This window comes from Streptomyces sp. PA03-5A (assembly GCF_033792725.1).
Taxonomy (GTDB): domain Bacteria; phylum Actinomycetota; class Actinomycetes; order Streptomycetales; family Streptomycetaceae; genus Actinacidiphila.
Genome location: NZ_JARAVL010000021.1, coordinates 57,128 through 112,330, shown reverse-complemented (window position 1 = coordinate 112,330; position 55,203 = coordinate 57,128). Strand labels below are relative to the sequence as shown.

General features: G+C 73.1%; 58 protein-coding genes and 1 pseudogene (2 of these 59 only partly in view). 33 read left to right on the top strand and 26 right to left on the bottom strand.

The features are described 5' to 3' along the window. Positions 1-281, bottom strand: partial view of a GNAT family N-acetyltransferase gene (locus PV410_RS25845; protein WP_500328047.1) — the beginning only. It extends 745 nt beyond the left edge of the window; the window shows 281 of its 1,026 coding nt (coding positions 1-281); it begins with the start codon at positions 279-281; the stop codon falls past the left edge of the window. A gap of 113 nt (positions 282-394) precedes the next feature. Between PV410_RS25845 and fdxA the strand changes: the two genes are divergently transcribed. Continuing rightward, positions 395-715, top strand: coding sequence for a ferredoxin (gene fdxA, locus PV410_RS25840; protein ID WP_018561461.1), 321 nt, complete (start codon positions 395-397; stop codon positions 713-715). 94 nt (positions 716-809) lie between these two features. Continuing rightward, positions 810-1,922, top strand: coding sequence for a succinyldiaminopimelate transaminase (gene dapC, locus PV410_RS25835; protein WP_500327996.1), 1,113 nt, complete (start codon positions 810-812; stop codon positions 1,920-1,922). A gap of 79 nt (positions 1,923-2,001) precedes the next feature. On the opposite strand, the gene PV410_RS25830 is transcribed toward dapC, so the two are convergent. After that, positions 2,002-2,418, bottom strand: coding sequence for an ATP-binding protein (locus PV410_RS25830; protein WP_500327994.1), 417 nt, complete (start codon positions 2,416-2,418; stop codon positions 2,002-2,004). A 285-nt stretch (positions 2,419-2,703) separates the two neighbouring features. Next, complete coding sequence (locus PV410_RS25825) at positions 2,704-3,705, bottom strand: VldE C-terminal domain-containing protein (protein ID WP_500327993.1); 1,002 nt, start codon at positions 3,703-3,705, stop codon at positions 2,704-2,706. A gap of 64 nt (positions 3,706-3,769) precedes the next feature. On the opposite strand from PV410_RS25825, the gene dapE reads away from it, so the two are divergent. Beyond that, a complete protein-coding gene (gene dapE, locus PV410_RS25820) occupies positions 3,770-4,837 on the top strand; it encodes a succinyl-diaminopimelate desuccinylase (protein ID WP_500327992.1) in 1,068 nt (355 codons plus the stop codon). 81 nt (positions 4,838-4,918) lie between these two features. After that, a complete protein-coding gene (locus tag PV410_RS25815) occupies positions 4,919-5,716 on the top strand; it encodes an LOG family protein (RefSeq protein WP_500327991.1) in 798 nt (265 codons plus the stop codon). A 10-nt stretch (positions 5,717-5,726) separates the two neighbouring features. Here PV410_RS25815 and folP read toward each other — a convergent pair whose 3' ends face one another. Continuing rightward, positions 5,727-6,587 (bottom strand): dihydropteroate synthase, encoded by an 861-nt coding sequence (folP, locus tag PV410_RS25810; protein ID WP_500327990.1) that lies wholly within the window; start codon positions 6,585-6,587, stop codon positions 5,727-5,729. A 123-nt stretch (positions 6,588-6,710) separates the two neighbouring features. Between folP and PV410_RS25805 the strand changes: the two genes are divergently transcribed. Both PV410_RS25805 and PV410_RS25800 read left to right on the top strand, forming a co-directional pair. Beyond that, positions 6,711-7,091, top strand: coding sequence for a cell division protein DivIVA (locus tag PV410_RS25805; RefSeq protein ID WP_499513785.1), 381 nt, complete (start codon positions 6,711-6,713; stop codon positions 7,089-7,091). After that, positions 7,088-7,678 (top strand): DNA-3-methyladenine glycosylase I, encoded by a 591-nt coding sequence (locus tag PV410_RS25800; protein WP_499513786.1) that lies wholly within the window; start codon positions 7,088-7,090, stop codon positions 7,676-7,678. Before PV410_RS25805 ends, PV410_RS25800 begins: the two co-directional genes overlap by 4 nt. A 37-nt stretch (positions 7,679-7,715) precedes the next feature. Here the strand turns inward: PV410_RS25800 and chcB are convergent, their stop codons facing one another. Next, positions 7,716-8,507: a 2-cyclohexenylcarbonyl CoA isomerase gene (gene chcB / locus PV410_RS25795; protein ID WP_500328046.1), complete on the bottom strand. Its 792-nt coding sequence runs from the start codon at positions 8,505-8,507 to the stop codon at positions 7,716-7,718. Between the two features lie 262 nt (positions 8,508-8,769). Between chcB and PV410_RS25790 the strand changes: the two genes are divergently transcribed. Continuing rightward, entirely contained in the window at positions 8,770-8,937 is a 168-nt protein-coding gene (locus PV410_RS25790) for a DUF3117 domain-containing protein (protein WP_018561471.1), read from the top strand. A 109-nt stretch (positions 8,938-9,046) separates the two neighbouring features. Here PV410_RS25790 and PV410_RS25785 read toward each other — a convergent pair whose 3' ends face one another. Then, positions 9,047-9,712, bottom strand: a complete 666-nt coding sequence (locus PV410_RS25785) for an O-methyltransferase (protein WP_499516934.1) — start codon at positions 9,710-9,712, stop codon at positions 9,047-9,049. 135 nt (positions 9,713-9,847) lie between these two features. Between PV410_RS25785 and sigE the strand changes: the two genes are divergently transcribed. From sigE to PV410_RS25760, 5 genes are all read left to right on the top strand, one after another. Then, complete coding sequence (sigE, locus tag PV410_RS25780; protein ID WP_500327989.1) at positions 9,848-10,624, top strand: RNA polymerase sigma factor SigE; 777 nt, start codon at positions 9,848-9,850, stop codon at positions 10,622-10,624. Continuing rightward, positions 10,621-11,586, top strand: coding sequence for an anti-sigma factor family protein (locus PV410_RS25775; RefSeq protein ID WP_500327988.1), 966 nt, complete (start codon positions 10,621-10,623; stop codon positions 11,584-11,586). Before sigE ends, PV410_RS25775 begins: the two co-directional genes overlap by 4 nt. 69 nt (positions 11,587-11,655) lie before the next feature. Next, positions 11,656-13,152, top strand: a complete 1,497-nt coding sequence (locus tag PV410_RS25770) for a S1C family serine protease (protein WP_500327987.1) — start codon at positions 11,656-11,658, stop codon at positions 13,150-13,152. 133 nt (positions 13,153-13,285) lie between these two features. Then, complete coding sequence (locus PV410_RS25765) at positions 13,286-13,723, top strand: sec-independent translocase (RefSeq protein WP_500327985.1); 438 nt, start codon at positions 13,286-13,288, stop codon at positions 13,721-13,723. 78 nt (positions 13,724-13,801) lie between these two features. Beyond that, entirely contained in the window at positions 13,802-14,413 is a 612-nt protein-coding gene (locus PV410_RS25760) for a hypothetical protein (protein WP_499513791.1), read from the top strand. 88 nt (positions 14,414-14,501) lie between these two features. On the opposite strand, the gene PV410_RS25755 is transcribed toward PV410_RS25760, so the two are convergent. From PV410_RS25755 to PV410_RS25745, 3 genes are all read right to left on the bottom strand, one after another. Beyond that, on the bottom strand, positions 14,502-15,659 hold the full coding sequence (locus PV410_RS25755; protein ID WP_500327984.1) for an Mrp/NBP35 family ATP-binding protein: 1,158 nt from the start codon (positions 15,657-15,659) through the stop codon (positions 14,502-14,504). Positions 15,660-15,738: 79 nt separating this feature from the next. Next, complete coding sequence (locus tag PV410_RS25750) at positions 15,739-16,266, bottom strand: DUF1003 domain-containing protein (protein ID WP_499516935.1); 528 nt, start codon at positions 16,264-16,266, stop codon at positions 15,739-15,741. Beyond that, the gene (locus tag PV410_RS25745; protein WP_500327982.1) at positions 16,230-17,489 is read right to left on the bottom strand and encodes a magnesium transporter MgtE N-terminal domain-containing protein; all 1,260 of its coding nucleotides are present in this window, start codon (positions 17,487-17,489) and stop codon (positions 16,230-16,232) included. Before PV410_RS25745 ends, PV410_RS25750 begins: the two co-directional genes overlap by 37 nt. A gap of 173 nt (positions 17,490-17,662) precedes the next feature. On the opposite strand from PV410_RS25745, the gene PV410_RS25740 reads away from it, so the two are divergent. After that, entirely contained in the window at positions 17,663-18,364 is a 702-nt protein-coding gene (locus PV410_RS25740; protein ID WP_500327981.1) for a hypothetical protein, read from the top strand. 9 nt (positions 18,365-18,373) lie between these two features. Here the strand turns inward: PV410_RS25740 and PV410_RS25735 are convergent, their stop codons facing one another. Then, positions 18,374-18,901 (bottom strand): hypothetical protein, encoded by a 528-nt coding sequence (locus PV410_RS25735; protein WP_500327980.1) that lies wholly within the window; start codon positions 18,899-18,901, stop codon positions 18,374-18,376. Between the two features lie 136 nt (positions 18,902-19,037). Here PV410_RS25735 and PV410_RS25730 point away from each other — a divergent pair, with 136 nt between their 5' ends. Next, positions 19,038-19,982, top strand: a complete 945-nt coding sequence (locus tag PV410_RS25730) for a DMT family transporter (protein WP_500327979.1) — start codon at positions 19,038-19,040, stop codon at positions 19,980-19,982. A gap of 11 nt (positions 19,983-19,993) precedes the next feature. Here the strand turns inward: PV410_RS25730 and PV410_RS25725 are convergent, their stop codons facing one another. Further along, positions 19,994-21,109: a magnesium and cobalt transport protein CorA gene (locus PV410_RS25725; RefSeq protein ID WP_499513797.1), complete on the bottom strand. Its 1,116-nt coding sequence runs from the start codon at positions 21,107-21,109 to the stop codon at positions 19,994-19,996. A 441-nt stretch (positions 21,110-21,550) separates the two neighbouring features. Here PV410_RS25725 and PV410_RS25720 point away from each other — a divergent pair, with 441 nt between their 5' ends. The 4 genes from PV410_RS25720 to PV410_RS25705 all read left to right on the top strand — a co-directional run bounded on the left by PV410_RS25720 (position 21,551) and on the right by PV410_RS25705 (position 24,545). Beyond that, entirely contained in the window at positions 21,551-22,141 is a 591-nt protein-coding gene (locus PV410_RS25720) for a suppressor of fused domain protein (protein ID WP_500327977.1), read from the top strand. Between the two features lie 163 nt (positions 22,142-22,304). Next, positions 22,305-22,943, top strand: coding sequence for a DUF6758 family protein (locus tag PV410_RS25715; protein WP_500327976.1), 639 nt, complete (start codon positions 22,305-22,307; stop codon positions 22,941-22,943). A gap of 82 nt (positions 22,944-23,025) precedes the next feature. Then, positions 23,026-23,895, top strand: coding sequence for a PHP domain-containing protein (locus PV410_RS25710; RefSeq protein WP_500327974.1), 870 nt, complete (start codon positions 23,026-23,028; stop codon positions 23,893-23,895). Between the two features lie 35 nt (positions 23,896-23,930). Then, a complete protein-coding gene (locus PV410_RS25705) occupies positions 23,931-24,545 on the top strand; it encodes a MarC family protein (RefSeq protein WP_499513801.1) in 615 nt (204 codons plus the stop codon). A gap of 107 nt (positions 24,546-24,652) precedes the next feature. Here the strand turns inward: PV410_RS25705 and PV410_RS25700 are convergent, their stop codons facing one another. After that, a complete protein-coding gene (locus PV410_RS25700; protein WP_086020735.1) occupies positions 24,653-24,793 on the bottom strand; it encodes a DUF8834 family protein in 141 nt (46 codons plus the stop codon). Positions 24,794-25,024: 231 nt separating this feature from the next. Here PV410_RS25700 and PV410_RS25695 point away from each other — a divergent pair, with 231 nt between their 5' ends. Continuing rightward, entirely contained in the window at positions 25,025-25,933 is a 909-nt protein-coding gene (locus PV410_RS25695; protein WP_431960347.1) for an NYN domain-containing protein, read from the top strand. Here the strand turns inward: PV410_RS25695 and PV410_RS25690 are convergent. Both PV410_RS25690 and PV410_RS25685 read right to left on the bottom strand, forming a co-directional pair. After that, on the bottom strand, positions 25,930-26,811 hold the full coding sequence (locus tag PV410_RS25690) for an alpha/beta fold hydrolase (RefSeq protein WP_500327973.1): 882 nt from the start codon (positions 26,809-26,811) through the stop codon (positions 25,930-25,932). The two genes, PV410_RS25695 and PV410_RS25690, sit on opposite strands and share 4 nt — an antisense overlap. Before the next feature lie 128 nt (positions 26,812-26,939). Next, the gene (locus PV410_RS25685) at positions 26,940-28,616 is read right to left on the bottom strand and encodes a DEAD/DEAH box helicase (RefSeq protein ID WP_500327972.1); all 1,677 of its coding nucleotides are present in this window, start codon (positions 28,614-28,616) and stop codon (positions 26,940-26,942) included. Between the two features lie 485 nt (positions 28,617-29,101). On the opposite strand from PV410_RS25685, the gene PV410_RS25680 reads away from it, so the two are divergent. Then, a complete protein-coding gene (locus PV410_RS25680) occupies positions 29,102-29,836 on the top strand; it encodes a ferritin-like fold-containing protein (protein WP_499513804.1) in 735 nt (244 codons plus the stop codon). A 60-nt stretch (positions 29,837-29,896) separates the two neighbouring features. Here PV410_RS25680 and PV410_RS25675 read toward each other — a convergent pair whose 3' ends face one another. The 4 genes from PV410_RS25675 to PV410_RS25660 form a co-directional block, all read right to left on the bottom strand. Continuing rightward, the gene (locus PV410_RS25675; protein WP_500327971.1) at positions 29,897-30,172 is read right to left on the bottom strand and encodes a hypothetical protein; all 276 of its coding nucleotides are present in this window, start codon (positions 30,170-30,172) and stop codon (positions 29,897-29,899) included. A gap of 147 nt (positions 30,173-30,319) precedes the next feature. Continuing rightward, positions 30,320-30,550, bottom strand: coding sequence for a DUF3107 domain-containing protein (locus tag PV410_RS25670; protein ID WP_499513806.1), 231 nt, complete (start codon positions 30,548-30,550; stop codon positions 30,320-30,322). Between the two features lie 134 nt (positions 30,551-30,684). Further along, positions 30,685-31,320, bottom strand: a complete 636-nt coding sequence (locus PV410_RS25665) for a TetR/AcrR family transcriptional regulator (protein WP_500327970.1) — start codon at positions 31,318-31,320, stop codon at positions 30,685-30,687. Positions 31,321-31,420: 100 nt separating this feature from the next. After that, complete coding sequence (locus PV410_RS25660; RefSeq protein ID WP_499513808.1) at positions 31,421-31,639, bottom strand: hypothetical protein; 219 nt, start codon at positions 31,637-31,639, stop codon at positions 31,421-31,423. A gap of 185 nt (positions 31,640-31,824) precedes the next feature. Here PV410_RS25660 and PV410_RS25655 point away from each other — a divergent pair, with 185 nt between their 5' ends. The 7 genes and pseudogenes from PV410_RS25655 to PV410_RS25625 all read left to right on the top strand — a co-directional run bounded on the left by PV410_RS25655 (position 31,825) and on the right by PV410_RS25625 (position 39,779). Continuing rightward, on the top strand, positions 31,825-32,793 hold the full coding sequence (locus PV410_RS25655; RefSeq protein WP_500327969.1) for an alpha/beta fold hydrolase: 969 nt from the start codon (positions 31,825-31,827) through the stop codon (positions 32,791-32,793). 4 nt (positions 32,794-32,797) lie between these two features. Beyond that, positions 32,798-34,189 carry a DUF3152 domain-containing protein gene (locus PV410_RS25650; RefSeq protein WP_500327967.1) on the top strand — a complete coding sequence of 464 codons (1,392 nt, stop codon included), beginning with the start codon at positions 32,798-32,800 and terminating at the stop codon, positions 34,187-34,189. 40 nt (positions 34,190-34,229) lie between these two features. Beyond that, positions 34,230-34,346: an Ms4533A family Cys-rich leader peptide gene (locus PV410_RS25645; protein ID WP_500327966.1), complete on the top strand. Its 117-nt coding sequence runs from the start codon at positions 34,230-34,232 to the stop codon at positions 34,344-34,346. 160 nt (positions 34,347-34,506) lie between these two features. Continuing rightward, the gene (locus PV410_RS25640; protein ID WP_500327965.1) at positions 34,507-36,219 is read left to right on the top strand and encodes an ABC transporter substrate-binding protein; all 1,713 of its coding nucleotides are present in this window, start codon (positions 34,507-34,509) and stop codon (positions 36,217-36,219) included. 22 nt (positions 36,220-36,241) lie between these two features. Then, positions 36,242-37,168: pseudogene (locus PV410_RS25635) on the top strand (ABC transporter permease); the annotation flags it as partial. Then, a complete protein-coding gene (locus tag PV410_RS25630) occupies positions 37,165-38,163 on the top strand; it encodes an ABC transporter permease (protein WP_500327963.1) in 999 nt (332 codons plus the stop codon). The pseudogene PV410_RS25635 and the gene PV410_RS25630, both read left to right, overlap by 4 nt. Next, positions 38,160-39,779, top strand: a complete 1,620-nt coding sequence (locus PV410_RS25625; protein ID WP_500327962.1) for a dipeptide ABC transporter ATP-binding protein — start codon at positions 38,160-38,162, stop codon at positions 39,777-39,779. Before PV410_RS25630 ends, PV410_RS25625 begins: the two co-directional genes overlap by 4 nt. A 63-nt stretch (positions 39,780-39,842) precedes the next feature. On the opposite strand, the gene thrS is transcribed toward PV410_RS25625, so the two are convergent. After that, a complete protein-coding gene (gene thrS / locus PV410_RS25620) occupies positions 39,843-41,129 on the bottom strand; it encodes a threonine--tRNA ligase (RefSeq protein WP_500327961.1) in 1,287 nt (428 codons plus the stop codon). Positions 41,130-41,435: 306 nt separating this feature from the next. On the opposite strand from thrS, the gene pelF reads away from it, so the two are divergent. The 5 genes from pelF to moeZ all read left to right on the top strand — a co-directional run bounded on the left by pelF (position 41,436) and on the right by moeZ (position 47,212). Then, on the top strand, positions 41,436-43,100 hold the full coding sequence (gene pelF, locus PV410_RS25615) for a GT4 family glycosyltransferase PelF (RefSeq protein WP_500327960.1): 1,665 nt from the start codon (positions 41,436-41,438) through the stop codon (positions 43,098-43,100). Next, positions 43,097-44,140: a hypothetical protein gene (locus tag PV410_RS25610; RefSeq protein ID WP_500327958.1), complete on the top strand. Its 1,044-nt coding sequence runs from the start codon at positions 43,097-43,099 to the stop codon at positions 44,138-44,140. The genes pelF and PV410_RS25610 overlap by 4 nt, the downstream gene beginning before the upstream one ends. A 118-nt stretch (positions 44,141-44,258) precedes the next feature. After that, a complete protein-coding gene (locus PV410_RS25605) occupies positions 44,259-45,179 on the top strand; it encodes an NAD-dependent epimerase/dehydratase family protein (protein ID WP_500327957.1) in 921 nt (306 codons plus the stop codon). After that, the gene (locus tag PV410_RS25600) at positions 45,167-45,928 is read left to right on the top strand and encodes a spherulation-specific family 4 protein (RefSeq protein WP_500327956.1); all 762 of its coding nucleotides are present in this window, start codon (positions 45,167-45,169) and stop codon (positions 45,926-45,928) included. The genes PV410_RS25605 and PV410_RS25600 overlap by 13 nt, the downstream gene beginning before the upstream one ends. Positions 45,929-46,033: 105 nt before the next feature. Beyond that, positions 46,034-47,212 carry an adenylyltransferase/sulfurtransferase MoeZ gene (moeZ, locus tag PV410_RS25595; protein WP_499513820.1) on the top strand — a complete coding sequence of 393 codons (1,179 nt, stop codon included), beginning with the start codon at positions 46,034-46,036 and terminating at the stop codon, positions 47,210-47,212. A gap of 106 nt (positions 47,213-47,318) precedes the next feature. Here moeZ and PV410_RS25590 read toward each other — a convergent pair whose 3' ends face one another. From PV410_RS25590 to ligD, 5 genes are all read right to left on the bottom strand, one after another. Further along, positions 47,319-48,497 (bottom strand): acyltransferase family protein, encoded by a 1,179-nt coding sequence (locus PV410_RS25590; RefSeq protein ID WP_500327954.1) that lies wholly within the window; start codon positions 48,495-48,497, stop codon positions 47,319-47,321. Positions 48,498-48,608: 111 nt separating this feature from the next. Continuing rightward, positions 48,609-49,478 (bottom strand): glycerophosphodiester phosphodiesterase, encoded by an 870-nt coding sequence (locus PV410_RS25585; RefSeq protein WP_500327953.1) that lies wholly within the window; start codon positions 49,476-49,478, stop codon positions 48,609-48,611. Positions 49,479-49,760: 282 nt separating this feature from the next. Further along, entirely contained in the window at positions 49,761-50,828 is a 1,068-nt protein-coding gene (locus PV410_RS25580; RefSeq protein ID WP_500327952.1) for a phosphotransferase family protein, read from the bottom strand. Further along, a complete protein-coding gene (locus PV410_RS25575) occupies positions 50,825-51,916 on the bottom strand; it encodes an Rv3169 family protein (protein ID WP_500327951.1) in 1,092 nt (363 codons plus the stop codon). The genes PV410_RS25580 and PV410_RS25575 overlap by 4 nt, the downstream gene beginning before the upstream one ends. Positions 51,917-51,982: 66 nt before the next feature. Beyond that, a complete protein-coding gene (ligD, locus tag PV410_RS25570) occupies positions 51,983-53,014 on the bottom strand; it encodes a non-homologous end-joining DNA ligase (protein WP_500327950.1) in 1,032 nt (343 codons plus the stop codon). A gap of 76 nt (positions 53,015-53,090) precedes the next feature. Here ligD and PV410_RS25565 point away from each other — a divergent pair, with 76 nt between their 5' ends. Then, positions 53,091-54,170, top strand: coding sequence for an ATP-dependent DNA ligase (locus PV410_RS25565; RefSeq protein ID WP_500327949.1), 1,080 nt, complete (start codon positions 53,091-53,093; stop codon positions 54,168-54,170). Here PV410_RS25565 and PV410_RS25560 read toward each other — a convergent pair. Both PV410_RS25560 and PV410_RS25555 read right to left on the bottom strand, forming a co-directional pair. After that, a complete protein-coding gene (locus PV410_RS25560) occupies positions 54,143-54,769 on the bottom strand; it encodes an NIPSNAP family protein (protein ID WP_500327947.1) in 627 nt (208 codons plus the stop codon). The genes PV410_RS25565 and PV410_RS25560 overlap by 28 nt on opposite strands. Positions 54,770-54,821: 52 nt before the next feature. Beyond that, positions 54,822-55,203, bottom strand: partial view of a lysylphosphatidylglycerol synthase transmembrane domain-containing protein gene (locus tag PV410_RS25555; protein ID WP_500327946.1) — the 3' portion only. 2,492 nt of this gene lie beyond the right edge of the window; the window shows 382 of its 2,874 coding nt (coding positions 2,493-2,874); the start codon falls outside the window, past its right edge; its stop codon occupies positions 54,822-54,824.

Sequence of the window (55,203 nt, the reverse complement as noted above, 5' to 3'; positions counted from 1 at the left end):
AGCTCCCTGGCCGTCGCGCGGGGCGCACGGGCGCCGCGGCGCGCCGGTGCGTCGGGCACGATCTTGCCCGCGACCAGGGACGATTCCGCGATGCGGACGGTCTCCCCGTCCCGACGGGTGACAACAAGCACCCCTTCGTTCCACGATGTGAGAATCCCGACGGCGTCGGCGAACACCGGCCGCCCCTCGACGATCTCCGCGATCCTTCGGACCGAAACGCGTTTGCCCACGTCAGAAGGGGTTATGCGTACCTCGAGCCGGCCTCCGGCGGTGAAATCCATGCTCATGACCGCCCCTCCTGTTCGTCTGCTGCCCAAGAACGGAGATACTAGGGGCGGGCATCGACGACGCCGCGCTCCCGCGCGAGACAGCCCTACCGAGGAGGAACGACAGCGTGACCTACGTCATCGCGCAGCCTTGTGTCGACGTCAAGGACAAGGCGTGCATCGAGGAGTGCCCCGTCGACTGCATCTACGAGGGCCAGAGGTCCTTGTACATCCACCCGGACGAATGCGTCGACTGCGGAGCCTGTGAGCCGGTCTGCCCGGTGGAGGCCATCTTCTACGAGGACGACACCCCGGAGGAGTGGAAGGACTACTACAAGGCGAACGTCGAGTTCTTCGACGAGCTCGGCTCGCCCGGTGGTGCCTCCAAGCTCGGGCTGATCGAGCGCGACCACCCCTTCATCGCCGCCCTGCCGCCGCAGGGCGAGTGACCCGACCGTTGCGGGCGGTCCCGTACGGCACACCGCCGTACGGGACCGCCGTGTTTCAGGTAGTGGCAGGCCGCGTGCCTGCGAGGAACGGAAAGTGAGCACCACCGTGGCGCAGCCAGTCTCGTCCAGGCTCCCCGTCTTCCCCTGGGACCGGCTCGAACCGTACAAGGCCACGGCCGCCGCCCATCCCGGCGGCATCGTCGACCTGTCGGTCGGCACCCCGGTCGACCCGGTCCCGCACATCGTGCAGCGGGCCCTGGCCGGGGCCGCGGACAGCCCCGGGTACCCGACCGTGTGGGGGACGCCCGAGCTGCGCGCCGCCATCACCGGCTGGGCCGGCCGCCGGCTGGGAGCCACCGGCCTGACCGACGCGCACGTGCTGCCGGTCGTCGGCTCCAAGGAACTGGTCGCCTGGCTGCCGACCCAACTGGGTCTCGGCGCGGGCGACAAGGTGGCGTACCCGCGGCTGGCCTACCCGACCTACGAGGTCGGCGCGCGGCTGGCGGGCGCCGAGGCGGTCGTCTACGACGAACCGACCGAGCCCGACCCGGCCGGGCTGCGGCTGCTGTGGCTCAACAGCCCCTCCAACCCCACCGGTCGCGTGCTGTCCAAGGACGAGCTGACCCGTGCCGTCGCCTGGGCGCGCGAGCACGGCGTGCTGGTGTTCAGCGACGAGTGCTACCTGGAGCTGGGCTGGGACGCCGACCCGGTGTCGGTCCTGCACCCGGACGTCTGCGGCGGCTCCTACGAGGGCATCGTGGCCGTCCACTCGCTGTCCAAGCGCTCCAACCTGGCCGGCTACCGCTCAGCGTTCCTCCTGGGCGACCCGGCCGTGCTCGGCGAGCTGCTGCAGATCCGCAAGCACGGCGGCATGATGACGCCCGCCCCGGTGCAGGCCGCCACGGTCGCCGCGCTCGGGGACGACGCCCACGTGGCCCGGCAGCGCGAGCGCTACGCGCGGCGGCGGGCGTCCCTGCGCGAGGCCTTCGAGGCGGCCGGCTTCCGCATCGAGCACAGCGAGGCGAGCCTGTACCTGTGGGCGACGCGTGACGAGTCCTGCTGGGACACCGTCGCGGACCTGTCCAAGCACGGCATCCTCGTGGCGCCCGGCGACTTCTACGGCGCGGCGGGGGAGCGGTACGTGCGGATCGCCTTCACGGCCACCGACGAGCGGGTGGCGGCGGCGGTGCGCCGGCTGTCCTCCTGAGGCGCGGGCGGCCACGACGCGGGCGCAAAGGGCCCGGGGAGCACCGCTCCCCGGGCCCTTTCGGTGCGGCTGTGGGGGGTCAGCCGCCGATGGGGAGCCCCTGGAGGGGCAGCTGCCCGGTGGAGGGGAGCCCGCCCGGCAGCCCGGAGCCCTTGGCGGCGGTCTTCCCGAGCTCCTGGGCGGTGCCGCCGACGGTCCTGGCGGTCTGCGTCGCCGCGCCCTTGACGGCGGGCTGGGCGTCCTTGGCCAGGTCGCTGACGGTGTCGGTCGTCGCGGGCAGCGCCTCCTGCACGGTCTTCACGGCGCCGGACTGCTTGGCCACGCCGTTCACGGTGCCGGTGAGCTCGGGGGTCTTGTCCACGTTGGTCAGCCCACCCAGGTCGCCGACCTGCGGCAGCGCTGCGGCGGACGCGGCACCGGCACCGATGAGAGGAGCCGCGGCCGCGCCGACCAGCAGGGCAGCCCGGGCGATCCGACGCGCGAGGGGGAGAGACATGGTGCTCCTTTTACGGAGAGACGACGGTTTCGACGTGACATGTCCGCGGGGCGGACGTCGTGACTACCGCGTGAAGGGGGCCGAAGGTTGCGGCCCCCAAGAGTAAAGAATTGGTAATGCGAAAGGATTCCCGGGACGGTAAAGCGGAGCAATTCGGACGGGGCCGGAAGTGCCGCGGAAACGTCACAGCCCTTGATCAGGAGCTTTTTTCGCACCCCCGAACGAGCGGATTCGCATCTGATGGTTTTGGCGTATCAATCACCCGCCTGGGGGTGAATGCCCGCACTATTGCGCGACGGTGATCCTGACGTCGCCGCCGGCCCCGTGCGCGGCGTCGGAATTCGATGCCGTCCAGCCCCGGTCGGAGGCCTCCGCCGACCACTCGCGGTTCCCGAAGGACACCTTCTCCACCTTCAGTTCATGGGCGTGCGCCACCGCCCACTGGGCCAGCTCCCAGCCCCGCCGGCCCTCGTCGCCGCGCGCCTCGTTCCCCGCCGGGGCCGACGGCACGGCCACCGTGCGCCGCGCCGGACCCCGGCCCCGCGCACCGTTCTTGGCGTCCCGCGCGGCCTCGCCGTCCGGGTCCGCGGGCGTCTCGGTGGTGCGCGGCGCCACGTCGGCCCCGAACTCCCGCACCAGCCGCTCCCGCACCTTCGCCGGGTCGCCCCCGGAGACCGTCCCCGCGGCCAGGGGGGTGACGCAGGTGAGCGCCCCGGCGTGCCGGCCGGTCAGCGCGCCGGCGAGCAGCGCGGCGTCCGCCTCGTGCTTGGCGTACGCCTGCGGGAAGCCGCTCTTCTGCACTTTCTGCGCGGCCACCGTGAGGGGCAGCCGGGAATAGCCGTGGATCTTCACCAGGCCGTCGAAGAATTCGTTGGAGGCGTAGACCGGGTCCATGATCTGCGCGGCCGTGCCCCAGCCCTGCGAAGGGCGCTGCTGGAACAGGCCCACCGAGTCGCGGTCCCCGTGGTCGAGATTGCGCAGCGCCGACTCCTGCATGGACGTGGCCAGCGCTATCGTCACCGCCCGCTCCGGCAGCCCGCGCGAGGTCGCCACCGCGGCGATCGTGGAGGCGTTCGCCGCCTGCTGGGGCTCCAGGGTCAGGCTGCCGGCCTCCGTGGTGACCGTGCAGGCCGGATGGCGCGGACCGCCGCCGACGCCGGCCAGGTGGTACGCGGAGTAGCCCGCGACCCCCAGCAGGACCAGTCCTGCGGTGATCAGACGGGCTGCGCGCCCCCGCCTGCGGGGGGCGCTTGCGGCGGGTGTCGAGGTCGACGGTGGCTTCGGCACGCGCACACCGTACCGAAGCCCGCTGTGCCGGTGGCCTCGTCAGGCCCCCGGTAGGGTCGGCGGCATGGAACGGCCCGTGCTCGATCTCAGTCAGGACGCCGCCGCCGTGACGGCGCAGCTCGTCGACATCCCCTCCGTCAGCCTCGCCGAGAAGCCGCTGGCGGACGCCGTGGAGAGCGCCCTGCGCGCCCTGCCCCACCTCACGGTGGACCGGGACGGGGACGCCGTCGTCGCCCGCACACGGCTCGGCCGGCCCGAGCGCGTCGTACTCGCCGGTCACCTGGACACCGTGCCGATCGCCGCGAACGTGCCCTCCCGCCTCGACGAGGACGGCGTCCTGTGGGGCTGCGGCACCTCCGACATGAAGTCCGGGGTCGCCGTCCAGCTGCGGCTCGCCGCGACCCTCACCGAGCCCAACCGCGACCTGACCTTCGTCTTCTACGACGCCGAGGAGATCGCGGCGGAGCACAACGGCCTCAAGCGGCTCGCCGAGAACCACCCGCAGTGGCTCGCCGGCGACTTCGCCGTCCTGCTGGAGCCCACCGACGCAAAGGTCGAGGGCGGCTGCCAGGGCACCTTGAGGTTCCGGGTGGAGACCACCGGCCGTCGCGCCCACTCCGCGCGCAGCTGGCTGGGCGAGAACGCCATCCACAAGGCCGCGCCCGTGCTGGCCCGGCTCGCCGCCTACGAGCCGCGGCGGGCGGTCGTCGACGGCCTCACCTACCGCGAGGGCCTCAACGCCGTCATGATCGAGGGCGGTCACGCCGGGAACGTGATCCCCGACTCCTGCGCGGTGATCGTCAACTTCCGCTTCGCCCCCGACCGTTCCGAGGCCGAGGCGTTCGCCCACGTCCGCGAGGTCTTCGAGGGCTACGAGGTGCGGCTGACCGACAGCGCCCCCGGCGCCCTGCCGGGCCTGTCCCACCCGGCGGCGGCCGCCTTCGTCGAGGCCATCGGCACCGAGCCCGCGCCCAAGGAGGCCTGGACCGACGTGGCCCGCTTCTCCGCGCTGGGCGTCCCGGCCGTGAACTACGGCCCCGGCGACCCCCGGCTCGCCCACACCCGCGAGGAGCACGTCGCCGTCGCCGCCGTCCTGGAGGCGGAGGAGAAGCTGCGCGCCTGGCTGTCGTAACGAGCAATTCAGCGGCGCGTTCTTGATCCGCCCGGCGGACGCGGTCGTACCCTGACCGGACGGCAGCGAAAGGAGCGCGACATGGACAGTGACGCGGAGGAGGCGTCCGCCGCCGAGACAGCCGCGGCGGAGGGCAGCAGCCCCACGGGGCGCGGCTGGCCCGAGCGCCACACCGGTCCCGTCGTACGACGCCGGGGCCAGGTGCAGAAGTCGACGACCGACCAGCGGCTGCTGGACACCCGTGGACCCTCGGACTGGGTGCACGGCGACCCGTGGCGCGTGATGCGCATCCAGTCGGAGTTCGTCGAGGGCTTCGGTGCGCTCGCCGAACTCGGCAGGGCGGTCAGCGTCTTCGGGTCCGCCCGTATGGCGGAGGGCTCGGCCGACTACGAGATTGGCGTCCGCATCGGCCGCGCCCTGGCCGAGGCGGGCTTCGCCGTCATCACCGGCGGCGGCCCCGGGGCCATGGAGGCGGCCAACCGGGGTGCCTGCGAGGCCGGCGGGGTCTCGGTGGGCCTGGGCATCGAGCTCCCCTTCGAGCAGGGGCTCAACCCCTACGTCGACATCGGCGTGAACTTCCGCTACTTCTTCGTCCGCAAGACGATGTTCGTGAAGTACGCCTCCGGGTTCATCGTCCTGCCGGGCGGCTTCGGCACCCTCGACGAGCTCTTCGAGGCCCTCACGCTGGTCCAGACCCGCAAGGTCACGCAGTTCCCCATCGTCCTGTTCGGCTCCGCCTACTGGCGCGGCCTGGTCGACTGGGTCCGCGACACCGTCGTGGACGGCGGCAAGGCGTCCCCGGTCGACCTGGAACTCCTCCACGTCACGGACGACGTCGACGAGGCGGTCGCCCTGGTGACCAAGGAGACCGGCGACTGAACCGCGGGCCCTACGCCAGCCCCCGCCGGGCGACCGCCGGGGGCCGGTGTCCCGCGATCGAGGCCACCATGTCCAGCACCTGACGGGTCTCGGCGACCTCGTGCACCCGGTACACCCGGGCGCCGAGCCACGCCGAGACGGCGGTCGTCGCCAGGGTGCCGATCAGCCGCTCCCTGACGGGGCGGTCCAGGGTCTCGCCCACGAAGTCCTTGTTGGACAGCGAGACCAGCACCGGCCAGCCGGTGGCCGTCATCTCCGGCAGCCGCCGGGTCGCCTCCAGCGAGTGCCGGGTGTTCTTCCCGAAGTCGTGGCCGGGGTCGATGAGGATGGCGTCCCGCCGCACCCCGAGCGCGGCCGCCCGCTCCGCGAGGCCCACCGTCACCTTCAGGATGTCGGCCATCACGTCCTCGTAGCCGACCCGGTGCGGCCGGGTGCGCGGCAGCGCGCCGCCCGCGTGGGTGCAGACCAGGCCGACGCCGTGCTTCGCGGCGACCTCGGCGAGCCGGGGGTCGACGCCGCCCCAGGCGTCGTTGAGCAGGTCCGCCCCGGCCTCGCAGACCGCCTCGCCGACCTCGTGGCGCCAGGTGTCGACGCTGATCACCACGTCGGGGTGGCGCCGGCGCACCTCGGCGACGAAACCGGCGGTCCTGCGGATCTCCTCCTGCGCCGAGACCTCCTCGCCGGGGCCCGCCTTCACCCCGCCGACGTCGATGATCGCGGCGCCCTCCGCGACCGCGCGCCCGACGCGTTCGAGGGCCGGTGCGTCGGTGAACGTGGCGCCCTGGTCGTAGAACGAGTCCGGCGTCCGGTTCACGATCGCCATGATCACGGGCTCGTGCTCGCCGAATTCCCGTGTGCCCAGCCGCAGCATGTCGCGCCTGCCTCCCTCGAAATGTCGTACGCCGATCGAAGATAGTCGCCGACCGCACACCGCGCGCACGGCGCGACGTGGCACGATCGTGGCGTACACGTCGGGCCGACCCCGGGAGAGGTCTTGTTCTGGTTCATGCTCATCGCGTTGGTCGCGGTGGTCGCCGCGGTCGCCCTCGCGGTGCTCGGCGACGGCGGGGTGCTCCGTGACGTGGAGCCGGACCGGGTGGAGGACCGGCTGCCGCCGCAGCGGCCGGTGGGCCGCGCGGACGTCGAGCGGCTGCGCCTGCCGGTGACCGTGCGCGGTTACCGCATGGTGGACGTCGACGACGTGCTGGAGCGCCTCGGCGCGGAACTGGCCCAGCGCGACGCCCACATCGCCGACCTGGAGGCCGCGCTGGCCGGCGCCCACGCCACCCGGCTCGGCGGCCACTCGCTACTCAAGGACGCCGACGAGGCCCCGCGGGCCCCCGAGGACCCGCGCGCCCCCGGGAGCGGGCTGTGAGCGACGGCGGCGTGGTGACCGGGCCGGACGGCCTGGCCCGCTGTCCGTGGGGGCTGTCCACCGACGACTACGTCGAATACCACGACACCGAGTGGGGGCGCCCGGTGCACGGCGAGGCGGCCCTCTTCGAGCGGCTGTGCCTGGAGGCCTTCCAGTCGGGCCTGTCCTGGATCACGATCCTGCGCCGCCGCGAGGGCTTCCGGAAGGCCTTCGCCGGCTTCTCCCCGGAGGCGGTCGCCGCCTTCACCGACGACGACCGGGAGCGGCTCCTCGCCGACACCGGCATCATCCGCAACCGCGCCAAGATCGACGCCTCCATCGGCAACGCGCAGGCCACCCTGGCGCTGCGCGAGGCCCACGAGGGCGGTCTGGACGCCCTGGTCTGGTCGTACGCGCCGGACCCCGCCGGACGCCCGGCACCCCGCACGGTCGCGGACGTGCCGGCCGTCACGGCGGAGTCCACCGCGCTGGCCAAGGACCTCAAGAAGCGCGGCTTCCGCTTCGTCGGCCCCACCACGGCCTACGCGCTGATGCAGGCCTGCGGCCTGGTGGACGACCACCTGGCCGACTGCTGCGCCCGCCGCTGAGCGTCCCGCCCGTCCCGGCCGCCCCGCCCGCCGCGGCTCAGCGGCCGAGGAAGCGGGGCTTGTCCTTCTTCAGGAACGCGTCGACGGCGATCCGGTGGTCCTCGGAGGCGCCGGCGGCCGTCTGCAGCTCGTCCTCCTTGGCCAGCGTGTCGACCAGCGAGTGCCCCTCGCCGTACGCCAGGGAGGCCTTCACCGCCGCGTAGGCGACCGTCGGGCCCTCGGCGAGGGTGCGGGCGACCGAGGCGGCCTCGGCGGCCAGCTCGCCGGCCGGGACCAGGCGGTTGGCGACGCCCAGCTCGAAGGCCTCCTGCGCGCTGATCGTGCGCGGGAAGAGCAGCAGGTCGGCGGCGCGGCTGCGGCCCACCAGCCGGGGCAGCGTCCAGGAGGCCCCGGAGTCGGCGGTCAGGGCGACGCCGACGAAGGAGGTGTTGAAGGCGGCGGTGTCGGCGACCACGCGGTAGTCGCAGGCGAAGGCGAAGCCGGCGCCCGCGCCTGCGGCGACCCCGTTGACCCCGGCGACGACGGGCTTGGGCATGGTGGCGATCGCGGTGACGATCGGGTTGTAGTGCTCGCGCACCGTGGACATGGCAGGCCCGCCGCCCTCCTGCTGGAGGAACGCGACGTGCTCCTTGAGGTCCTGGCCGACGCAGAAGGCCTTGCCGTTCGCGGTCAGCAGCACGGCCCGCACCGCGGGGTCGGCGCCCGCCGCCTCCAGGGCGTCCCGCAGGGCGACCTTGGTCTCCACGTTCAGCGAGTTCATCGCCTCGGGGCGGTTCAGGGTGATGGTGGCGAGCCCGTCACTCACCTCGTACAGCACGGTGTCGGCCATGTGGTCCCCTTCGTCGCGGCTCACGTTCGGGGCCAGCATGCCGGAGATCGCCGGGCACGGACATGTGACCCCCATCAAACGCGGCCGAGAGTGCGATCACCGAAATGGACGGTTTTGCGGGACCGGGTTCTCGAACGGATGGGAACCGATGTTGGTCATCAGGTCACCCGATGCGGGATAATGGCCGAGAACCAATGTGTTCGAGTCCGGTGGCGCCTGGGCCACCGTGTGCGAAGAGCTGGTTTCAGGAAGGGGAACGAGCATGGCGGCCATGAAGCCGCGGACGGGTGATGGCCCGCTCGAGGTGACCAAGGAGGGGCGGAGCATCATCATGCGCGTTCCGCTCGAGGGCGGCGGACGGCTTGTCGTCGAGCTGACTCCGGACGAGGCGGATGCACTCGGCGAGGCTTTGAAGAAGGCCATCGCCTGACAACCGGCCAATCCAAGCCTTGGGCCCCTGGCGGCATGCGCCGGGGGCCCACTTGTTTGTCCGTTTGCGCGCCGCTCCGGAAACAGGTGCATTCCGGGCGGGGAAATTGTCAGCCGCGCCGTACCGCGCAGAGCAGGCCGTCGTCGGTCGGCAGCAGGACGGGGGCGAGGGCCGCGTTGTCCCGTACCGTCCGCATCAGTTCGCGCAGCCGGATGACCTCCGGTTCGGAGTGGGCGGCGTCCATGGACCGGCCCTGCGCGAAGGCCCCCTCGAAGCAGACCAGCCCCCCGGGGCGCAGCAGGCGCAACGATTCGCCCAGGTAGTCCGGGTACTCCAGCCGGTCCCCGTCGCAGAACACCAGGTCGTAGCCGCCGTCGGCGAGCCGGGGGAGGACGTCCAGCGCCCGGCCGGGGATGAAGCGGGCGCGGTTCCCCGCGAACCCCGCCTCCCGGTAGGCGGTGCGGGCGTGCTGCTGGCGGTCCGGTTCGGTGTCGACGGTGGTCAGCACGCCGTCGGGGCGCATGCCCTGCAGCAGGTGGATGCCGGAGACCCCGGTGCCGGTGCCGATCTCCACCACCGCCTTGGCGTCCGTGGCGGCGGCCAGCAGTCGCAGTGCCGCGCCGGTGCCGGGGGAGACGGGGCGCACGCCTGCCTCACGAGCTCGCCCGCGGGCTCGTATCAGCGCGTCGTCCTCGGCGACGAAAGCGTCCGCGAACGCCCAGCTCGCCTGCCGGTTGCCGGTAATTGCCCTCTCCTGTCCGCCTGACGGTTGCAGCCCGCCTGGCGACTGTATCCGTTGCGGTCGGGAACCCGCAGATGGGACCGCTCGTTGGTACCTGCGACGGACCTGAACGTCAGGGCCGGGAGCGATGCGCCCGGCACTTATCCGGAGCTAACGGGCGAGGTGGCTATGGTAGGGGCTCTACTGGACACCACCAGAGCCGACAGGGGAGGTGCGGCTGCGGCGGGTCACCGGGGAGTGCTGTCGCGCTTCCGCAGGTCGGCCGGCGAGCCGAAATCCGTGACCGATACAGCTGACGACCGTCCGCGCAACGACGAGTCCGTGACTGTGGCCGCCAACGCGACCTTCGCCACCGACGGGGACAACCAGGCGTGGACCCCCCCTTCGTGGGAGGAGATCGTCAGTACGCACAGTGCCCGGGTCTACCGCCTGGCGTACCGTCTCACCGGCAACCAGCACGACGCCGAGGACCTCACCCAGGAGGTCTTCGTCCGCGTCTTCCGCTCGCTGTCGACGTACACCCCCGGCACCTTCGAGGGCTGGCTGCACCGCATCACCACCAACCTCTTCCTCGACATGGTCCGCCGCCGTCAGCGCATCCGCTTCGACGCCCTGGGCGACGACGCCGCGGAGCGGCTGCCGAGCCGCGAGCCGTCCCCGGCGCAGCACTTCGCCGACACCCACTTCGACGCGGACATCCAGCAGGCGCTGGACACCCTCGCCCCGGAGTTCCGTGCGGCCGTCGTGCTCTGTGACATCGAGGGACTGTCCTACGAGGAGATCGCCGCGACGCTCGGCGTGAAGCTGGGCACCGTGCGCAGCCGTATCCACCGCGGTCGTTCGCACCTGCGCAAGGCGCTGGAGCACCGTGCGCCGGCCGCCCGTGCGGGCCGCGCGCCCGTCCTGGCCACCGGCCGGCCGGCCCTGGAGGGCGGGAGCACGTGAGCAGCGGTGTCAGCCGGCATCTCACGTGTGCCGACCAGCACTTGGGCGACCACCTCGCCGCCTTCGTCGACGGCGAGCTGCACGACGACGCCCGCGACCGGGTGCTCGCGCACCTGGCGACCTGCCCCGACTGCAAGGCCGCTGCCGACGAGCAGCGCCGGATGAAGGACGTGGTCGCCGCCTCGGCGCCGCCCGCCCTCTCCGCAGGCCTGCTCGCCCGCCTCCAGGAGCTGCCCGGGGGTGACGGGGACGGCGGAAGAGGGCCCTTCGGGGACGGCGGACTGATGGAGACGGCCAGCCTCGGCGGTGAGCGCCTCGGCGGCGGTCTGTTCGGGAAGGCGCGCGAGGAGTTCTCGCTTCCCCTGTCCGCGTCCGCGTCGCGCGGCTTCCGGATCCACGAGAGCGGCCGCTCCGGCGCGGCGGTCGCGCCCGTCGGCCCCGCTTCGTCCGCCGCAGCGGCCCGCGGCCGGCGCCGGTTCGCCTTCGCCGCGGCGGGCGCGGTCTCCATGGCGGCCATCGCGCTCGGCGGCGCGCTGCCGCTGGACGCCGCGGTCGACGGAGCCGGCGGCACCCCGCTCTCCCGCAGCGGCCCGGGCGCCCCCGCGACGCCGTTCAGCGGCGCGACCGCCCGCGCGGCGGCCGACGTGTGGAGCACGGCCACCAGCGACCTGCTGCACCCCGACTCCCGCGGCATGCATCCGTTCGGCGTCGGCACGGACGGCCGGGTGCCCGCCGGCACCGTCACCCGGCCGCTGGGTCTGTCGGGCGACGACCGGTCGGTCACCGGCTCGGCCGCGTCCGCGGTCCCGGGGGTCACCCCGGCACCCGCCCTGGCCCCGCCGGCGACCGCGAGTCCCTCCGCTTCGCCCGCCTCGTCGAGCGGCGCGACGGCCTCGCCGGCCGTGCCCGTTCCGTTCGACTCGGTCGTCCCCCTGGTCGGCCACTTCCCCGTGACCCGCTGAGCGGTCGGCTGCGGGCGGCGCCGACTCCTGGTTCAATCCAGGGAGGACTGGTCGTCGTAGGGGAGCACCGTGGACGAGGGGAAGGCCGAAGGGCCGAAGTGGTGGAGCCGGCCGGAGACGGTCGCGCCGGTTCCCCCTGAGCCGCGGGACCGGCCCGCCCCGGACACGGTCCCCGACGCACCCGCAGGGCCCCCCGCCGGAGCGGCCCCCCGGCACACCCCGGACCCGTACGACACCCCGCCGTACGGCGAACCCGGCCCCTTTGCGCCCGCGCCGCCCGTACAACCTCCCGCCGGCGCGGCGCCACCGCCGCACCAGCCCGCGCCCCCGCCCCCGCCGCCGAGCGGCCCGCCCGGACCCCCGGCACCGCTGTCCGTCGGCCAGTGGCACCGCTACGACCCCTGGGCGCCCCCGGGCGGCTCCACGGGGCAGCAGCCGACCGCCCGGCGCACGGGGAGCCGGCGCGCCCCGCTGGCGGCCGCCCTGATCGCCGTCACCCTGATCGCCGGAGGCGTCGGCGGGGCGCTGGGCGCCTACGTGCACGACAGCGGCGGCACGCCGGAGGTCACCCTGCCGCAGGCCACCGCGGAGGCCGGCACCCGCGCCCCGGACAGCATCGCGGGCATCGCGGCCCAGGTCCTGCCCGGCGTCGTCTACATCCACGTCAAGGGCGACGCCGGTGAGGGCACCGGCACCGGGTTCGTGCTGGACGGCGAGGGCCACATCCTCACCAACAACCACGTGGTGGAGAGCGTCGCCAAGAGCGGCACCATCTCGGTGACCTTCAACGGCGGCCAGGTGAAGCCCGCCACGATCGTGGGCCGGGACACCGGCTACGACCTGGCGGTCATCAAGGTCAGCGGGGTGAAGGGGCTCCACCCGCTGACCCTCGGCGACTCCGACGCCGCCCAGGTCGGCGACCCGGTCGTCGCCATCGGCGCCCCGTACGGTCTCGAGGGCACCGTCACCTCCGGCATCATCAGCGCCACGCAGCGCCCGATCACCGCGGGCGGGGAGACCAACAGCAGCGACGTCAGCTACGTCGACGCCATCCAGACCGACGCCCCGATCAACCCCGGCAACTCCGGCGGTCCGCTGGTGGACGCCAAGGGCCTGGTCATCGGGATCAACAGCGCCATCCGCTCGGCGGACAGCGGCTCCGACCCCTTCGGCAACAGCACCCAGGGCGGGAGCATCGGCCTCGGCTTCGCCATCCCGGTCAACCAGGCCAAGCGGGTGGCCGAGCAGCTGATCAACGACGGCAAGGCCACCCACCCGGTGATCGGCGTCAGCATCAACCTGCAGTACTCCGGCGACGGCGCCCAGGTCAGCCCCGAGGGCCAGGGCGAGGGGGACTCGGTGACCCCGAACGGCCCCGGCGCCAAGGCGGGCATCGAACCCGGTGATGTGATCACCGCCATCGACGGCAAGCGGGTACACAACGGCGAGGAGCTGATCGTGCGGATCCGCGCCCACCGGCCCGGCGACACGCTGCAGCTCACCGTGAAGCGGGACGGCAAGCAGCGCGCCATGGAGCTGACCCTGGGCTCGGCCAGCGGGAACTGAGCACGGCGCATTCGGGATTTACCGGGGCGCGACCTACTGTTGACCCTGCCCACTCCCGTGCGGACGGTTGGGGCAGGTACGGTGAGATCCGCCGGATTCCGTCCGCCGGCCGAGGACCACGAGGAGCTGCACGGTGTTTTCAGACATAGGCGCGCTGGAGGTCGTCGCGCTCGTGATCCTTGCCGTGCTCGTGTTCGGGCCGGACAAGCTGCCCAAGGTCATCAAGGACGTGATGCAGTTCGTCCGCAAGGTGCGGGAGTTCTCCGACAGCGCGAAGGCGGACATCCGCAGCGAGCTGGGCCCGGAGTTCAAGGACTTCGAATTCGAGGACCTGCACCCGAAGAACTTCGTCCGGAAGCAGCTGCTGGACAACGACGAGCTGGGCCTGAAGGAGATCCGCAACGGATTCGACTTCAAGGAGGAGATGTCGGCGGTCACCGACGCCGTGCACGGCCGCGACAGCGGCGGCTCGGGTTCCGCCGCGGGCTCCCCGGGCACCCCGGACCGGCTGCGCAAGCGCGACGGCCTGACGCCCGGCGAGGCCCCGCCGTTCGACTCCGACGCCACCTGATGCAGGGGCCTGCCCCGATCACGTAGCGCGAGTGGCTATTCTCCCTTTGTTTGCCCTTATGGAGGAGGCGCCGCGCGTATGGAGACCACAGCTGATCCGGCGGATCGTACGACCGGCGGCTATCTCAAGGCCGACTTCACCTGGTACGGACTGGACGAGGCGTTCACCGGCGACCGCTGGCTCGCCCCGGTCGGCATGAGCGCCGACGGCACGGTCGAGCACGGCTCCACCGGCCACGGCGACGAACCGTCGGTCAAGGTCGAGCCCACCCCCGACCACCGCCGCTTCGTGGTGGTCGTCACGGTCGCCGACCGCCCGGTCCGGCGCAGCTCGGACGGCACCGGCGTGCTGGACGCCACCTCGGTCGCCTCGGCGGCCTGGCTGGCGGGTTCCGGACTACTGACCTGCACCTGGCCCACCCAGATGGAGCGGCACCTGCGGCAGAACTGGCTCGACCAGCAGACCGCCATCGCCTGGGACCTCGCGGACAACCTCGAGGGCCCCGACTGGTCGGCGCTCAGCCTGCCGGTGGACGGCGTCCCCACGCCGTTCCACTACCGGGAGTCGGAGTACGGCTGGGTGATGGCCGGATCGGCGCGCGGGGTGCACCTGGGTGCCTTCGGGCGCGGGATGAGCGCCTACGGCCTCGGCCTGGCCCAGGTGAAGGACATCACCACGTATCGGCCGTGAGGCCGTGAGCAATGGCTCAGGGGCGCCTGCCGGACCGGGAGGGCGCCCCTGAGCCGTTCGGCGGGCCGGTCGCGGCCGGCCCGCCGGTTCAGAACTTGTTGCGCGGCGTGATGCCCAGCGACATGCCGGCCAGTCCGCGCTGACGCCCGCCCAGCTTGCCCGCGATGGCCCGCAGCGCCGAGCCGGCCGGGGACTGCGGGTCGGTCAGGACGACCGGGCGGCCGTCGTCGCCGCCCTCGCGCAGCCGCACGTCGATGGGGATCTGGCCGAGCACCGGCACGGTCGCGCCGGTGGTGCGGGTCAGGCCCTCGGCGACCCGCTCGCCGCCGCCGCTGCCGAAGACGTCGACCATCTCGCCGCAGTGCGGGCAGGGCAGCCCGGACATGTTCTCGATGACGCCGACGATCTTCTGGTGGGTCTGCACGGCGATGGTGCCCGCCCGCTCGGCGACCTCGGCCGCCGCCTGCTGGGGCGTGGTGACCACGAGGATCTCGGCGTTCGGGACCAGCTGCGCGACGGAGATCGCGATGTCGCCCGTGCCGGGCGGCAGGTCGAGCAGCAGCACGTCCAGGTCGCCCCAGTACACGTCGGCCAGGAACTGCTGCAGCGCCCGGTGGAGCATCGGTCCGCGCCACACGACCGGGGCGTTGCCCGGGGTGAACATGCCGATGGAGATGACCTTCACACCGTTGGCTGAGGGCGGCATGATCATGTTCTCGACCTGGGTCGGACGGCCGTCCGCGCCCAGCATCCGCGGCACGCTGTGGCCGTAGATGTCGGCGTCGACCACACCGACCTTGAGGCCGTCGGCGGCCATCGCGGCGGCCAGGTTCACCGTCACCGAGGACTTGCCGACGCCGCCCTTGCCGGAGGCTACCGCGTACACCCGGGTCAGCGAGCCGGGCTGGGCGAAGGGGATCTCCCGCTCCGCCTGCCCGCCGCGCAGCGAGGTGGTCAGCTCGCGGCGCTGCTCGTCGCTCATCACGTCCAGTTCGACGGTCACCGCGGTGACCCCGGCGACCTTCGACACGGCGGTGGTCACCAGGTTGGTGATGGTGTCCCGCAGCGGGCAGCCCGACACCGTCAGGTACACGCCGACCCGCACCGCGCCGTCGTCCGCGATGTCGACCGACTTGACCATGCCGAGGTCGGTGATCGGCTTGTGGATCTCGGGGTCGTTCACCGTCGCGAGCGCGGCGCGCACCGCGTCGGGCGAAGGGGAGGAGCCGTACGCTTCGGTAGCCATGCGTCGATGGTACGTCCCGCACCGTGCCCGCAGGACCCCCGGTGGGCGGGTTCACACGGCAGCGGGACGCCCCCGGCGGTCACTCCGCCTCGGCACGCTGCCGCTGGTCGATGTCCTTCAGCAGCTCCTGCAGTTCGGAGCGGATCCAGTCGCGTGTGGCGACCTCTCCCAGGCCGAGCCGCAGCGCGGCCACCTCGCGGGTCAGGTACTCGGTGTCGGCGATGCTGCGGTCGTTCGCCTTGCGGTCCTGCTCCAGGTTGACCCGGTCGCGGTCGTCCTGCCGGTTCTGCGCCAGCAGGATCAGCGGGGCGGCGTAGGAGGCCTGAAGCGACAGCATCAGGGTGAGGAAGATGAACGGGTACGAGTCCCAGCGCAGGTGGCGGGGCGCCAGCGCGTTCCACGCCACCCACGCGATGATCACCACCGTCATCCAGACGATGAACCGCCCGGTCCCCAGGAAGCGGGCGATCTTCTCCGACAGCCGCCCGAACGCCTCCGGGTCGTAGGAGGGCAGGAAGCTGATCCGCGGTACCCGCGGCTGGTCGAGGCGGACGCGGGGGCGCTCGTCGCTCACTGCGCCGCCTCGTGCAGCTCCGTCTCGCGCCAGTCCTCCGGCAGCAGGTGGTCCAGGACGTCGTCGACGGTGACGGCGCCCAGCAGCGATCCGCTGTCGTCGACGACCGGCACGGACACCATGTTGTACGTCGCGAGGAAGCTGGTGACCGCCGGCAGCGGGGTGTCCGGCGACAGTGGTTGCAGGTCGCTGTCGAGGAGCGCGCTGACCAGGGTGAACGGGGGGTCGCGCAGCAGCCGCTGGAAGTGCACCGTGCCCAGGTACTTGCCGGTCGGGGTCTCGTCCGGCGGCCGGCAGACGTACACCTGGGCGGCGAGCGCGGGGGACAGGTCCGGGTTGCGGACCCGCGCCAGGGCGTCGGCGACGGTGGCGTCGGGGCGCAGCACGATCGGCTCCGTGGTCATCAGACCGCCGGCGGTGCGCTCCTCGTACGACATCAGCCGGCGCATGTCGGCCGCCTCGTGCGGCTCCATCAGTCCCAGCAGCCGCTCCTGCTCCTCCTTCGGCAGTTCGGCCAGCAGGTCGGCGGCGTCGTCCGGGTCCATCGCCTCCAGCACGTCGGCGGCCCGCTCCTCCTCGAGCTTGCCGAGGATCTCCACCTGGTCGTCGTCCGGCAGCTCCTCCAGAACGTCGGCGAGGCGGTCGTCGTCGAGGGCCGCGGCGACCTCGGCGCGGCGCTTGGGCGACAGGTGGTGCAGGACGTTCGCCAGGTCGGCCGCGCGCAGCTGGTCGAAGGTGGCGAGCAGCGCCTCCGCGCCCTGCGCGTGCTCGTCCAGCGCGAAGCCGGTGACCGCGGACCACACCACGGTCAGCGTCTCTCCGCTGCGCCGCAGCGGGCCGCCCTTGCCGCGGCGCACGAAGGCCTTGTCGATCTCCCAGTCGCGGCGCGCCGCGAGGCGCACCATGGACACGTCCAGCACGGTCACGTCCTCGCCGGTCTCGACCAGCGTCACCCGCTGGTCAAGCAGCTCGCCGAGGACCAGGGTCTCGGTCGGGCGCTGTTCGAAGCGCTGCATGTTGACGACACCCGTGGTGATCACCTGACCGGACTCCACGCCCGTCACCCGCGTGATCGGCAGGAAGATCCGGCGCCGGCTGACGACCTCCACCACCAGGCCCAGCACACGCGGCGGCCGGCCCCCGACCCGCAGCATCACGACCACGTCCCGGACCCGGCCGACCTGGTCGCCGTTGGGATCGAAGACCCGCACCCCGGAGAGGTGCGAGACGAAGACCCGGGAGGTTCCCGCTGGCATGCCGCCAGGCTAACGCCGCCCCCGCCCCCCGGGCGCGCGGTAATGCTCCACGGGGGCTTCGCACCGCGTTCACAGCCGTTCACCCGGCCAGCGGTACGCTGCGGTAGCTTCGGCTCCGCTTCGCCGCCGCCCTCGTGTGACGGGTGCGTACAACTGCAGGAGGAAGAGAACACGTGATCCCCGGCCGCAGGTCAGCCGTCCTCGTGAGCCTTCTGGGCGCGGTCCTGGTGTTCGCCGGAGCGACAGGGTGCGCGGGCGATCCGGACGCGGGGACCAACGGTGTCGGCAAGCTGCCGCCCGGGACCATCGAGAAGCGCGCCCGCACCGCCGCCGCCGCGGCCGACACGGTGCGGTTGTCCGGCACCGTCATCAGCAAGGGGCGTACCTACACGCTCGACATGCGGCTGCGCGGCAACGGAGGCCTCGGCGAGGTCACCTCCGACGGCAACACCTACGAACTGCTGCGGGTGGGCGACGACCTCTACCTCAAGGCGGGCGCCGGCTTCTACGGCGACCAGGTCGGCGCCAAGCTCAAGAACAAGTACGTCAAGGTGCCCGCCGGGGACCCCACGTACGACCAGTTCAGCGGCTTCACCGACAAGGAGGTGCTGCTGGAGGGCCTGTTCGTCCTGCACGGCGAGCTCGCCGTCGGGGACCACCGCTCGGTCGGCGGCGTCCGCACCATCGCGGTCACCGCGGACGGCGGCAACGGCGGCACGATCGACGTGTCCCTGGAGGGCAAGCCGTACCCGCTGCGCTACGAACGCGCGGGCGGCGCCGGCACCCTGACCATGGCCGACTGGGGCAAGGACTTCACGCTGCGCGCGCCGGACGAGGACGACGTCGTCGACTACGGCAAGGCCGTGACGCAGTAGGCCCGGGGCTCAGGCCCTCTTGCGGCGCCGCAGCAGCAGCTTCGGCAGACCGGCCGGGATCGGGTGGCGGGTGGTCGCGGCCGTCGGCACCGGGGCCGCCGCGCCACTGGCGTCCGTCATCGCGCCGGGGCGCTCCAGGGGCTCGCCGGCGGGCTCCAGGCGCAGCACGCGGCACTCGCGGGCCCAGCGTCCGGTCATCGTCTCCGCGTCCGGCGCGTTCAGCCGCTTGCCCTTGAGCTCCTCCACCGCGGCCGTCCACGCCTCGCCGTCCGGGCGCAGCTCGGTGACCCGGACCGGGAAGACGACCAGCCGGCCGCCCTTGTCCTTGCTGCGGGCGGTGACCGTGGCGGTGCCGCCGTCGGTGAGTCCGGGCCCGGGCAGCGGCTGCTCGCCGGGGCCGCCGCCGACGACCACCACGGCACCGTCGACCCAGGCGTGCCACAGGGCCTGACCGTCGGCCCACAGCAGACCGGACTTCTTCACGGCCTCCTCGATCAGGGCCTGGTCCAGCTGCGGCTGCGTCACGGTGTCCGTCATGCGCCCAGCCTATGGCGTGGGCCGTGCGGGCCGCCGCCGTGGTGCCGCACACATGGTGAGACGACAGGAGCTCGGGGCCCGGACGGGCCTTACGCTAAGGAGGCCACCGTCCCACCGTGCCCCGAGGAGCCACCGCGTGTCCGCCGCGCCGTCCGCCAGCACCACGCCCGCCGTACCGAAGGCGGACACCGACTCCGGCGCAGCCCCGCACGGGAAGCCGCCACTGGACTTCGCGCTCCTGGCCGTCGCCATCGCCGGCGTCTCCCTGTCCGCGCCGCTGATCGCCGCCACCGCCGCGCCCGCGCTGGCCATCGCCTTCTGGCGGAACGCCATGGCCGTGGGCGTGCTGAGCCCGTTCGCCTGGCTGCGGCACCGGCGGGAACTGCGGGGGATGGGCCGCCGGGCGTTCTGGCTGTCGATCGCGTCCGGCCTGGTGCTGGCGCTGCACTTCGGGCTGTGGCTGCCGAGCCTGACCATGACCTCGGTCGCGTCCTCGACGGCGCTGGGCACGACGACGCCGGTGTGGACCACCCTGATCCTGTTCATGCGCGGCCACCGGCCGCCGCGGATGGTGTGGCTGGGCTCCGCGCTGGCGGTCGCCGGCGTGGTCCTGCTGACCGGCGTCGACCTGTCGCTGTCACCGCGCGCCCTGGTCGGGGACGCCCTGGCGCTGGGCGGCGGCATCGCGGCGGCGGGGTACGTCCTGCTCGGCGCGGAGGTGCGACGGACCGTCAGCACGACCGCGTACACCTACGTCTGCTACTCCACCACGGCCGTGGCCCTGCTGGCCGTCTGCCTGGCCTCGGGCTCGGCGCTCGGCGGTTACGACGGCGGCACCTGGGCGAAGCTCGTCGCCCTGACCGTGGCCGCGCAACTGCTCGGCCACAGCCTGCTCAACCGCGTGGTGCGCGGGCTCGGGGCGTCGACCACGTCCACGGCGATCCTGCTGGAGACGCCGGGCGCCGCCCTGGTGGCGGCGGTCTGGCTGGGCCAGACCCCGCCCGTGGCGGCCTACCCGGCGCTCGCGGTGATCCTCGCCGGGCTGGCCCTGGTGATCCTGGCGGACCGCAGGAAGGCCTAGCCGGCTCGGGCCTACAGCCAGCCGTTGCGGCGCAGGATGCGGTGGATGGCGAGGCAGATCCCGCCGATCGCGACCAGCACCATCGGATAGCCGTACCGCCAGTGGAGTTCCGGCATGTGCTCGAAGTTCATGCCGTACACGCCGCAGATCATGGTCGGGACCGCGATGATCGCCGCCCATGAGGTGATCTTGCGCATGTCCTCGTTCTGCGCGACGGCCGCCTGGGCGAGGTTGGCCTGCAGGATGGAGTTGAGCAGGTCGTCGAAGCCGACCACCATCTCGTGGACGCGGGCGACGTGGTCGGCGACGTCCCGGAAGTACTTCTGGATCTCCGGGTCCACCACGCGCATCGGCCGCTCGCTGAGCATCTGCATCGGGCGCAGCAGCGGGGACACCGCCCGCTTGAACTCCAGCACCTCGCGCTTGAGCTGGTAGATGCGCCCCGCGTCGGTGGCCCGCGGGGACTTGCCCTGGGCGGAGAAGACGTCGATCTCGACCTCGTCGATGTCGTCCTGCACGGCCTCGCTGACCGCCAGGTAGTCGTCCACGACTTGGTCGGCGATGGCGTGCAGCACGGCGGAGGGGCCCTTGGCGAGCAGCTCGGGGTCGTCCTCCAGGCGGTGCCGCAGGGCGCGCAGCGAGCCGTGGCCGCCGTGCCGGACGGTGATGACGAAGTGCCGGCCGGTGAAGACCATCACCTCGCCGCTCTCCACCACCTCGCTGGTGGCGGTGAGTTCGGCGTGCTCGACGTAGCGGATGGTCTTGAAGACCATGAAGAGCGTGTCGTCGTAGCGCTCCAGCTTCGGACGCTGGTGGGCGTGGACGGCGTCCTCCACGGCCAGCGGGTGCAGTCCGAACACCTCGGCGATCTCCGCGAACTCCCGCTCCGACGGCTCGTGCAGGCCGATCCAGACGAAGCCCTCGTTGCCGCCACGCACCTTCTCCAGGGCCTCGCGCGGCGAGATGTGGTCGCTGCCGCGGCGGCCGTCCCGGTAGACGGCGCAGTCCACGACCGAGCTGGGCACGGCGGACGAGGTGCGGGAGCGGTCCGGGCCGTAGTCGTATGACGTGCTGCTCTTGCGCAGGGCGGGGCGGACGACTGCGCGCAGGTCGCGGATCATCGACATGGCAAGCTCCTTCACGGACTGGCCGGGCTGAAATGCGGATCAGGGCAGGGTGATCACCGTTGATCACTGCGCAGTTCAGGGAGCTCTTCCGGAGGCGGCAGGGCGGACCCGGGCAGGCCGTTCGAGCGGACACGCGGCGCCGTCACGCGCTCGTGCTCGTGCTCGTGGAGAATTCGAGAATCCCCGTCGGTTCCGTGGTTCTTTGGTTTCACGCCCGGGTGACCGGGTACGGAACGCGGGGGATCAGGAGGGTTGCCGGGCGGAAGAGCTGCCGGTACTGCACGGTCGACTAGGATCCATTGCAGCCCCACCTCCTCCGGCCGATCCCCGCTGGGGGAAAATGGCACGCCTCTACCGGCGTAGCCGACGGCCCACCTTATCAGGCGCCTCCTGCGCGAAGCCGCGGCTTTGCACGTTCCATACGCGCTCTATGCTCACTTCATGGTCGACGTACTGGGGCTCGTTGAGGCGCGGCTGCACATGGCCTTCGGTGAGCCGGACGCCCGCGCCGCGGTCACCTTCCTGGGCACCGAACGGATCGAGGTGCTGCGCTTCCGCGAGGGTGAGCTGCTGCGGTACGTCACCCTGGGCATGTCGCGCGCACCGATGAACGACCCCGTCACCGTCGTCGCGGACCCGGTGCGCGGCCCGCGCGCGGAGCTCGTGCTGACCCTGCGCGGCGGGCGCGGCGCCGACACGGACAAGGTCCTGCGGCCGCTCGCCGTACTGGCCGCCAGCCCCCAGGTCGAGGGCGTCGTCGTCGCGCCGGGGAACTCGCTGGACGTGAGCGAACCGCTGTGGCCCGGGGCGGCGTTCTCGGCCGTCCTGGTCGCCGAGCCCGGTGGTCTGGTGGAGGACCTGGAACTCGACGACCCGATGGACCCGGTCCGCTTCTTCCCGCTCCTGCCGATGACGGCGAACGAGGCCGCCTGGAAGCGGGTGCGCGGCGCCGGGGCGCTCCAGGAGCGCTGGCTGCAGGCGGGCACCGACCTGCGCGACCCGCAGCGCGCGGCGGTCCCGCTGACGGACTGAGCCCCGGCGGTCGGTGACGCCCCCTCAGCGGTCCCCGAGGGACCACCGCCGGGCGACAGGTGTGACCGGCGGGGGAGGTGTGCCGTGCGGCGACGCCACGCGTCGAACTCGGACGGGTGATCGTCCTTGACGCGGGCACGCCGCCGGAGGACCGTGGGGCGTTATGAGGGGCGAACCCAGTTGCCCGAAGTGCGGTGGCCGGGTCCGAGCGCCCGGGCTCTTCGCCGACTCCTGGCAGTGCGACGAGCACGGCGCCGTGTATCCGTTGCAGCCTGTCGTGCCACCGAGCGTGGAAGCCCTCGGCGTGGTCGTGAGCCGGTCGCGCGTCCCGGTGTGGATGCCCTGGCCGCTGCCGGTGGGCTGGCTGTTCACCGGCGTCGCGTCCGCGGGGGACGACCGCAGCGGCGGACGGGCCACGGCGGTGGCGTGCTCGGGTCCGGGGCCGCTCGGCGGGCAGGGCGAGATGGTGCTGGTGGCGGAGGAGCTCGGGGTCGGGCTCGGGGCGAGGTTCGCCGGGATCCCGGGGCCGGACCCCGGTCCGGCGATGTGCATCGGCAAGCCACCGGCCGCCAAGGTGATCGCGGCCGGGAGGCCGACCGGCCTGTGGCATGTGAACGGCACGCCACCGGACCGCGCGGTCTTCGCGGGCGAGTCGTTCGGGCTCTGGCTCTGGGCGGTCGTGTGGCCGGAGGAGTCGGGCCTGCTCATGTACGACGAGCTGATACTGACCGATCTGCGCGAGGCCGGCGCCGAAGTCGATCTCGTACCGTGCGGGGCGCTCTCCCCTCGCCTGCTCTCCTGAGATTCACAGGTTGTCCGGGCAGTTATCCTGGTAATCACAACCCCTGAATCCGTCCGAGCACCGAGCGCCTGGAGTGACCTGCGTGCGAATCGATCTGCACACCCACTCCACGGCCTCCGACGGCACGGACACCCCCGCTCAGCTGGTCCGGGCCGCGGCCGCGGCCGGACTGGACGTCGTCGCCCTGACCGACCACGACACGGTCGGCGGCTACGCCGAGGCCGAGAAGGCGCTGGCCGAACTGCACGCCGCGGGCGCAGCGGCGCCGGTCCTGGTCACCGGGGCCGAACTCTCCTGCCGCATCGACGGGGTGGGCCTGCACATGCTCGCCTACCTCTTCGACCCGCAGGAACCGGAGCTCCACCGGGAGCGCGAGCTCGTGCGCGACGACCGGGTGCCCCGCGCCATGGCCATGGTCGCCCGGCTCCGCGAGCACGGGGTGCCGGTGACCTGGGACCGCGTCGCCGAGATCGCCGGCGACGGTGCCGTGGGCCGGCCGCACATCGCCCAGGCGCTGATCGAGGCGGGACTGGTGGACAGCATCGCCGAGGCGTTCACGCCCGAGTGGATAGGGCCGGGCGGGCGCGCCTACGTCGAGAAGCACGAACTCGACCCCTTCGAGGCGATCCGGCTCGTCAAGAACGCGGGCGGGGTGACGGTCTTCGCCCATCCCGCCGCCGTCAAGCGCGGCACCTGCGTGCCCGAGGGCGTCATCCACGACCTGGCCGCGGCCGGGCTCGACGGCATCGAGGTGGACCACATGGACCACGACGAGCCGGCCCGTGCCCACCTGCGCGCCCTCGCCGCGGAGCTTGGACTGCTCCCCACCGGGTCCAGCGACTACCACGGCACCCGCAAGACCGTCCGGCTCGGTGAGTACACCACCGACCCTGAGGTCTACCGGGAGCTCGTCGGCCGGGCCACCGGCGCGGCGCCCCTCACCCGTCCCTGAACCCCCACCCACCCCCGCAACCCTTCGCAAGGCCCATGGATCTGTTCTCCCTCACCCTGTTCGGGTCGGTCTTCGTCACGCTCTTCGTGATCATGGACCCGCCCGGGATCACCCCGATCTTCCTCGCCCTCACCTCCGGCCGCGCGGCCAAGGTCCAGCGCCGCATGGCCTGGCAGGCCGCCACCGTCGCGCTGGGCGTCATCACCGTCTTCGGCATCTGCGGCCAGCAGATCCTGGACTACCTGCACGTCTCGGTGCCGGCCCTGATGATCGCCGGCGGTCTGCTCCTGCTGCTCATCGCCCTCGACCTGCTCACCGGCAAGGCGGACGAGCCCACCCAGACCAAGGACGTCAACGTCGCGCTGGTGCCGCTCGGCATGCCGCTGCTCGCCGGGCCGGGCGCGATCGTGACGGTGATCCTCGCGGTGCAGCGCGCGCACGGGTTCGGGCAGCAGCTGTCGGTGTGGGTCGCCATCGTCGCGATGCACGTGGTGCTCTGGCTGACGATGCGTTACTCGCTGGTGATCATCCGTCTGATCAAGGACGGCGGTGTGGTGCTGGTCACCCGGCTCTCCGGCATGCTGCTCTCCGCGATCGCGGTGCAGCAGATCGCCAACGGGGTCTTCGGCTTCATCCGCGGCGAGGGCTGACGGACCGTCGGCGGAATCCGGACGCGACGAGGGCCCCGTACCGTGGTGCACGGGGCCCTTCGCGTTCATGGCGTCCGGCCGTGCGGCCACGCCGGGGTGACGGGGCCTTACTGGGCCGGGCGGATGTAGATGCGCTGGCCGATCGCGGCGGCCTGCTGGACGATCTGGTCGACGGAGGCGGCGTCCACGACCGTGCAGTCGACGGCACGACCGTCCTGGTCGTTGAGGCGCATGATCTCGAAGCGCATGGTGTTCACGGCTTCTCCCTTCGTCCGGGCACTCCTCCATTGGAGTACGGGGCTGCTTCGCAGCCGTTACTTGCCTGGGTCATTCATGTATCAACAACAGTTGCCCCCGCGAAAACCTTCCCTGTCCTAAAGAAAATTTTTCCCACGCATCTACCGGTGGGTAGCCACCGGTACCGGCGGTCCTGGTTCCGGTTGTGTGTGCGGACGGAACCGCCGGACAATGTGATCTCTATGAACGACGACGCCCTTTCCGCCATCGCCGCCGGCATCGAGCGCACGAACGAGCTCCTGCAGCGGGTGCTCGCCGAGGTCGCCACGACCCCGGCGACCCACGCCGTGTTCGTCGACGCCGGGTACGTGTACGCCGCGGCCGGTCGCCTCGTCGCGGGCACCGAGGACCGGAGGGCCTTCGAACTCGACGCCGAGGGCATCATCGAGGCCTTCATCGACCGGGCCCGCACCCTCTTCGCCGACAGCCGCCTGCTGCGCGTCTACTGGTACGACGGTGCCCGCCGCCGCATCCACACCGCCGAGCAGGAACGCATCGCCGAGCTCCCCGACGTCAAGGTGCGGCTCGGCAACCTCAACGCCAGCCGCCAGCAGAAGGGCGTCGACTCGCTGATCCGCAGCGACCTGGAGTCACTGGCCCGGCACCGCGCCATCAGCGACGCCGTCCTGATCGGCGGCGACGAGGACCTGGTCTCCGCGGTCGAGGCCGCCCAGGGCTACGGCGCCCGTGTCCACCTGTGGGGCATCGAGGCCGCCGACGGCCGCAACCAGGCCGACCCCCTGCTGTGGGAGGTCGACAGCCTGCGCACCCTCGACCTCGACTTCTGCAAGCCGTACATCACCCGGCGCACGGCCCCCGTCTACGGCGACGCGCCGATCCCCACCGGGCCCATCCCGACCCGTGAGGACGTGCACTTCGTCGGGGCCCGGGTCGCCTCGCAGTGGCTGGCGACGCGCGGCCGGGACTCCCTGGCCGAGCTGCTGCCCGGCCACCCGTACCTGCCGCCCGCCTACGACCAGGAACTGCTCGTCGAGGCCGAGGGCATGCTCAACATCTCGCTGCGCGGCCACGCCGACCTGCGGCGCGTGCTGCGCGACGGGTTCTGGGAGCACCTGCAGGCGCGGCTCTAACCCCAGAAGCCGGTCAGTGCGCCGGCGGTGCGGGCCGGCTGCTCGGCGTTGGGGGAGTGCTCGGCCCCCTCGATCACCACGCGGCGGGCGCCGAGGCGCTCGGCCATCGCGTCCAGCCACGGGACGGGCCAGGCGTAGTCCACCGCGCCGGAGAGCACCAGCTTCGGCAGCGGTACGGCCGCGAGTTCCGCCACCCGGTCCGGCTCGTCGAGCAGCTGCCGGCCCGTGGCCGTCAGCTGCTCGGGCGCCGTCGCCAGCCAGCGGCGGTGCAGGAACTCCTCGACCGCGCCCTCGGCGTTCGCCGTGCCTTCGAGGTCCTCGGCGTCCAGCTCGCGCATCGCGCGCCACACGCCCTCCATGTCCATCGCGGACAGCGCCTCGAGCAGCAGCTTCGTACGGGCCTGCTGGGCGGGTTCGATGGCGGCCGGGCCGGAGCTCATGAGGGTGAGCGACGCCCAGGGCAGGGCGGCGCCGTCGCCGTGCTCGGCCAGAACGGCGGCGCGGACGACCAGGCCGCCCATCGAGTGCCCCAGCAGGTGCACCGGCTCGCCGGGAGCGGTGCCCAGTGCGGCGGTCTGCGCGACGACGTCGGCGGCCAGTTCGGCCTGTGCGTACGCCGCCTCGTCCCGCGGGCCCGGCGACTCGTGCTGGCCCCGGCCGTCCACGGCGACCGTGCGGTAGCCGGCGGCCGCGAGAGGTTCGAGCAGCGCGACGAAGTCCTCCTTGCTGCCCGTGAACCCGGGCACCAGCAGGGCCGTGCCGCGCCGCGGCGTGCCGGCCGGTGGGACGGCGTCCAGCACGGCGAAGGGGCCGCGGGCCGTCTCCAGGGGGTACGCGGTGGCGTTCTCGGGCAGCGTCAGGAACGGCGGTCGGCTCATGCGCCGAGGCTAGCCGGGCCGGGTTGCCCCCACACGACGCGGGCCCCGACCTCCGGCGCCGCGCGGGCGAACGCCGACGGCCGGGCGCCCCACGAGGGGCGCCCGGCCGTCCGGGTACGGGTGTCGCGTCAGCCGGTGGCCTCGTCGGCCGGCTTGGCCGTCCGTGTGCGGCGACGGCGGCGGACGGTCTTGGCCGCGCCCTCGCCCTCTGCGGGAGCCGCTTCCGGGGTCGCCGCCTCGGCGGCGGCCGCAGTCTCGGCACCGGTGGCGGCGCCGGACCGCGTACGGCGACGGCGGGGGGCCGGGACCTCCTCGGCCACCGGGGCGGCGGCCGCGGCGGCCGCGACGGTCTCGGCGCCCGACGTGCCCGACGTGCCCGACGTGCCCGAGCCCGTACGGGTGCGGCGACGGCGGCGCGGAGCCGGAGCCTCGGCGGCCGGGGCCTCGACGGTCTCGACGACCGCCTCCGCCTCGGCGGACGCCCCGTCGAGCGCCTGTCCGCCGCGGGTGCGGCGGCGCTGGCGCGGCGTACGGGTGCGGGCCGGACGCTCCTCCGCCTCGGCCGAGGCGGCCGGGCCGGACTTGCGGCCACCACGGCCGCGCCCGCGGCCGCCGGTCTCGCCGAGGTCCTCGATCTCCTCCGCGTCGAGGCCGGCCCGGGTGCGCTCCGCCCGCGGCAGGACGCCCTTGGTGCCCTCGGGGATGCCGAGCAGCTCGTAGAGGTGGGTGGAGGTGGAGTACGTCTCCTCCGGGGCGTTGAACGGCAGGTCCAGCGCCTTGTTGATCAACTGCCAGCGCGGGATGTCGTCCCAGTCGACCAGCGTGATCGCCGTGCCGGACGCGCCCGCGCGGCCGGTGCGGCCGATGCGGTGGAGGTAGGTCTTCTCGTCCTCCGGCGTCTGGTAGTTGATCACGTGGGTGACGCCCTCGACGTCGATGCCGCGGGCGGCTACGTCGGTGCAGACCAGCACATCGACCTTGCCGTTGCGGAAGGCGCGCAGCGCCTGCTCGCGGGCGCCCTGGCCGAGGTCGCCGTGGACGGCGCCCGAGGCGAAGCCGCGCTGCTCCAGCTGCTCCGCGAGGTCGGCCGCGGTGCGCTTGGTACGGCAGAAGATCATCGCCAGACCGCGGCCCTCGGCCTGCAGGACGCGGGAGACGAGCTCCGGCTTGTCCAGCGAGTGGGCGCGGAAGACGTGCTGGGTGATGTTGGCGACGGTGGCGCCCTCGTCGTCCGGCGAGGTGGCGCGGATGTGCGTGGGCTGCGACATGTACCGGCGCGCCAGGCCGATGACGGCGCCGGGCATCGTCGCGGAGAAGAGCATGGTCTGCCGCTTGACCGGCAGCATCTCGATGATCTTCTCGACGTCGGGGAGGAAGCCCAGGTCGAGCATCTCGTCGGCCTCGTCGAGGACGAGGGCGCGGACGTTGCGCAGGTTGAGCTTCTTCTGGCCCGCGAGGTCCAGCAGACGCCCCGGGGTGCCGACGACCACCTCGACGCCCTTCTTCAGGGCCTCGACCTGCGGCTCGTACGCGCGGCCGCCGTAGATCGCCAGCACGCGCACATTGCGCACCTTGCCGGCGGTGAGCAGGTCGTTGGTGACCTGCGTGCACAGCTCGCGGGTGGGGACGATCACCAGGGCCTGGGGACCGTCGACGACGTCCTCGGGCTTGGCGCGCCCGGCCTCGACGTCGACCGGGACGACGACCCGCTCCAGGATCGGGAGGCCGAAGCCCAGGGTCTTGCCGGTGCCGGTCTTGGCCTGGCCGATGACGTCGTTGCCCGCGAGGGCGACCGGGAGCGTCATCTCCTGGATCGGGAAGGGGGTGGTGATGCCGACGGCCTCGAGGGCCTCGGCGGTCTCGGGGAGGATCCCCAGGTCACGGAAAGTCGTGATGGTGGTCAGGATGCTCTGCCTCTTCTGTTTGGGACGCGGCGCTGAGCGTGTGAACGGGGGAGGGTCGAGCGCAGGGAACTGCGCTGACCGCGCGAGGTGTCGTACGGCCCTGGGTGGCCGAGGTGCGCGGGACCGCTGCCCTCGCGCGCGCCGCGATACGGGCCCCTCCCCACGTGGGGAGGGCGGTCGGTAGGAGCCGATCGGGCCACCGACCGGGCATCCATTCATGCGTGACCCGCCGGGTCACCTGGCGGGTCCATATCACTGTACCCCGGAATCACACACCTGCGGCGGATGGATTTCGGGGTACGTGGGACAGGTCACGCCGAGGCTTCCGCGCGCCGGGCCCGCACGGGATGGTTGCCGCGCTGGTGGGGTTGGCTATTGTGCGCAGCATGGAGACGCCTGACACCCCCGCCGACACCCCCGCCGAGACGACCATCGCCGCCAAGGACTGGGCCGCCGCGTCCGCGGACCCGCAGTACCGCGCGGCGGTCGTGGACCTGCTCGGGGCACTCGCGTACGGCGAGCTGGCCGCCTTCGAGCGGCTCGCGGAGGACGCCAAGCTCGCGCCGTCCCTGGAGGACAAGGCGGAGCTCGCGGCGATGGCGTCCGCCGAGTTCCACCACTTCGAGCAGCTCCGCGCGCGGCTCACCACCGTCGAGGCGGACCCGACCGCGGCGATGGAGCCCTTCGCCGCCGCACTGGACGAGTTCCACCGCCTGACCGCGCCGTCGGACTGGCTGGAGGGTTTGGTCAAGGCGTACGTCGGCGACTCCATCGCGTCCGACTTCTACCGCGAGGTCGCCGCCCGCCTCGACGCCGACACCCGCGAGCTGGTGCTGGCCGTGCTGGACGACACCGGCCACGCCTCCTTCGCGGTGGAGAAGGTGCGCTCCGCCATCGAGGCCGACCCGCGGGTCGGCGGGCGGCTCGCGCTGTGGGCGCGCCGGCTGATGGGCGAGGCGCTGTCGCAGGCGCAGCGGGTCGTGGCGGACCGCGACGCGCTCAGCACGATGCTGGTCGGCGGGGTCGCGGACGGCTTCGACCTCGCGGAGGTCGGCCGGATGTTCACCCGGATCACCGAGGCCCACACCAAGCGGATGGCGGCGCTGGGCCTGGCCGCCTGAGCGGTCCGGGCCGTAGCCGTGGGGGAGCCGTGGGGAGCAGCCGTACGGAGGCCGTGCGGCTCAGGCCGTGCGCGGCGCCGACCGGCGGGCGCTCCGCGGCGGGCGCACCAGCAGCGAGAGCAGGGCGGCCGCCACCCCCACCGACACGGCGAGGCTGATCAGGAACCGGTCCGAGCCGAGGACGGTGCGGGTGACGAGACCGCCGAGGACGGCGGCGACCGTTCCCGTGGCGAGCACCAGCGTCGCCGCGGGAAGAAGGCGCCGGGGGAGCATCCGGGTCGCGGCGTACGCGACGGACAGTCCGACGGCGGCGAACGCGAGCGCTTCCCACATCATCGTGCGGCCCCTCCCGGAGACTTCGGTCGCACGGGTCCTACCCCGCGGGCCCGCACAGCGAAACGGCGGGTCACCCCATTCGGGGGTGACCCGCCGTGCGTCGTCCCGGTGCGCGAGCGGCGAGGCTCTGACCTGCTCTGCCCTGCCCTAGAGCTGGGCGCCGAAGCCCACCCGGCGCGCCGCCTGCTCACCGATCTCCACGTAGGCCAGCCGTTCGGCCGGCACGAGCACGCGCTTTCCGTGCTCGTCGGTGAGGCTGAGCAGCTTGGCGGTGCCCGTGAGCGCCTCGGCGACGGCCTTCTCGACCTCCTCGGCCGTCTGCGCGCTCTCGATGATGATCTCGCGCGGCGCGTGCTGCACGCCGATCTTGACCTCCACGGCTTTTGTCCCTCCGAACGGTCTGCGGTGTGCGCGGTTGGAAATCGCGCCGTACGCAGGACACATTAGCCGCGCCCGGCACCGGGGCACCGGCCGACGGGCACGCCCAGAGCGAACAGCCGCCGTGCGGAGGGTCAGTGCTCGGCGCCGTGCAGCGGGAAGCCCGCGATGCCGCGCCAGGCCAGCGACGTCAGCAACTGCACCGCGGTCTCGCGGGGCATGGAGCTGCCGCTGGAGAGCCAGTAACGGGCCACGACCTGCGAGACGCCGCCGAGGCCGACGGCGAGCAGCATGGACTGCTCGGTGGTCAGCCCCGTGTCCTCGGCGATGACCTCGCTGATCGCCTCGGCGCACTGCAGCGCGACCTTGTCGACGCGCTCGCGGACGGCCGGCTCGTTGGTGAGGTCGGACTCGAAGACCAGGCGGAAGGCACCGCCCTCGTCCTCCACGTACGCGAAGTAGGCGTCCATGGTGGCCGCCACGCGCTGCTTGTTGTCGTTGGTGGAGGCCAGGGCGGTGCGCACCGCGTCCAGCAGGGCCTCGCAGTGCTGGTCCAGCAGGGCCAGGTAGAGCTCGAGCTTGCCGGGGAAGTGCTGGTAGAGCACGGGCTTGCTGACGCCCGCGCGCTCCGCGATGTCGTCCATCGCGGCGGCGTGGTAGCCCTGGGCGACGAACACCTCCTGGGCTGCGCCCAGCAGCTGGTTTCTCCGGGCCCGGCGCGGCAGGCGTGTGCCGCGAGGGCGCGCCTCAGTCTGCTCGATGGCTGTCACGCCGCCTCCCATGTGATGTCGTTCTGCGCTGCGGGTGCCATCGTACTTTTCGGTAGCGGGGGCATGCGCTGTGCGAACGCACATTCTCACCAAGTGGAACTCAGCGATAGTCGTCCTCGTCGAGTTCCACCACCCTGCGCTGCTCGGCCACGTCCGCCGGATCGGCGTCGTCGGGGCGTTCGGTGATCGGGACATCGCGGTGCTGCAGCAGTTCGAGGTGCTGTTCGGCGATGTCCGCCTCGGGCGCCTCGATGTCGGTCTCGGCATCCTCCAGGTCGTCGATGACGTCGTCGTCGAAGGTCTCGATGTCGTCGGACACGGGCACCTCCCGTCTGGTCGTGCGCTGCCGTCCCCCGCTGCTACCACTGTCCCCCTCTTTCCCCTTCTGCGAGCGTAGGAGACAGGGACGGGGTGTGCAGAGTGACGGATGGGGCGGAAAATCCCCACGACGCGTGTGAGTGCGAACACACGAGCGCACGCGTGATCACCTCGTAACATTGCCCCATGTCCTCGACGGAGTCGCCTGAAGCCGCGTTCGCCGCCGTGCCCGTACCGCCTTCGGGAGCCAGAGCCGGGGACGGGGAGACGGTGCGGACCGTGGCCTTGCCGGGCCGGACGCTGACCGTACGATCGCGGGCGGAGCAGGCCGAAGGGCTGCCGCCCGCGCTCTTCGTGCACGGCCTGGGCGGGTCGTCCTCCAACTGGTCGGCGCTGATGCGGCTGCTGGCGGACCGGGTGTCCTGCGAGGCCCTGGACCTGCCCGGTTTCGGGCACTCCCCGCCGCCGGACGACGGCAACTACTCGATCGGGGGGCACGCGCGCGCCGTCGTGCGCCTGCTGGAGGCTTCCGGGCGCGGGCCCGTGCACCTCTTCGGCAACTCGCTGGGGGGAGCCGTCGTCACCAAGGTCGCCGCGGCCCGGCCCGACCTGGTCCGCACCCTGACGCTGATCTCGCCCGCGCTGCCGGAGGTGCCGCCCCAGTACGGCGCCTGGCCGACCGCGTTCCTGGGGCTGCCGGGTGCGACCGCGCTGGTGGCCCGCGCCACCCGCGACTGGTCCGTGGAACGGCGGACCCGGCAGCTGCTGTGGCTCTGCTACGGCGACCCGTCGCAGGTCAGCGAGGAGTCCTTCGCCGAGCACGCCACGGAGTACGAGCGCCGGCTGGCGCTGCCGTACTTCTGGGACGCGCTGACCCGCTCGGCGCGCGGCATCGTGGACGCCTACACGCTGGGCGGCCAGCACAACCTGTGGCGGCAGGCCGAGCGGGTGCTCGCGCCGACACTGCTGGTGTACGGGGGCAAGGACAAGCTGGTGGCCCCCCGGATGGCGTACCGTGCCGCCCGGACGTTCCGTGACTCGCGGCTGCTGACGCTCCCCGACAGCGGGCACGTCGCGATGATGGAGCACCCCGATGCGGTGGAGCGGGCCTTCCGTGAACTGCTGGACGCCACGGACGCGCGGACGGATCACTGACTTCATGGGCAGGCACAGCGCACCGGGCGGCCGCGACGGCCGCCGCGACGACGTACCGGGCATAGCCGGCGGCAACTCGGGCACCGGCCGCCGCCGGCGTTCCGGCCCGGGGACGACGACCCCGCAGCGGCCGGGCGGACCGGGCCAGGTGCCCGGTGGTTCCGTGCCGGGCGGGCGGGACGGCTTCCGGCCCGGGGACGCCGGGCACGGTCACGAGGACGTCCCGGGCCACTCCCACCCCGAGCACCGCGAGCACTCGGCCTGGGGCCGGGCCGGTTCCTGGGCCCCGCCGCGCACGCCGCGCGGGACCCGGCCCGCGGAGCTGGCGGACACCGCGCTCGGCACGGAGTACCCGGAGGACGACGACCCCCTCGACGCGGACCTCTTCACCGCGCCCCGAATACCGGGCTTCCCGCGCCAGCGCCGGGCGCCCGGCACGGGAGCCCGTGGCGGCCCCGGTCCACGGCGGGACTTCGTCGCGGCCTTCGACGCACCCTCCGCCACCACGGGACCCGGGGCACCCGTGGAGGGTGCCGCGGAGGCAGGGGAGAGCGACGGACAACCCGAACGGCCCAAGAAGGGCGTCAGGACTCGCGCGCTCAGCGGCGCCGGCGCCGCGGCGGTCGTGACGGTGCTGGCCGTCGTCGTCGCGGGCCAGATGGCCGCCGGAGGTGAGAAGCGTCACTCGTCCGCCGCCGCGGCACCGGGCGGCAGCCGGGGCACCGACGACTCCGCGTCCCGCTCCCAGGGCCGGGCGACCCCCTCGACCTCACCGTCCGCGGTCACCGCCCCGCTCACCTACGACCAGGCGATGGTCCGGCGCTACCCGCTCGACCAGGACCTGAGCCTGGCGGGGACGTTCCAGACCGTGGCCGGCCACGAGAAGGCCCCCGGCAAGGGCGAGCTGCTGCGCGTGCGGGTGGACGTCGAGAAGGGCCTGCCGCTGGACGGCCGGCTCTTCGCCGACGCGGTCTACAAGACGCTGAACGACAAGCGGAGTTGGGCGCACGCCGGGTCCCGCACCTTCGAGCGGGTCTCAACGGGCCCGGCCGACATCGTGATCACCCTGGCCAGTCCCGGTACCACGGCCACCTGGTGCGCGAAGTCCGGCCTGGACACGACGGTTGACAACGTGTCATGTGACGCGGCGTCGACTCCCCGGACGATGATCAACGCGTACCGCTGGGCGCAGGGGTCGGAGACCTACGGCCCGGACCGCATGCCCGCCTACCGCGAGATGCTGATCAACCACGAGGTCGGGCACCGGCTCGGCTACGACCATGTGCTCTGCCCCAAGCAGGGTGCCCTCGCCCCGGTGATGATGCAGCAGACGAAGTTCCTCTCCTACGGGGGCCTGACCTGCAAGCCCAACGCCTGGCCCTACCCCCGGGGCTAGCTTTTTGACATCGGGCGATTAATCGTTCAATGTTTTCGGCATGCCGCACAGCCCCGCCACAGACGCCGACGCCAGCATCGAGCTGGCGCTCATCGGCGTGGCCGGGCACAGCGTGGCCGACATCCTGTGTCGGCGCACCACGGTGCCGGGCGCGTAAAGGGCACGTTCTTCCCTCCCGCCCCGGACCTTCCCGCCCGTGGGCACAGTGCTCGACATTCGATCGATCCTTCACGGCCTCCTCATGAGGCCGTCGCCGCTGCCTGCGGGCCTTCCCCAGCCCCGCCCTCTCCACCTCGCAGCCGCGAAAGGGATCTTCGATGTCTCACCTGTCCGTCACACCTCGCCGCCTCGCAGCGGCAGCCGTCGTCCTGGCGATCACCGGCGGCGCCGCCGCCTGCGGCCCGGAGGACAGCGGGGCCAAGGCGGCCGACGGCAAGCCGGCCAAGGGCGGCACGCTCTACGTCCTCAACCAGTCCCCGCAGGAGGACTTCGACCCGGCGCGGCTCTACACCTCCGGCGGCGGCAACGTCCCCGGCCTGGTCTTCCGCACGCTGACCACCCGCAACCGCGAGAACGGCGCGGACGGCGCGAAGGTCGTCCCCGACCTGGCCACCGACACCGGCACGCCCAACCAGGACGCCACCGTCTGGACGTACCACCTCAAGGACGGCCTGAAGTACGAGGACGGCAGCGCGATCACCACCGCCGACATCAAGTACGGCATCGAGCGCTCCTTCGCCGCCGAGCTGTCCGGCGGCGCCCCCTACCTGCGCGACTGGCTGGTCGGCGGCAAGGAGTACCAGGGCCCGTACAAGGACAAGGGCGGCCTGGCCTCCATCGAGACCCCGGACGCGAAGACCATCGTCTTCCACCTGAACAAGCCCGAGGGCGACTTCCCGTTCCTGGCCACCCAGACCTCCTTCGCCCCCGTGCCGAAGGCCAAGGACACCGGCACCAAGTACGAGAACCACCCGTTCTCCTCCGGCCCGTACAAGGTCGTCGGCAACGAGAACGACGGCGAGCACCTCGTCCTGGAGCGCAACACCCACTGGGACCCGAAGACCGACGAGGAGCGCAAGGCCTACCCGGACCGCATCGACGTCCGCTCCGGCCTCGACGCCGCCGTGATCAACCAGCGGCTGTCCTCCGGCTCGGGCAAGGACGCCGCCGCCGTCACCACCGACACCAACCTCACCGCCGCCGAACTCGCCAAGATCACCGGCGACAAGGAGCTCGCGGGCCGCGTCGGCACCGGGCACTTCGGCTACACCGACTACGTCTCCTTCAACCCGAAGGTGAAGCCGTTCGACGACCCCAAGGTGCGCCAGGCGATCTCCTACGCGGTCGACCGCAGCACCGTCGTCAACGCCCTCGGCGGCTCCTCGCTCGCCGAGCCGGCCACCACCTTCCTGCCCGCGCAGGAGTCCTTCGGCTACACCCCGTACGACGCGTTCCCGGCCGGCAAGAGCGGTGACGCCGCCAAGGCCAAGGAGCTGCTGAAGGAGGCCGGTTACCCGAACGGCCTGACCGTCACGCTGACCCACGACAGCAGCGGCGGCGACGAGCAGGGCCCGGAGGTCGCCACCGCGCTGCAGGACGCCCTGAAGAAGGCCGGCATCACCGTCAAGCTGGAGGGCCTGGAGTCCAGCGCCTACAGCGAGAAGATCCACGGCCTCAAGACCGAGCCGGGCTTCTTCCTCGCCGGCTGGGGCGCCGACTGGCCGTCCGGCGGCCCCTTCCTGGCCCCGATCTTCGACGGCCGGCAGATCGTCAAGGACGGCTACAACTTCAACAACGCCCAGCTCGACGACCCTGCCGTGAACCAGGAGATCGACGAGATCAACAAGCTCACCGACCTCAAGGCCGCCGCCGTGCGCTGGGGCGCCCTCGACAAGAAGATCGGCGAGCAGGCGCTGACCGTGCCGCTGGTCCACCCGGTCTACAAGCGCCTGTACGGCAAGGACGTCAAGAACGTCGTCATCAGCGACTGGACCGGCGTCCTCGACGTCTCGCAGGTCGCGGTCAAGTGACCACGACCGACGTGCTCGCCGCGCCCGGCAGCTCTGGCGGCGGCTGCGCGCCCAGCGCGCCGCCCTCGCCGGGGTCGCCGTGATCGCCCTGCTCGTCCTGGTGGCCCTCGCCGCCCCGCTGCTCGCCGCCCTGGAGGGGCAGGACCCGGACGCGTACCACGCCTCCGCCGTCGACTCCGCCCTCGGCGGCGTGCCGACCGGCTCCTTCGGCGGCGTCAGCGCCGACCACTGGCTCGGCGTCGAACCCGGCACCGGACGCGACCTGTTCGCCCGGCTCGTGTACGGCGCGCGGATCTCGCTCGGCATCGGCCTCGCCGCCACCGTCGTGCAGGTCGTCCTCGGGGTCGCGGTCGGCCTCGCCGCCGGTCTCGGCAACCGCTTCCTGGACAACCTGCTCAGCCGGACCACCGACGTCATGCTGGCGCTGCCCACCCTGGTCTTCTCCATCGCCCTGCTGGCGATCGTCCCCGCCGGCTTCCCGCGTCCGGTGCTGCTGGTCCTCGTCCTCGGCCTGCTCGGCTGGGGCGGCACCTCCCGCATCGTCCGGGCCCAGACCCTGAGCCTGAAGTCCCTCGACTACGTGGCCGCCGCCCGGCTCGGCGGCGCCGGCCGGTGGCGGATCGCGCGCCGCGAACTGCTGCCGTCGCTGGCCGCGCCCGTGGTGACCTACAGCGCGCTGCTGGTGCCCTCCAACATCGCGTCGGAGGCGGGACTGTCCTTCCTCGGCATCGGCGTCAAGCCGCCCACGCCCTCCTGGGGACAGATGCTCTCCTCCGCGACCACCTGGTACCAGGCCGATCCGACGTACGTGCTGCTGCCCGCCGGCCTGATCTTCGTCACCGTCCTCGCCTTCACCGCCCTCGGCGACGGCGTGCGCACCGCCCTGGACCCGCGCGCCGGCAGCCGCCTGCGGTCCCTGGCCCGCAGGCGCAAGGAGGCGCGGTCATGATCCTCCTCACCCGTTTCGCGCTGCGCCGGCTGCTGGCGGCCCTGCTGGTCCTGCTCGTGCTGAGCATCGCGGTCTACGCCCTCTTCTACGTCCTGCCCGGCGACCCGGCACGGCTGGCCTGCGGGCCGAAGTGCTCCGCCGACCAGGTCGCCCAGGTCCGCACCCAGCTGGGCCTGGACGACCCTGCCTACGCGCAGTACGCCCACTTCCTGCACGGCCTGTTCGCCGGCACCGACATCAGCACCGGTGTCGGCACCGAGCACTGCGGCGCACCGTGCCTGGGCTTCTCGTACCAGAGCGGCGAGCAGGTGACCTCCCTGCTCGCCCAGCGGCTGCCGGCCACCGCCTCGCTCTCGCTGGGCGCGATGGTGCTGTGGCTGGTCATCGGCGTCGGCACCGGGGTGCTCTCGGCGCTGCGACACGGCGGGCTCACCGAACGGCTGCTGACCGGGCTCACCCTCGCCGGTAACGCCGTGCCCGTCTTCATCATCGGCATCCTGCTGATGCTGCTGTTCGTCTCGGTGCTGGGCTGGCTGCCCTTCCCGTCCTACGTCCCGCTGACCGAGGACCCCGAGCAGTGGGCGTGGAACCTGGTGCTGCCCTGGCTCTCCCTGGCCATCCTGGAGAGCGCCAAGTACGCCCGGCTGACCCGCAGTTCCATGCTGGACACGCTCGCCGAGGACCATGTGCGCACCTTCCGCGCCTACGGCGTCCGCGAGCGTTCCGTCATCGGACGGCACGCCCTGCGCGGCGCCCTGCCGCCGGTCATCGCACTGACCGCGCTGGACCTGGGGACGATGTTCGGCGGCGCGGTGCTCACCGAGTCGCTCTTCGGCATCCCCGGGCTCGGCAAGAGCCTGGTGGACTCGGTGAAGACCGAGGACCTGCCGGTCGTGGTCGGACTGGTACTGGTCACCGGCTTCTTCGTGGTCCTCGCCAACGCCCTCGCGGACGTCCTGTACGCGGTGGCCGACCGACGGGTGGTGCTGGCATGACGTCACGGCTGATCGAGGTCGAGGACCTCACGGTCGACTTCCCCACCGGCACGGGCACCGTCCGGGCCGTGGACGGGCTCTCCTTCTCCCTGGAGCAGGGCGGCGCCCTCGGCGTCGTCGGCGAGTCCGGCAGCGGCAAGAGCGCCACCGCCTTCACCCTGCTGGGACTGCACCGCGGCAGCGGTGCGCGGATCGGCGGCTCGGTGCGGGTGGCCGGCGTCGACGTCCTGACCGCGGGGGAGAAGGAACTGCGCGGGCTGCGCGGCGGGCTCGCGGCGATGGTCTTCCAGGACCCGCTGTCCTCGCTCGACCCGTACTTCGCGATCGGCGACCAGATCGCCGAGGTGTACCGGGTCCACCACCCCAAGGCCTCCCGGCGGGCGGCCCGCGCGCGGGCGGTCGAGGTGCTCGACCGGGTCGGCATCGCCGACGCACCGAGGCGGGCCCGCTTCCGGCCGCACGAGTTCAGCGGCGGCATGCGCCAGCGGGCGCTCATCGCCATGGCGCTCGCGTGCGAGCCGCGGCTGCTCGTCGCGGACGAACCGACGACGGCCCTCGACGTCACCGTGCAGGCGCAGATCCTCGACCTGCTCGGCGAACTGCGGCAGGAGACCGGCATGGGGCTGCTGCTGGTCACCCACGACCTGGGCGTGGTGGCCGGGAGCGTCGACGAGGTCCTGGTGATGAAGGACGGCCGTGTCGTGGAGCGCGGGCCGGTCGGCACCGTGCTGGGCGCACCGCAGCAGCCGTACACGCGGGACCTGGTGGCCGCGGTCCCGCGGGTGGAGACGGCGAAGCCGCGCGGCGCGGCCGTGGGCGAGGTCCTCCTCGAAGCCATCGGCGTGCGGCGGGAGTTCGGCAGGCGCGGCTCCCGGGTCGCGGCGGTCGACGGCGTCTCGCTGACCGTGCGCGCGGGCGAGACGCTCGGCGTCGTCGGGGAGAGCGGCAGCGGCAAGACCACGCTCGGGCGGATGCTCGTGGGGCTCCTGGAGCCCACGGGCGGCGAGCTGCGGCGCCCGGGTGTGCGTCCCGGCCCGGGCACGCCGGGACTGCAGATGGTGTTCCAGGACCCGGTGTCCTCGCTCAACCCGCGGCGCAGCATCGGCGAGTCCATCGCGGACCCGCTGCGGACGGCCGGCGTGCTCGACGACGCCGCGGTCGTCGCCCGCGTGCGGGAACTGCTGGAACGGGTCGGGCTCGACCCCGACTGGTACCACCGCTATCCGCACGAGTTCAGCGGCGGTCAGCGGCAGCGCGTCGGCATCGCCCGGGCGCTGGCGCCCGAGCCCCGGCTGATCGTCTGCGACGAGCCGGTGTCGGCGCTCGACGTCACGACGCAGGCGCAGGTCATCCGGCTGCTGGGCGAGTTGCAGCGCGAGCTGGGACTCGCACTGGTCTTCATCGCCCACGACCTGGCCGTGGTGCGCCAGGTCAGCGACAACGTCGCGGTCATGCGGGCGGGCCGGGTCGTGGAGTACGGGCCCGCCGGGCGGGTCTACGAGGCGCCGGAGCACGAGTACACCAAGGGGCTGCTGGCGGCGGTCCCGGTGCTCGACCCGCAGGAGTCTGCCGCGCGGCGCGCCGCCCGGCGCCACGCACTGGCGGCCACCGCCTGACGCGCCGGGGTGCGCCCGGCCCGGTCGGACGGGCGCGCCCCGCCCCGCCGTGCCGCGCGGCGGTCAGGCGGGGTCCTCGCGCCCGGGCCACAGCTCCACGTCATGGGCGGCCACGGCCGCACGGACGCGCTCCAGTACCACGTGCGCGGGCAGCGGCGGAAGGCGGCGGCCGTCGCGGAGCCGCAGGGCGACGTGCGCGTCCGCGGCCTCCTTCGGGCCGATGACGGCCTGGTAGGGGACGAGGCGGGCCTCCCGGACGCGCGCCCCGAGGGTGCCGCGGTCCGGTGCGCGCAGGTCCGCGCGCAGGCCCAGGCCGAGGCACCGACCTACCAGCGCCTCGGCCTCGGGCAGCTCCGCCTCCGACACCGGCAGGACGACCACCTGGGTGGGCGCGAGCCACGGGGGGAACGCTCCGCCGTGCTGCTCGACCAGGTGCGCCACGGCCCGCTCCACGCTGCCGACGACGCTGCGGTGCACCATGACCGGACGGTGCTTCGCGCCGTCCGCGCCGATGTAGTGCAGCCCGAACTGCCGGGGCTGGTGGAAGTCGATCTGCACGGTGGACAAGGTGGCCTCGCGGCCCGCGCCGTCGGCGACCTGGACGTCGATCTTGGGGCCGTAGAACGCGGCCTCGCCCTCCGCCGCCTCGTAGGGCAGCCCCGAGCGGTCCAGGACCTCGGTCAGCAGGGCGGTGGAGCGTTCCCACAGCTCGGGCTCGGCGACGTACTTGCCGCCGGGCCCGGGGAGGGAGAGCCGGTGACGGGCAGGGGTGATGCCCAGGGCGCGGTACGCCCGGCCGATCATCCCCAGGGCGGCGGCGGCCTCGTCGGCGACCTGGTCGAGGGTGCAGAAGATGTGCGCGTCGTTGAGCTGGATGGCCCGTACGCGGGTGAGCCCGCCGAGCACGCCGGACAGCTCGGAGCGGTACATGCCGCCCAGCTCGGCCATGCGCAGCGGCAGTTCGCGGTGGCTGCGCGGGCGCGAGCGGTAGATCAGCGCGTGGTGGGGACACAGGCTCGGCCGCAGCACGACCTGCTCGCCGCCGAGGTCCATCGGCGGGAACATGTCGTCGCTGTAGTGCGCCCAGTGCCCGGAGATCTCGTACAGCTCGCGTTTGCCGAGCACGGGTGAGTACACGTGGCGGTAGCCCGCCCGGCGTTCGGCCTCGCGGACGTACTCCTCCAGGGCGTGCCGGACGGCGGCGCCGTCCGGCAGCCAGTAGGGCAGTCCCGCGCCGATCAGCGGGTCGGTGTCGAACAGGCCGAGCTCGCGGCCGAGTCTGCGGTGGTCGTGCACGGCGGTCTCCTCGCGGACGGCGGGCGAATGACCGCAAGCGGAAGCCCCGGGCACTCGCCCGGGGCTTCCTCATGACAGGGGTCAGCGCGCCGGGACACTCTCCGGCGTCGTCGTGATGGCAGCGCGCTTCATACCGGTGACGATAACAGCCACGGCCGGCGCCCGCGCGGGATTCGCACCGCGCCCCGCCCGCCCGGGGACCACCCGGTGAACGTCTACCCGGTCACAACGCACAACGCTGGGGAAAGTTACGTCTCTTCACCCCTTTCGGTGGCACGGCGGACAACCGTCCGTCGTGCCCCCACTTCGCCGGAATACGGTCATCGCGCCCGAACGGACCGGTGCGGAGAGGGGGCAGACGTGCGTATCGCATTACTCGCGGAGGGTGGTTATCCGTACGCCCGGGGTGAGGGGGGCGCCTGGGTCGACCGGCTCGTGCGCGGGCTCCCCGGGCACGAGTTCGCGGTGTACGCGCTCGGCAGGAACGAACGGGCCGGGACGGCGGGGCTGCCGGCGCTGCCGCCGCAGGTGCGGGACGTGCGCGTGCTGCCGCTGTGGGGGCCGGCGCCGGGGCCCGGGGGCGTGCCGGGCAAGGCGCGTCGGCGGCGGGCGCAGGCGCTGGAGCAGTACCGCGACCTCGTCGGCGTGCTGGCGGGCGACGCCGGGGCCAATGGCGTGGCGGACCGTTTCGCCTCCGCGCTCTACGGCCTCGCCGAACTCGCCCGCGAGGACGGTGGCGTCCCGGCGCTGCTGCGCTCCGAGCACGCGGTGCGCGTGCTGGAGGAGGTCTGCCGGGCGCCCGGCGCGCGACCCCTCGTCGGGGAGGCGGGGGTGGGCGATCTCCTGCTCGCGGCCGACCAGTTGGAGCGCGCGCTGCGGCCGCTGGCCGCGCCCTGGTACGACGAGTTCGGCGACGCGCTGGCCACCGCCGACCTCTGCCACGCCGTGACCGGCGGCACCGCCCTGCTGCCCGCTCTCCTGGCCAAACGGTTCTTCGGCACGCCGCTGCTGGTGACCGAGTACGGCGTGCGGCTGCGCGAGACCCTGCTGCTGCACCGCGCCGCGGGACTGTCCGCCCCGGTACGCGCCCTGCTCGCCGCCTTCCACCGCCACCTCGCGGGCGAGGCGTACCGCCGGGCCGCCCTGGTCACCCCCGGCAACGCCCACGCGCGCCGCTGGCAGGAGCACTGCGGCGCCGAGCGGGACCGCGTGCGTACGGTCTACCCCGGCTACCACGGGCCCGTACCCGAGCCCCCGGCCGACGCCGAGGGCGGCGAGCCGGCGCTGGTGTGGGTCGGCCGGGTCGACCCCGGCAAGGACCTGGTCGGGCTGCTGCACGCCTTCGGGGAGGTGCGCAAGGAGGAACCCGGAGCGCGGCTGCGCGTCGTCCGCGCCGGCGAGGGCGACCCCGCGTACCTGGAGCAGTGCCGCTCCCTGGCGGCGCAGCTCTTCCCCGACGAGGCGGCCGACGCCGTCACCGCGGGCGAGAACCCGGTCTCCTTCGAGGAGCTCGGCTCGCCGGGCGCCCCGGCGCTCCCCGACGCCTACGCGGCCGGGGACGTGGTCGTCCTCTCCAGCGTCGTCGAGGGCTTCCCGGTCACCCTGGTCGAGGCCATGTTCTGCGGCCGGGCCACCGTCTCCACGGACGTCGGCGCCGTACGGGAGGTCATCGGCGGGACCGGCCTGGTCGTGCCCCCGCGCAACCCGAAAGCGCTCGCCGAGGCCTGCGTCGCCCTGCTGCGCGACCCCGAGCGCCGGCAGCGGCTGGGCGCCGCCGCACGCGAACGCGCCCTGGAGCTCTTCACCGTCGAGCGGAACCTGGCCGCGTTCCGGGAGATCTACCTCGACCTGGTCGCCCACGCGCCCGGCCGTCAGGCCCCGCTGCGCGACCCGGACGGCACCCCCGTCCCCTTCGGCAGGCCCGCCGAATCCCGTGTCCCCGGCCACTGGACGGCCACACCGGCCTGGGCGCTCGCCGCCCGTGAGCCGGCGTACGCCGGAGCCGAGAGGCGGGAACGCGCATGAGCCACGTGCAGGAGACCGAAGCCGGCGCCCGCAGGGGCGGCCCCCGCAAACGCGGCCCCGCCGACCCCGTCCGCGCCCTGATGCACCGTCACCGGCAGCTGTGCGCCGAGGCGGTGGACCCGCTGGAGATCGTGGCCGGACTGGAGGCGCAGGGCGTCACCGACCGCGTCGCGGCGGGCTTCCGGCACCGCGACGTCTTCTCCCTCGCCGAGGAGCTCTACGCCCGGGTGCCCCGCGCCACCGCCCCGCCTGCCGCGGGCCGGCCGGCGGACCGCCCCGCCCTGCTGCTCACCCTCGCCCCGGGCGCCGTCTGTGCCGCCGCCGGCGCGGCGCTGCGCTGGCTGCCGCCGGTCACGGTGGTCGCGGTGGCCGTGCCGCTGCTCCTGCTCGTGCTCCTCGCCGCCCTGCGCCGCGGACCGCTGAGGGCGCCGTACGGCACGGGTCCGGCCGGTGCGGTGTGGAGCTGCTGGCTGGTGGGGTTCGGGCTGTACGGGCCGCGCGCCGTCGACGGCTTCGCCGGGGGCGTGCTGCCCGCCGCGGACGCCGCCGAGCTGACCGCGCTCGCGCTCTCCCTCGCGCCGGCCGCCTGGTGCGCCCACCGCTTCGCGGTGCGCTCCCGCGGGCACCTGCTGCGCAGCCGCAGCCTGGAGGAGTTCGGTGGTGCCGTGCGGCCGTTGCTGGCGGGCACGCTCGCGCTCTTCCTCGCCTTGGTGCTCGCGCTGCTGTGCGCCGCCCGGGCCGTGGCGGGCGCCCCGCTCACCCCCGCCGCGCTCGCCGGGCCCGCGGCGCTCGCTCTGCTGCTGTTCACCGCCCGTCTGCTCGCGGTGCACGGCCACCCCGACCCGGCGGCCATCGGCACCGGGCTCGCCTGCGCCACCGAGGCCGTGGCCCTGGCCGCGGCCCTGCTGAACCGGTTCCCCCTCCCGCCGGCCGCCGTCCCCGCGCTGGCCTGCGCGGCCGCCGCCCTGGCGCTGGCGGCCCACGCCCTGACCACCCTCTCGCGTGCGTCGGCGCACACGGCCGCGGCGGCGCCGCGATGAGCGGCCGGCGGCCGGGGCGGCCCGGCACACCCCGCAGTTCCGTAGAAGAAGCCAAGGAGCCATTCACGATGACCCACCCGCACCCCCGACCACGGCGAGCGCAGCGGAGGCGCTCGCTATGAGAGTCCTCCTCCTGGGCGCCAACGGATTCGTCGGCCGTCACGTGGCCGAACGGCTGCTGGCCGACCCCGCCGTGCAGCTGACCGCCCTCGGCCGCAGCGACGACGCGGACGTGCGCTTCGACCTGTCGTCCGGCAGTCCCGGCGCGCTGGCGCGCTTCATGGACGCCGTCCACCCCGGGGTCGTCGTCAACTGCGCGGGCGCCACCCGCGGCGGGGCGCGCGAACTCACACGGCACAACACGATCGCGGTCGCCTCCGTGTGCGAGGCGATGCGCCGCAGCGCCACCTCCGCCCGGCTGGTCCAGGTGGGCTGTGCCGCGGAGTACGGGCCCTCGCCCACCGGTTCCTCGACGGCCGAGGACGCCGTGCCCCGGCCGGGCGGTCCGTACGGGGTCAGCAAGCTCGCCGCGACGGAACTGGTGCTCGGCTCCGGGCTCGACGCCGTCGTGCTGCGGGTCTTCACCCCGGTCGGGCCGGGGACGCCCACCGCCTCGCCGATCGGGCGGCTCGCGGAGGCGATGCGCCGGGCCATGCAGACCGGCGACGGCGAGCTGAAGCTGACCGGACTCGGCGTGCAGCGGGACTTCGTGGACGTGCGCGACGTGGCCCGCGCCGTGCACGCGGCCTCGCTCTCCGCCGCCCAGGGCCTGGTCAACATCGGCACGGGCCACGCCGTACCGCTGCGCGAGGTGGCCGCGGCCCTGGCCAGCGCCGCGGGCTACGCGGGCGCCCTCCACGAGGTCGAGGACCCGCACCTGATGGCGAACGGCACCGGCCACCCCCACTACCCGGACGGCTGCGGCGCCTGGCAGCAGGCCGACATCCGCACCGCCCGCGACCGCCTCGGCTGGCGCCCGCGCATCGCCCTCGAGGAATCCCTCGCCGACGTCTGGATGGAGGCGGCATGCCGCGTGTGACACCGAGCGGCCTGCGCAGGCCGATCGACCGCTGCGACGGACTGGGCTTCGGGGTCCCCGCGTACGCGCACCCGCTGGTCGCCCCGGGCGAATGGGCCGAACTGGCTCGCCCCGAGGCGCCGATGCACTGGGTGGTGCTCAACGTGGCGCGGGGCCCCGGCGCCCGGATCGACCCGCTCTACACGCAGGCGTGCGCCCGGCTGCGCGACGCGGCCGTGCCGGTGCTCGGGTACCTGGACACCCGGCACGGGGCGCGTCCCTTCGGCCAACTGGTCGCCGACGCGCACCGCTTCCTCGACTGGTACCGGGTCGACGGCTTCTACCTCGACCGTGCCCCGACCACGAGTTCGGAGCTGTCCGACTGCCGCCGGGTGATCACCACCCTGCGCGCGCTGCTGACGGTGGAGGGCGGCAGCACCGGGCATGTGGTGCTCGGTCACGGCTGCCATCCGTACGAGGGCTACGCCGAAGCCGCCGACCAACTGGTGACCTTCGCCGGGCCGTGGATGCAGTACCGCTGGTCGGAGGCCCCGGAGTGGACGGCCGCGTACCCGCCGGAGCGTTTCTGCCACCTGGTGCACGGCGTCCCGGCCCCGCACCTGGAGAACGCCATGCGGATCGCCCGCTGGCAGGGCGCGGCGACGGTCTACTTCACCGACCGCACCGATCACGCGGCCTGGGACGGCCTGCCGGGCTACTGGGACGAGGCCTCGCGCATGCTCCGCCGCCAGCCGCCGCCCAGCATGTGACCCACATCAGTCTCGCCCCTCGGGACGGCGGTCTCGGAATGAAGAAGGGCGTGGCAGTGTTACGGGAATAACCACCGTAGTGATCGATCGACAAACGGAGTCCCCGTGTCGCTGCCACCCCTGGTCGAGCCGGCCGCCGAGCTCACCGTCGACGAGGTCCGCAGGTACTCCCGCCACCTGATCATCCCCGACGTGGGGATGGACGGGCAGAAGCGGCTGAAGAACGCCAAGGTGCTCTGTGTGGGCGCCGGCGGTCTCGGTTCGCCCGCCCTGATGTACCTGGCCGCCGCCGGGGTGGGCACGCTCGGCATCGTGGAGTTCGACGAGGTCGACGAGTCCAACCTGCAGCGCCAGATCATCCACAGCCAGGCGGACATCGGCCGCTCCAAGGCGGAGTCCGCCCGCGACAGCGTCAAGGGCATCAACCCCTACGTCAACGTGGTCCTTCACGAGGAGCGGCTCGAGGCCGACAACGTGATGGACATCTTCAGCCAGTACGACCTGATCGTCGACGGCACGGACAACTTCGCGACCCGCTACCTGGTCAACGACGCGTGCGTGCTGCTGAACAAGCCGTACGTCTGGGGCTCCATCTACCGCTTCGACGGCCAGGCGTCGGTCTTCTGGTCCGAGCACGGCCCCTGCTACCGCTGCCTGTACCCCGAGCCCCCGCCGCCGGGCATGGTGCCCTCCTGCGCCGAGGGCGGTGTCCTGGGCGTGCTGTGCGCGTCCATCGGCTCCATCCAGGTCACCGAGGCCATCAAGGTCCTCACCGGCACCGGCGAGCCGCTCGTCGGCCGCCTGATGATCTACGACGCCCTGGAGATGCAGTACCGCCAGGTCAAGGTCCGCAAGGACCCGGACTGCGCGGTCTGCGGCGAGAACCCGACCGTCACCGAGCTCATCGACTACGAGGCCTTCTGCGGCGTCGTCTCCGAGGAGGCGCAGGAGGCGGCGATGGGGTCGACGATCACTCCCAAGCAGCTCAAGGAGTGGATCGACGACGGTGAGAACATCGACATCATCGACGTCCGCGAGCCCAACGAGTACGAGATCGTCTCGATCCCGGGTGCGCGTCTGATCCCCAAGAACGAGTTCCTCATGGGCAACGCCCTCCAGGACCTCCCCCAGGACAAGAAGATCGTCCTGCACTGCAAGACCGGCGTCCGCTCCGCCGAGGTCCTCGCCGTCCTGAAGTCCGCGGGCTTCTCCGACGCGGTCCACGTCGGCGGCGGCGTCATCGGCTGGGTCAACACGATCGAGCCCGACAAGCCGGTGTACTGACCGACGGGTGAGGCGAAGGCCCGCGGCGTCCGACCGGTTCGGACGCCGCGGGCCTTCGCCGTCCCCGCGGGCCGGACGTCACGGGCCGGACGTCACGGGCCGGACGTCACGGACCTGCCGGCGCGGCCCCGGCCGGCCCCGGGCCGGTGGACCGCGAACGGACCGGCGCGAGCAGGGACTTCCAGGAGCGGTGCCGCTTGAAGGGCAGCTCGAAGACCCGGGCGAACAGCCACGCCACCAGCAGCGAGACGGGCAACGCCACTACGAGGGTGAACCAGAACGTGGGCAGCCCGGGGGAGACGAACCTGGGGGCGACGCGCCTGATGACGGTCATGACGACGGGCAGGTGCACGAGGTAGAGGCTGTACGAGAAGTCGCCCAGGACACGGACGGGGCGTGCGGTCAGGAGCCTGAGCAGGAAGGCGGGCCTTCCGGTGGCGACCGCGGCGATCAGCATCGTCATGGCGGGCGCGACGGCGAGATCCACCCAGAAGTAGTGGTCCACCGTCCAGACCCGGCCCTTGACGGCGGCGAGCGCCACGACCGGCACGGCGGCCAGGACGGCGAACCAGTGCCACGGCAGGCGCCGGACCCGGGCCGACGCGACGACGATCCACGCGCCCGCCAGACCGGCGACGAACACCGGGGCGAGATGCGGGGTGAGCCAGTTGTCCCCCTCCACCGGGGTCGCGTGCGCGGCCATCAGGCCCCGGGCGACGACCAGGAGTGTCACGCCCGCGACCAGGACCACGGCCCCCAGCCGCCGCCGGACGAACAGCAGGAGCGGGAAGAGGAGGTAGAGCTCCGCCTCCACGCCGATCGACCAGAACGTGCCGTTCGGCGTCGGCGCGGTGAACACGTCCTGGGCGACCAGCCCGTACACCAGGACCGTCGCGCCGGTGGGCGGCCCGAAGTGCGAGGCCGGCACCACGAAGAAGGCGACGAGCAGGCTCAGCGCGAGCGCCGCCCAGTACGGGGGGAGGATGCGCCAGGCCCGGCGCCGCAGGAAACGGGCGGCACCGCCCAGCCGCCAGCCGTCGCGCGCCGGGGAGATGGCCAGTGAGAACCCCGACAGCACCAGGAAGAAGACGACGGCGAGACGGCCGTACATCAGCCCGTCCAGCCACCGGGGGGCCGAACTGTCGGGATACCCCGGGAACGTGTACAGCCAGCAGTGGAACAGGAGTACGTACAGTGCGGCCAGGCCGCGCAGGCCTTCGAGGCCCGGCACTTCCTGCCGGCCGTGCGCCGTGCCGGCGCTGCTGACGGGGCGGCTCGCGTCCAAGGGGATCGTTCGGCCCTTTCCTTCCACGTCGGCGACCTGGTGCCACCCACGGTGACAGGTACGTCGCGTTCGGCCGAGCGGTTCAACGGGCGGCGCACGCCGCCGTCCGGGTCACTGCACGCCGTTGCGGATGACGTCCGGGCGGTTGGTGATGATGCCGTCGGCGCCCAGGGCCGCCATGCGGACGGCGGTGGTGAGGTCGTCGACCGTCCACGCGTTCACGCGCAGCGGCTTGCCGTCGGGGCCCTTCGTGCCGTGGACCGCCTGCACGTAGGCGTAGGTGACGTCCTTCTCGTCCGGGTTGATCTGGTCGGCGAAGGCCGCGTACTCCTTCAGCTGTGAGACCGGCGGGCTGCCCAGGAAGCCGGTCTCGACGGCAGGGCGCAGTGCGTGGGTGCGGCGCAGGGCGTCGGCGCTGAAGCTCTGGATGACCAGGCGGCCGGAGAGGTGGGCCCGGTCGAGCCAGCCGGCCTTCTCGAGGGTGTCGACGGTCTGCTTCTCGATGCCGGGGTAGAGCTCGGGCTGCTTGAGCTCCAGCAGCAGGCCCTGCTGGTCGCGGTCGAGGAGGGTCAGGTACTCCTGGAGGGTGGGGACGCGTTCGCCGCGGAAGCGGGGGGCGAACCAGCTGCCGGCGTCGAGCCGGCGGATCTCGGCGAGCGTGAAGTCGGCGACGCGCCAGGGGGAGCGGTCCGGGAAGACCTGCTCGACGTCGGTGGTGCGGTTCAGCGTCGCGTCGTGGATCACCACCAGGGCCCCGTCCTTGGTGCGCTGGACGTCGTTCTCGATCCACTTGATGTGCTGCTCGTTGGCCTTGCGCACGGCCGCCAGGGTGTTCTCGGGGGCCTCGGTGGACGCGCCCCGGTGGGCGAAGACCGTGGGGGAGGAGGGGTCCGCGGGGGCCGCGTGGGCCGGCATGGTGACGAACGCGGAGGCTCCCAGCAGGGCGACGGCCGTGGCGGTACGGGCGAGGTGCTGGTGCATGCGTACTCCTCACGACGGCGCGGGTCCCCTCCCCGACCGAGGGTCGCAGCCCGTACCCGGACACGGCAGTGCACGGCATGACAAACGGGTGAATATCGTCATCCCGTTCCCCCGCCAGGGTGGCACGGATGACGTCCGGCCGCAGGTCCTGAGGCCCACCCGGGTGGCGGCCGCCCGACAACGGGCCGCGGGGCCGCCCGGGGCGCCGCTGCGGGCACCCCGGGCGGCCCCGCCGTCACGGAGCGTGAGGTTCTGTGTGAGGTTCCGGGCCGGGTCCCGGGATCAGCGGTGGCGGCCCTCCACCATCGCCTCCAGCGTGTCCCGGTGCAGGATCAGCGCGTCCGGGTCGGCCGGCATCTCGCGCTCCCCGAAGTGCACCTGGCGGTGACCGATCCGCAGCATCACGATCGCGTGCCGCAGCGCGGCGTACAGGAGGTGGAAGTCCAGGTGGCCCGGGGTGTGCCCGGTGAGCTCCGCGTAGGTCGCCGCGACGCGGTCGCGGTCGAGGAAGTCCGGCATGCCGGGGAAGCCGGCGGAGACGGTGAGGTCCTGGAAGAAGCGGTGCAGGTACACCAGCCAGGCGAGATCCAGTTCCCGGGGGCCGGCGGAGGCCATCTCCCAGTCGAGGACGGCGACGGGGGCGAAGTCGGCGTCGTAGACGATGTTGCCGATCCTGGCGTCGCCCCAGCTGAGCACGGACGGGCCGGGGTCGGCGGGCCAGTGCTTCTCCAGCCACGCGAAGGCCCGCTCGATGACGGGGGAGGGCGCCAGCCCGTCCACGACCCACTCGTAGTAGGCGCGTTGGGCGTCGACGTGCGCGCGCAGCGTCCCCTCGCCGGGGACGGTGTGGAGTTCGGCGAGGACGCGCACCGTCGAACGCTCCAGCCGCGCCCGGTCCTGTTCGGAGGCGTCGAAGAGCCAGTTGCCGCCGTAGGTGTAGGGCATGACGTCCGGCGGGACGCGCCCCGGGACGCGCTCCATGACGAAGAAGGGCGCGCCGAGCGGCCCCGGGTCGGGCTCCAGCCACAGCAGTTCGGGCACGGGGACGCGGGTGCGCGTGGCGACCGTCCGGATGACGCGGTACTGCGCGGCCATGTCGTACGTCGGGAAGACGGTGTAGGCGTCGGGGTCGCCGGCCAGCCGCAGCACGCAGGGGCGGATGCGCTGGCGCGCGGTGCCCTCCGGATGGGGGACGGCCAGGTCGAACAGGACGGTCTCGCTGGACAGGCCGTTCGCGGAGGGGGCGTGCACCGCGCGGCTGTGGGCGCCGGGGTGCTTCGCGGCCAGCCACTCGTCGAGGCGGCTGCGCAGCAGTCGGGGATCGCGGGTGGTGGTGCGCACCGTTGTCACATGGCCTCCTGACCGGTGAAGCCGCTCGGGGTGTGGCGGCCGAAGCTGCCGTGCTCAAAGATGCCGTAGCCGACCCGGCCGTCCCAGGCGAAACGCGCGGCGTGGTCGGTGACTCCGTACGCGGCCGGCGCCATGACCGCCGGATCCGTCAGGTCGTACGCACGGCGGTCGAGCCATCCGCGGCCCTTCCACTCGCCGTGCTGCCAGTCGCGGGCGGGCGGGTAGCCGGCCCCGACGGCGAGCGGGCTGGAGACCAGCACCTCGGCCTCGATCTTCCCGCCGTCGAGGTGGACGACGGCGGAGACCGGGGTGCGGGTGCCCGCCCGATAGGTGATGCCGACCTGGGCCCGGCCCAGTTGCCGGTCCGGGCCGTGCTCGGTGATCTGCAGGGCCTCGTCCAGGGAGCGGTAGCCGTCGGCGTCCTCCTGGGCGATCACCATGACGAAGCGGTCGTCGAACCGGATCGGTATCCACAGCCAGTGGAAACCTTGCGGGCGGTGTTCCTCCTCGGCCCGTCCCGGGGCCTCGCCGGGCACCGGGCGCACACCCCAGCTGCGGTCCCGGGTGGCCGTCCAGCGGCCGCGTTCCACGCGGATCTCCTCGCCGTCGCCGGTGCGGACCACGCCGTGGCAGGTGCCGGCCTGGACGAAGCGGCTGGCCTCCAGGAAGAGCCGGCCGCCCCGGTACTGGGCGTGGTGCGGCTCCTCGACGGCAGGGAACGCGGCCTCCCATTCCAGGTCGTACGAGAGGAACTCGTCGTCGCAGGTCAGCCGGAGCCTGCGGAGCGGTTCCAGGACGTCGATGCGCAGCGGCCCGACCTGCTGCCGCATGCGGTCCTCGCCGAGCGCGTCCGAGGCGCGCACCGCGAGCATGCCGGTGCCGCGCGTCAGGGTCGCGTAGGCGTCGGTGACGCCGAGGTTGGGATGGACGCCGAGGCCGGTGACGAGCAAGGCCCGGCCCTCGTGGTCGAAGAAGTGGAAGATCGAACGGTCGTAGGCGTTGCGGTCACCGGTCGCGACGTGGCGCATGGAACGGGCGATCTGATGGACCGGGTACTCGTCCAGGGGCACGGGTCGAGGCGCGGGCATGCGCCTGATGATGCGTCAGCGCGGTCGCGGTGGGAAGGGGTCGTGCCGCGGCGTCCTGCCGCGCCGTCAGTCCCCGCCGGCGTCGCCGTCCGGCGTGCGCCTGGCCCGGCTCGGCTGCACCCGCAGCGGCTCCCCGGGCATCTTGGGGTGGTCCGGCGGGTACGGCATGTCACCCAGCCCGCGGTCGTGCTCGTCGCGTTCGGCCAGTTCCAGGACGGAGTCCAGCCGGAAGGCGTGCTCCTCCATGCCGGCGTGGACGTCGCCCAGCTCGGCGTAGCGCGCGGGCATGGTGACCAGGTCGAAGTCCCGCGGGTGCGCCTGCGGCACCTCCTCCCAGCGCAGCGGCGCGGAGACCGGGGCGTGCGGCTTGGGCCGTACGGAGTAGGCGGAGGCGATGGTGCGGTCGCGCGCGGTCTGGTTGTAGTCGACGAAGATCTTCTCGCCGCGCTCCTCCTTCCACCACGCGCTGGTGACCTGCCCGGGCATCCGACGTTCCATCTCCCGGGCGATGGCGATGGCGGCCCGCCGCACCCCGGTGAACGTCCACTCGGGCTCGATGGGCACGAAGACGTGCAGGCCCCGCCCGCCGGAGGTCTTGGGCCAGCCGCGCAGGCCCAGCTCCTCCAGCAGCCCGCGCAGTTCGCCGGCGACGCGCACGGCGTCGGCGAAGTCGGTGCCCGGCTGCGGGTCCAGGTCGATGCGCAGTTCGTCCGGGTGGTCGAGGTCGCCGCGCCGGACCGGCCACGGGTGGAAGGTGAGGCAGCCGAGGTTGGCGCCCCAGACGACCGCGGCCACCTCGGTCGGGCAGATCTCGTCGGCGTGGCGGCCGGAGGGGAAGCGGATGCGGCCGGTGGGGATCCAGTCCGGGGTGTTCTTCGGCGCGCGCTTCTGGAAGAACGACTCGCCCTCGACCCCGTCCGGGTAACGCTCCATCGTCGTCGGCCGGTCGCGCAGCGCCCGCAGGACGCCGTCGCCGACCGTGAGGTAGTAGCGGGCCACGTCCAGCTTGGTGAAGCCCGGTTCCGGGAAGTACACCTTCCCCGGGTTCGAGATCCGGACCGTCCGCTCGCCGACGGTCAGCTCGACCGCCTCTGCCATGCCGTCACCGCCTCTCCCGTCCCCGACACGGTAGGCCCGACGGGCGGGCGGCGCCCGTCGGGCGGAGAATCGCGGCATGGACCTGCCGGTGATGCCGCCCGTGAAGCCGATGCTCGCCAAGTCCGCCACCGAGATCCCGCCCGGCATGCTGTACGAGGGCAAGTGGGACGGGTTCCGCGCCATCGTCTTCCGCGACGGCGCCGAGGTGGAGATCGGCAGCCGCACCGGCAAGTCCCTGACGCGCTACTTCCCGGAGGTCGTCGAGGCGGTCCGTGCGCAACTGCCGCCGCGCACCGTCGTCGACGGGGAGATCGTCATCGCCGGCGAGGGCCGGCTGGACTTCGACGCCCTGCTGGAGCGCATCCACCCCGCCGACTCGCGCGTGCGGCAGCTCGCCGAACGCACCCCCGCCTCGCTCGTCGCCTTCGACCTGCTGGCGCTCGGCGACCGCTCCTTGATGGCGGACCCGCAGACCTGGCGCCGCCAGGCCCTGGTCGACGCGCTCGGCACGGCACGGCCACCGGTCCACGTCGCCCCCGCCACCACCGACATCGAGCTGGCCCGGCGGTGGTTCGAGCAGTACGAGGGCGCGGGACTGGACGGCGTCGTCGCCAAGCCCCCGGACGTCGGCTACCGCCCCGACGAACGCGTCATGATCAAGGTGAAGCACGAGCGCACCGCCGACTGCGTGCTGGCCGGCTTCCGCTGGCACAAGTCCGGTCCCGTCGTCGGCTCCCTCCTGCTCGGCCTGCACGACGCCGCCGGCCGGCTCCAGCACGTCGGGGTCTGCGCCTCCTTCGCGATGCGCCGGCGCGAGGAACTCGTCGCCGAACTGGAGCCGCTGCGCATGGAGTCCGCCGAGGGCCACCCCTGGGCCGACTGGGCCGAGGTGGGGGCACACCCGGCGAAGCCAGGGGGAGAGCCCGGCGGCCGCATGCCCGGGGCCCAGAGCCGCTGGAGCGCGGGGAAGGACCTGTCCTGGATCCCGCTGCGGCCCGAGCGGGTCCTGGAGGTCGCGTACGACCACATGCAGGGCGACCGCTTCCGGCACACCGCCCGGTTCCGCCGCTGGCGGCCCGACCGCGACCCCGCCGGCTGCACCTATGCGCAGCTGGAGGAACCGGTCGGCTACGACCTCGGCGACATCCTGCGGTGAGGCCCCGCAACCCGCACCGGGGCGAGCCGCAGCCGCAGCGGCGGCCGCAGCAACCGCCCCTCCGGGCCGGCGGGCAGGGCGGGCTCCGCGGGGCGTGCACCGGCCTGCGCGTAGGCGGCGAACCAGACCACGACGTCCTCGCCGGTGCGCACGGGCAGCGCCGGGAAGCCGTTGGCCGCGTGCTCGGTGCGGTGCACGGCGCGGGCGCAGTCCGGGGGCGCGAAGCCGGACGGGTCGGCGGGGTGGCAGACGGTCGCGACGACCAGCCCGGTGTCGTCCGGCACGCGGTAACCGGGGCCGCGCAGCAGCAGGACGTCGTCGGAGTCGGTCATGGTCGCGTTGGCCTCCTCGCGGTGCGCCCACCAGACGGGGCCGTCGTAGAAGGCGTGCAGGGCGCGGGTCCTGGCCGCCATGTCGGGGAAGGCCCGCATCCATACGAACCGGTCCGGGTCGTCCAGGTCGCGGAACCGGCCGCCGACCCGGATCCCGGCGGCCTCCTGACCGGTGACGAACTCGCGCTCGAACAGCTCGACCAGGGTGTCCCGGGCGCCGGGGCGCAGGGTGTACTGCCGCAACTCGACGATGTGCGTGGTGTCCATGACCGGGGACCGTAGGGGCGGCCCACTGACATCCCCTGTCAGTGGGCCCGCGTCACAGCGCCTGCCGCCTGGTGAGCTGGGTGAACGCCAGCCAGCCGGGCAGCACCGGCAACCAGAAGGTCAGCACCCGGAACAGCAGCACCGCGGAGGTGGCCGTCGCCGAGTCCAGGTGGCCGATGGTGGTCAGACCGGCGATCAGCGCGCCCTCGACCGCGCCCAGGCCACCCGGGGTCGGGGCGGCGGAGCCCAGCGCGTTGCCCGCCAGGAAGATCACCGCGACCGCCGCGAAGTTCACCTCGCCGTGGAAGGTGCGGATGCTGGCGTCCAGGCACAGCACGAAGGCGAGGGTCAGCAGCAGCGTGCCGCCGATGCCCGTGGTGAGCTTCATCGGCTGCTGCAGCACGTCCAGCATGCGCGGCACCACCCCGGCGAAC

Bases quoted from the DNA above. Each gene is read 5' to 3' on its own strand.
- PV410_RS25700 (WP_086020735.1), bottom strand. From the start codon at position 24,793: ATGCGCTTCGAGATCATGCGCCTCAACGACCAGGACGGTCGTGCCGTC.
- PV410_RS25575 (WP_500327951.1), bottom strand. From the start codon at position 51,916: ATGCCCGCGCCTCGACCCGTGCCCCTGGACGAGTACCCGGTCCATCAG.
- PV410_RS25680 (WP_499513804.1), top strand. From the start codon at position 29,102: ATGGAGACGCCTGACACCCCCGCCGACACCCCCGCCGAGACGACCATC.
- PV410_RS25715 (WP_500327976.1), top strand. From the start codon at position 22,305: ATGAGGGGCGAACCCAGTTGCCCGAAGTGCGGTGGCCGGGTCCGAGCG.
- PV410_RS25675 (WP_500327971.1), bottom strand. From the start codon at position 30,172: ATGATGTGGGAAGCGCTCGCGTTCGCCGCCGTCGGACTGTCCGTCGCG.
- PV410_RS25790 (WP_018561471.1), top strand. From the start codon at position 8,770: ATGGCGGCCATGAAGCCGCGGACGGGTGATGGCCCGCTCGAGGTGACC.
- PV410_RS25760 (WP_499513791.1), top strand. From the start codon at position 13,802: ATGGAGACCACAGCTGATCCGGCGGATCGTACGACCGGCGGCTATCTC.
- PV410_RS25560 (WP_500327947.1), bottom strand. From the start codon at position 54,769: ATGGACACCACGCACATCGTCGAGTTGCGGCAGTACACCCTGCGCCCC.
- PV410_RS25565 (WP_500327949.1), top strand. From the start codon at position 53,091: ATGGACCTGCCGGTGATGCCGCCCGTGAAGCCGATGCTCGCCAAGTCC.
- PV410_RS25725 (WP_499513797.1), bottom strand. From the start codon at position 21,109: ATGTCGATGATCCGCGACCTGCGCGCAGTCGTCCGCCCCGCCCTGCGC.
- PV410_RS25685 (WP_500327972.1), bottom strand. From the start codon at position 28,616: ATGACGCTCCCGGTCGCCCTCGCGGGCAACGACGTCATCGGCCAGGCC.
- dapE (WP_500327992.1), top strand. From the start codon at position 3,770: ATGGAACGGCCCGTGCTCGATCTCAGTCAGGACGCCGCCGCCGTGACG.
- PV410_RS25610 (WP_500327958.1), top strand. From the start codon at position 43,097: ATGAGCCACGTGCAGGAGACCGAAGCCGGCGCCCGCAGGGGCGGCCCC.
- PV410_RS25755 (WP_500327984.1), bottom strand. From the start codon at position 15,659: ATGGCTACCGAAGCGTACGGCTCCTCCCCTTCGCCCGACGCGGTGCGC.
- PV410_RS25690 (WP_500327973.1), bottom strand. From the start codon at position 26,811: ATGAGCCGACCGCCGTTCCTGACGCTGCCCGAGAACGCCACCGCGTAC.
- ligD (WP_500327950.1), bottom strand. From the start codon at position 53,014: ATGGCAGAGGCGGTCGAGCTGACCGTCGGCGAGCGGACGGTCCGGATC.
- PV410_RS25625 (WP_500327962.1), top strand. From the start codon at position 38,160: ATGACGTCACGGCTGATCGAGGTCGAGGACCTCACGGTCGACTTCCCC.
- PV410_RS25600 (WP_500327956.1), top strand. From the start codon at position 45,167: ATGCCGCGTGTGACACCGAGCGGCCTGCGCAGGCCGATCGACCGCTGC.
- PV410_RS25745 (WP_500327982.1), bottom strand. From the start codon at position 17,489: ATGCCAGCGGGAACCTCCCGGGTCTTCGTCTCGCACCTCTCCGGGGTG.
- PV410_RS25720 (WP_500327977.1), top strand. From the start codon at position 21,551: ATGGTCGACGTACTGGGGCTCGTTGAGGCGCGGCTGCACATGGCCTTC.
- PV410_RS25655 (WP_500327969.1), top strand. From the start codon at position 31,825: ATGTCCTCGACGGAGTCGCCTGAAGCCGCGTTCGCCGCCGTGCCCGTA.
- PV410_RS25735 (WP_500327980.1), bottom strand. From the start codon at position 18,901: ATGACGGACACCGTGACGCAGCCGCAGCTGGACCAGGCCCTGATCGAG.
- PV410_RS25705 (WP_499513801.1), top strand. From the start codon at position 23,931: ATGGATCTGTTCTCCCTCACCCTGTTCGGGTCGGTCTTCGTCACGCTC.
- PV410_RS25640 (WP_500327965.1), top strand. From the start codon at position 34,507: ATGTCTCACCTGTCCGTCACACCTCGCCGCCTCGCAGCGGCAGCCGTC.
- sigE (WP_500327989.1), top strand. From the start codon at position 9,848: ATGGTAGGGGCTCTACTGGACACCACCAGAGCCGACAGGGGAGGTGCG.
- PV410_RS25695 (WP_431960347.1), top strand. From the start codon at position 25,025: ATGAACGACGACGCCCTTTCCGCCATCGCCGCCGGCATCGAGCGCACG.
- PV410_RS25645 (WP_500327966.1), top strand. From the start codon at position 34,230: ATGCCGCACAGCCCCGCCACAGACGCCGACGCCAGCATCGAGCTGGCG.
- PV410_RS25650 (WP_500327967.1), top strand. From the start codon at position 32,798: ATGGGCAGGCACAGCGCACCGGGCGGCCGCGACGGCCGCCGCGACGAC.
- chcB (WP_500328046.1), bottom strand. From the start codon at position 8,507: ATGGCCGACACCGTGCTGTACGAGGTGAGTGACGGGCTCGCCACCATC.
- PV410_RS25585 (WP_500327953.1), bottom strand. From the start codon at position 49,478: ATGCACCAGCACCTCGCCCGTACCGCCACGGCCGTCGCCCTGCTGGGA.
- folP (WP_500327990.1), bottom strand. From the start codon at position 6,587: ATGCTGCGGCTGGGCACACGGGAATTCGGCGAGCACGAGCCCGTGATC.
- PV410_RS25630 (WP_500327963.1), top strand. From the start codon at position 37,165: ATGATCCTCCTCACCCGTTTCGCGCTGCGCCGGCTGCTGGCGGCCCTG.
- PV410_RS25830 (WP_500327994.1), bottom strand. From the start codon at position 2,418: ATGTCTCTCCCCCTCGCGCGTCGGATCGCCCGGGCTGCCCTGCTGGTC.
- PV410_RS25605 (WP_500327957.1), top strand. From the start codon at position 44,259: ATGAGAGTCCTCCTCCTGGGCGCCAACGGATTCGTCGGCCGTCACGTG.
- PV410_RS25815 (WP_500327991.1), top strand. From the start codon at position 4,919: ATGGACAGTGACGCGGAGGAGGCGTCCGCCGCCGAGACAGCCGCGGCG.